Origin of the sequence: Butyrivibrio sp. XPD2002 (genome assembly GCF_000423945.1) — a bacterium.
Lineage (GTDB): Bacteria > Bacillota > Clostridia > Lachnospirales > Lachnospiraceae > Butyrivibrio.
Genome location: NZ_AUIY01000031.1, coordinates 1 through 41,462, shown reverse-complemented (window position 1 = coordinate 41,462; position 41,462 = coordinate 1). Strand labels below are relative to the sequence as shown.

Here is a 41,462-nt window from a genome sequence, read left to right as displayed (position 1 = left end):
AGTGACTGAAGTTTATAAAAAGTAAGTATCCAGAAGCATTTAGGAAGGCTGGACAAAGTGCCCAGCCTTATTGTGATGCTCTTAATTAGAAAAATAAAATCATGCAGAAATCATTCATTCACCTGTTGACATTTGTTAGCAGGTTTTGTTGCACAAGACCGGCAAGCGAATGGATGCTTGCATACAAATTCATTTGCCGGTTGTAAGAACATGGAGCACGAAGTGCGGAATGTTCGTGTGCGAAATCGAGTAGGAGTCAGCCTACTCGATTATATTCAAAAAATGCTCTTAAAATCGATATATTTTCCGCGAATAAAAAGTAAAATGTTTGTAAAATCGCTCACAAAGAATTGTTTTTTCTGACTAATCCTTGTATTATTGAAATATATGTTGCGGTATTCCGACCTTTGATTAAAATTATCAGATATGAATGGCGGAAACGCAGATAATATCTATAAAAATTGAGTTTAAAGCAGAAAGCTAAAGACAATAAATGATCAAAAAGACAACGGATTTTTCAAAATTAATGACCCAGTTTGCGATGGTTGGGCAACTGGGCTTATCTCTTGTAACACCGCTCTTAATTTGCATATTTGCGTGCTACATGCTGACTACCAGACTGGGTGTTGGCACATGGGTGTATATTGTGGGCTTTTTCTTTGGGCTCGGGGGTTCATTTATGACGGCTTACAAGGTTTATCTTGAGGTTGAGAAGAAAAACGAGAAAAAGAAACGCTCAGAGAAAGAAGTGTCTTTCAACAAACATATTTAAAAAATAATGGAGAGAAAAGTTTTGTTATGGTGATTCAGGATGCAGTCAAGAAGGAGACTTCGTTCATTGCTGTGGGGACAGCGGTGGCGAGCCTTGTTGTGTTAGCAGTATTTTTTGTTTTGCATCAAGTGGTGCCTGTGGATGCGCCTTTTGGCTACAAGGTACCTTTTGATTATACGGTCTTCTTAGGTGCGATAGGTGGAACTGTCGTAGCTGTGGGGAACTTCTTCTGGATGGGCCTTACAGTGCAGAAGATCACAGGGATGAATGAAGAGGAGATGGACAGGGCGAGAAGTACCATGGCTGTAAGCTTGCGTTATCGCACGATGATGCAGCTCCTATGGGTGATTCTGTCTATCTTTGTGCCGGCTATAAATCTTGTAACCGGTGTTATTCCTCTATTTATTCCGAGTATTTTAATAAAAATTCGCGGGATTCTAACTGCGAGGAAAGGAAGGTGAAAATAAAGTATGAACTTTGAAGTAGCCGGCAGTAAGATCTATTACACCATCCACACCGGCATACCGATCCTTGGAGATTTTAATATCACTGAGACATTGGTTGTCAGCTGGATTGTAATGGCGATTATAACGCTGCTGTGTATCTTCCTGACGAGAAACCTTCAGGTCGAGAATATTTCAAAGCGCCAGGCAGTTGCAGAGATGATTGTTGAAGCAGCTCACAATCTGGTTCGAAGCAATACAGGCGGTACTAAGTTTGACTGGCTTATTCCGCTGGTATCCACGATATTTGCAACAAGTATCGTATCGAACCTGATATGCCTTGTAGGACTCAGAAGTCCGACGGCCGATCTTTCAACAGAAGCGGCATGGGCAGTTGTCGTATTCGTAATTATCACTGCGTGCAAGATCAAAGCTGGAGGATTCCTTGGATATCTGAAAGGATTCACCACTCCAATCGCTGTAATGACACCGTTCAATATTCTTTCTGAGTTGGCAACACCTGTAAGTATGGCTTGCCGTCACTTCGGTAACATTCTCTCAGGTATAGTTATTGACGGACTTATCTATGCAGCACTTGCCATTGCGTCTTCGGCATTATTTGGACTTATACCGGGCGCTGTGGGTGATGTACTTTCCCATATTCCGATCCTCAGTGTCGGACTCCCGGCAATCCTGGGCGTGTATTTTGACTGGTTTACAGGATGTATGCAGGCGTTTATTTTCTCAATGCTGACGATAATGTATATCGCCAACGCAGCAGAGGGGTAATTTTTACAATTTCATATAAAAACATTACTTTTAGGAGGATTTCAACATGAGTGATTTTCAGATTTTAGCAAAAGGTATTGCACTTGCAGGATGCGGTATTGGTGCAGGATGTGCACTGATCGCCGGTATCGGACCTGGTATTGGTGAAGGAAATGCCGTTTCTAAGGCACTTGAGGCAATCGGACGCCAGCCTGAGTGTAAGGGTGATGTAACAAGTACCATGCTTCTTGGTTGTGCGATCGCTGAGACAACCGGTATCTATGGTTTCGTTACTGGTCTTCTTCTTATATTCGTAGCACCCGGCACATTCATGGGCTATCTGAACTGATCTTTTTCAGTAGCTTAAGCCCCAAAGTAGAAATTATGGAGGTAAACGAATGGGCACACAGGACTTAGTAACACTCGTTCCGTGGACGTTCATAGCACAGATCCTGAACCTCTTCATTCAGATGTGGCTCATCAAGAAGTTCCTTTTCAAACCTATAAATGAGGTAATCGAAAAGAGACGTCAGCTCACCGAGAACGAAATCAAGGGAGCAAGAGAAGCCAAGGAAAAAGCTGAATCAATGAAGAAGGAATATGAGACAAGCTTATCATCCGCACAGGCAGAAGCAGCTGAGATAGTTGCAAATGCTCAGAAGGAAGCACAGGGCAAGGCTGACAACATCGTTAAGGAAGCTGAGCAGCAGGCCAAGGGTCTCATGGAGAAAGCGGAAGCTGATATAGAACAGTCAAAGAAGAAAGCCATTAACGAGGCTAAGGACACCATCGGCGGACTTGCAATGGATATTGCAGGAAAAGTCGTGGAGAAAGAAATCAACGAGAACGATCATAAGAAACTTATTGATGAATTCATTAACAATGTAGGGGAGGCGTCATGACCAAGGCTGGAGATTTATACGGACAAAGTCTGTATGATCTGGCGCTTTCGGAAAACCTTACGGATGATATCTTAAGTCAGATGGAATCGGTCAAGGAGATATTTAAGGAGAATCCTGATTATGTCACACTTTTATCGGAACCATCCATTCCGAGAAAAGAGAGATTAAGGCTTGTTGATGAAGCATTTGACGGACAGCTCCAACCGTACCTGCTTAACTTTATAAAGATACTCATTGAGAGAGGATTGCTGAGACAATTTTCCTCATGCGTAAACAGGTTCAGGAGCAGTTATAACAAGGATCACGGAATTGCAGAGGCAACCGTGACAAGCGCTATAGCACTTAACGAGTCGCAGATAAGCGCACTTAAGTCAAAGCTTGAGTCAATCAGCGGCAAGAAGATTCTTCTAACTCAGAAAACCGATGGAGCTGTACTCGGAGGAATCCGGGTGGAGATCGAAGGTAAGCTCTATGATGGAACAGTTCAGGGGCGCCTCGATGAACTCCGCAAGAAGGTTGACGAGACAGTCCTATAAGTAAGAATAAAACCCACGGAGGCTTTTAGAATGGAATTAAAACCAGAAAAAATATCCGAGGTGATTCGAAGCCAGATCAAAAACTATCAAAATGCGATCATTCAGAATGAGACCGGTACAGTTCTTACCGTTGGTGACGGTATTTCCAGAGTTAGCGGACTTTTGAACTGTATGTCAGGAGAGCTTCTCGAGTTCGAGAACGGCACATTCGGAATGGCTCAGAACCTCGAAGAGACAGTAGTATCCGCGGTTCTGTTCGGAGAAGATGTTGGTATCAGCGAAGGACAGACCGTTAAGCGTACCGGACGCGTAGTTTCAGTTCCGGTTGGCGATGCAATGATAGGACGTGTTGTAAACGCTATCGGACAGCCGATTGATGGCGCAGGCCCTATCGAATCAAACGATTTCAGACCTGTTGAAATTAAGGCACCGGGTATTATCGAAAGACAGCCCGTTAAAGAGCCTTTGCAGACAGGTATTAAGGCCATCGACTCCATGATCCCGATCGGACGTGGACAGCGTGAGCTGATTATCGGTGACAGACAGACAGGTAAGACTACTATTGCTATCGATACGATCATCAACCAGAAGGGTAAGGATGTAATCTGTATCTATGTAGCAATAGGTCAGAAGAGATCAACAGTTACTTCACTTGTGGCAGAACTGCAGAACGCAGGCGCTATGGAGTATTCCATCGTCGTAGCAGCTACGGCATCAGAGCCCAGCCCGCTGCAGTACATCGCACCTTACACAGGCTGCACCATGGGTGAGTACTTCATGAACAAGGGTAAGCACGTACTGGTTATCTATGATGACCTTTCAAAGCACGCTGTTGCATACCGTGCACTTTCCCTTCTTATCCGCAGACCTCCGGGACGTGAAGCTTATCCCGGTGACGTATTCTACCTGCATTCAAGACTCCTTGAGAGAGCTGCTAAGCTTTCTGATGAAAATGGTGGTGGTTCACTTACCGCTCTTCCTATCATCGAGACACAGGCAGGTGACGTATCTGCGTACATTCCTACAAACGTTATCTCCATCACAGATGGACAGATATTCCTTGAGACAGAGCTTTTCCACTCAGGTATCATGCCGGCGGTTAACCCCGGTATCTCAGTATCCCGAGTAGGTGGTAACGCTCAGATTAAGGCTATGAAAAAGGTTGCAGGTACACTGAAGCTGATCTATTCACAGTACCGTGAGCTGCAGAGCTTTGCTCAGTTCGGTTCAGACCTTGATGAAGACACCAAGAGTCGTCTTGCACAGGGTGAAAGAATCGTGGAAGTTCTTAAGCAGGATAAGAGTTCACCGGTTGCTGTTGAGAAGCAGGTTGCTATCCTATACGCAGTTATCAACAATGTTCTGACTGATGTTGCAGTTACAGACATTGCAGAGTATGAAGCAGGCCTCTTTGAATACCTTGATACCAATCCTGACGGAAGCGATGTTATGAAGACTATTCGCGAGACAGGAAAACTCGAGGCAGAGACAGAAGAGAAGATGAAGAACGTACTTAAGGCATTTACCGAGAAGTTTCTTGCAGGTAAAAAGTGATAACGGAGGATAACACATGGCTGCTAATATGAAAGCTGTGAAGCTCCGGATAAAAAGCGTACAGAGCACCATGCAGATTACAAAAGCGATGCAGCTGGTTGCTGCCAGTAAGCTGAGAAAGGCGAAGGAGAAAGCAGATAACTCCAAGCCCTATCTTGGAACGCTTCTGGATACACTTCATGATATCGCTGATGGAAACCATGATTTTCAGTCGCCCTATACCAAGGCAGGCAAAAATGATAAGTGGTTATATGTTGTAATCGCCGGTGACAGAGGACTTGCAGGAGGATATAACTCCAACCTGTTTAAGTTTATGGAGAGCGAGACTAAGGGACGTGATATTGAAGTATTCCCTATAGGAAAAAAATCCGTTGAGTACTTCAAGCACAGAAATGTTCCGATTTTTACAGAGGAATTTGCAGAAGTTGCCAAGGTAACAATTTCAGAGTGTTTCTCTGTAGCAAAGCTTTTATGCGAGGCATATAAAGAGGGTAAATTCGGACATATTTTTCTGTGTTATACAGATTTTGTATCTATGATGTCACAGGTTCCAAAGGCCAGTCCTATCCTTCCGTTGTCAGACCTGGCAGTAGGAGATGGGGCTGCGAAAAAGAACAAATCGCTCATTCTGTATGAACCGGATAGCGAGACTGTTTTCAATACAGTTGTTCCGGAGTATTTGGCGGGAGTGCTATACACGAGTATAAATATCTCTGTTGCGAGTGAGCTTGCAGCGAGAAGAACTGCGATGGAAGCAGCTACCGACAACGCAGAAGAAATGATTGAAACATTAAGTCTGTATTATAACAGAGCACGTCAGGCAAGTATTACTCAGGAAATTACAGAGATTGTTGCCGGTGCAGAAGAACCGTAATAAAAAACCGATTCCCAAGGATGTTCCTGATTTATAAAACACAGGAACAGATCAGGGATGAGAGGAAAAGGAGTACTCACGATGAGTGAAAAACATGTTGGAAAGGTAATACAGGTAACAGGACCTGTCCTTGACATTCGTTTTGGCGAGGGTGAGCTGCCGGATCTGCATAGCGCTATTGAGATCAAGAATGGAGATTCCACTCTTGTAGCTGAGGTAGCACAGCAGATTGGTGATGATGTAGTTCGTTGTATTGCAATGAGCTCCACGGATGGACTTGTTCGTGGAATCGATGCAGTAGATACAGCTGCTCCCATCTCAGTTCCGGTAGGTGACGAGTGCCTGGGACGAATTTTCAATCTTCTTGGTGAGCCCGTTGATAATCAGCCTGCTCCCACGACGCAGGAGAGATGGCCAATTCACAGACCGGCTCCGTCATTTGAAGATCAGGTTCCTGCTACTGAGATTTTTGAGACAGGAATTAAGGTAGTTGACCTTATCTGCCCTTACGCTAAGGGTGGTAAGATTGGTTTGTTCGGTGGTGCGGGAGTTGGTAAAACCGTCCTTATCATGGAGCTTATCAATAACGTTGCTAAGGCACACGGTGGTATCTCAGTATTCACCGGTGTCGGCGAGCGTACCCGTGAAGGAAATGACCTTTACGGAGAAATGAAAGAAAGTGGAGTTATTAACAAGACTGCACTTGTTTACGGACAGATGAACGAGCCCCCGGGAGCACGTATGAGAGTTGCTCTTTCAGGACTTACAATGGCTGAATATTATCGTGATGTTAAGAATCAGGATGTGCTTCTTTTCATCGATAACATCTTCCGTTTCACACAGGCCGGTTCAGAGGTTTCCGCGCTGCTTGGACGTATGCCTTCAGCCGTTGGTTACCAGCCTACACTGGCTACAGAGATGGGTGCGCTTCAGGAGCGTATCACATCAACCAAGAAGGGTTCAATCACATCAGTTCAGGCCGTTTACGTGCCTGCAGATGACTTGACAGACCCTGCTCCCGCAACGACATTCACACACTTGGATGCAACCACCGTTCTTTCCCGTGACATTGCATCAAAGGGTATTTATCCGGCAGTTGATCCTCTGGATTCCACCAGCCGTATCCTTTCACCTGACGTAGTGGGTAAGGAGCACTACGAAGTTGCTAAGGGCGTTCAGCAGGTTCTCCAGAGATATCGTGAATTGCAGGATATCATCGCTATCATGGGTATGGATGAGCTTTCCGATGAAGATAAGCAGACAGTTTTCAGAGCTCGTAAGGTTCAGAACTTCCTGTCACAGAGCTTCTCAGTTGCTGAGCAGTTCACAGGACTTCCGGGCAAATACGTTCCTCTGAAGGAAACCATCCGCGGATTTAAGATGATTCTTAACGGTGAGTGTGATGATCTTCCGGAGTCAGCATTCCTGCTGGTCGGAACAATTGATGAAGTGTTCGAGAAGGCTAAGAAGAATAGCTAAATATACTAGAGAGATTTTGCTTCCATGTGTTTAATAATACTGCGCTATTCCTGAACGGATGGTGATTGGAAAGCAGACAGATGAGGGTTTAACAATATGGCTACTTATCATTTAGAGGTCGTATCCATTGATGGATTGGAATATGAGGGCGAGGTTGAGAAGGTTCTGCTTCGTACTATAGATGGAGATGTTGAGATATTAGCAAGACATACCAACTATTGTACCGGTATAGGAATGGGAACTGCTCATGTAACCTTCGCAGATGGTACAGAGAGAAAAGCCGCATGTATTGGCGGAATGCTCTCAGTAATGGAAGGTGAAGTCCGTATTCTTCCGACCAACTGGCTCTGGAGCGACGAGATAGATGTGGAACGTGCGCGATCAGCGAAAGCCCGGGCAGAGGAGGCACTTAAAGATGCCAGACTTACCAAAGAGGCAAGGGTCCGCGCCGAAGCCAAGCTTTATCGTGCACTTGTTAGAATTGGTTCCGCTGATTAAATTTACGATTCAGCTATTTTTAGAGGATGATTTGCGTACTCGGGGGAGATGCAGGTCATGCTTATAGGCTGGTTGTGATATTAGAAGCGCTGTGGCTTGCCTATATGGCTTGCTGCAGCGCTTTTGTAAAAACCTGGTAGCGCCGGAGACGGCTCGGTACATTTTTTGATCGCAATCTCTTGCGGGGGCTTTATACATAAGGATACAGAATGAAAGGGTTGAAGGAAATAATCGGGGATTTTTCTGAGTTTGGTATCCTTTTTGGTGCTTATTTGAAGGTGTTTTTCGGGAAAATGGAAATTTTTTCTTGAAAATATCAATTTGGTATCCATGATTGTCTGATATAAGGGTACCAAATTAAGAAAAATCGCCTCGTAGTGAAAGTGACATCAAAAATAAGCATAATTAGAGGGGAAATGGATACCAAAGCAAATTTTTAAAGGGATTTTTTCCAAGTAAAACATTAAATGAATAATAAAGCCTCAAGTTTTGACCGGAGTAGCCATCGGTAACTTGCTCCATCATTTATATTATGTCTGCCCCGAAATGCAAATCAATGATCCCTTGAACATAGCTGATATCAAGAGGACAGTCAGCGGTCTCGTAGGTGAGGATTAGATTATCTCCCGGGACATATCCGGCATTTATGTAACTTCTAATTTTGTTGCACATAGCATTTTGATACTTAGCTTGATCGGCAAGACCAAAGTGTTCCCAAATATACAATTTATTAGTAACTGGATGCCGAATTGTGAAATCGGGATAAATGGTATATTCACCTAGCAAAAGAGCATGCTCATACATATAGGATAGGTGATGATCAAACAATGCGTAGGCGATAATAGCTTCTGATTTCGATCTGACAAATTGTCCCTTTGGGGCCTTTATTATTAATGCTTCGGGATGATTGGGATTGGATATGTAATCATGATCACTTAGCCATTGGTATTGATCTGAAAGTAGAGGTACATAAGGTGAATCTGCAGCTAAAATATTGTCAAGCCTGCAGTGCTTTCTGACTCGAATATATGCATTGATTGCAGTGATTTCATTTTCAATATCGCGAATATAGTTCTTCAACAAAGCCTTTTTAGCAAGCTGTGATGCATAATCAATTTTACTTTTAGAAATATAAGTTCTTTTAGTTTTTCCTGATTTATCTTTTTCCTGAAGATACCACTTTGCTCCATTTTGATATATTACAAGAGTTCCTTCAGGTAAAGAGTTCACTTCAGATTGATATTTGTGAAGTAGCTTGGTTAGTTGCTGCTTTCTGGTTAAGAAATAATTAGACATAAATATTTATATATTGCTGTAATTAGGGCAATACAAATAATACTCCTTTCATATTACAACTCCTCAAAAGAAAAATGCTTCAAAAACCAAAATAGGAAAATACGGATGAATATCCTTGAAACGATAAAGATGATAACATATTAAATATATAATGTAAAGTAAGATAATCAATGTGATTGTGATATAGTGCTGGGAATTGGCGACAAAACTGATAATACTGAATATTGCGAACAAATATAGCTTGCAAAATATTTGACGTGATTCGTGTTAATGGAGAATTTGAATAATATGGAAAAAAACATTCTTACAGAGCAAAGAAATGTAGCGGTCCTGTTAATTATATACAGAATACCTGAATTCATCACTTCCTTTATTGCGGCTATAGCCAGCGGTTCAATGGTTGTGTGGCTTGAATTTATGGAAAATGCAAGTGTTCTTGTTCCGGGAGTAATACTTGTAGTACTTACTACGAAACTGAATAAGAATCTGAAATTCAGATTCAATTATGGAACCGGAAAAGTAGAAGCGATAACAGCCCTTTGCTGTGAGACGTTTGATCTTGCGGGAATTTTGTGCATAGTATTCTTTGCTGTAAGAAAAATAATATTGCCGGAGAGTGAAGAAGAATTTTTGGTATTTGCACTTGTTGTAAGTATTGTTGGTGTGCTTATAGATATATTTATATATTTTAAAGAGAAGAATCTTGTGAGCAAGAACCATAGCAGGATGATCCATTCAGCATTTGTGGCAGCAAGAAACGAATTCGTGTTTGATGCGATTTCTATTGTAACATTGATTATTGGAATCATATTTGAAAAAGCGAGCTGGATAAGGTATTTTTCTCCGCTGGTATGCGTGGTTGTCTCATTGCCATTAGCATATATAGTGGTTCATCATCTGACAGATGCAATTAGAGAACTTAGCGACCTTACATTGGATGAGGATTCACAATTAAAGATCCTCAAGGCATTAAATGAGTTTTATGAATATTATGATGAGCTTGGAGAGATTAAAAGCCGTATAAGCGGAACTGACCAATATGTCGACATTGAACTTTGCTTTAAGCAGGATATGACTTACCACGAAGTAAGTAAGGTCTCAGAAAACATAAAGAAAAGAGTATCTGATGAAATCGGTGGTGGGATCGTAAACGTAGTAATAATCTAAATGCAAGAAATGCTGCTTTGATAGCAGCATTTTTTGTGCATCTAATGTAACTATCAGGACAATCAGGGATCTGTCTAACCTCTTCGCCTATCTCTATATTCATAGTCTTATCCTAAAGTGACATAATCACTTCAGTTATGTGTAATTGTGTAAGAAATGAGGGCAGGAAATTTGTTTAATTCTGATAATTGAAGTTGAGGGTGATAATAACATATAATGTGTGTACGTTAACGGAGGAGGAAAAACGCTTTTCCTAAGGTGGAAACAAGCGAAAAAATCCAAGTATAGACACGAAAAACTAGTAAAAGCGGGGTAGGAAAAATGGTAATCAAAAGCGTAACAGACAAAGAATTCAAAGAGTACGGCAGAGTTGTTGAGGGCTACAGTGTTGCAGAGATTTTAAAGACACTTGAGAACGACACACCTTGCCCGGATGATGTTGTTTATGTAGCTGAGGAGCCTAAGCTTATGGCTACATCAGATACCAAGGATCTTGGCACTAGCCTCTTTGGTGGTATGCCCTTCCAGTTCGGTTACTGCAACGGACATAACACAAAGATGAACTGCATGGAATATCACAGAGACAGCGAGTTCAACCTTGGAACTGAGGATTTCATCCTTCTTCTTGCTAAGCTCAGTGACATCGAAGACGGCAAGCTTGATTCATCTAAGGTTGTAGCATTCAAGTGCCCTAAGGGCGTACTTGTTGAGGTTTATGCTTCAACACTTCACTATGCTCCCTGCCATGCGGATGCTTCAAAGGGCTTTAAGGTTCTCATCGCACTTCCCAAGGGAACAAACGTAGGAACCACAGAGACAGCTGGCAAGAACCTTGATGACAGAACACTTTTTGCTACTAACAAGTGGCTTCTTGCACACAAGGATGCATCTGAGATTGCTGATGGTGCTTATGAAGGAATCACAGGCGAGAACATAGATATCGCAGCACTCATTTAATGAGGGGAACATGGCAACAATCACTGAAATAGCGAAGCAGGCAGGCGTTTCGATAGGTACTGTTGACCGTGTCCTTCACAACAGAGGATATGTGAAGCAGGAGACCAGGGAGAGGGTTGAGAAAGCGTGTGAGGAGCTCCACTATGAGCCTAATCGAGTGGCGCAGGGACTGGCAGTCAGGAAAAAGAAGCTTAAATTTCTTTTCATGATTCCGAAAACCCAGTTCAGTCCGTTTTTCATACCCGTTAGGGAAAGTGCCGAGAAGAAGGCGAAGTCTCTTGAGGCATATGCGGCAACTACGGATATCATCGAGTATCCCGATAATGCCGATGAAGAGAGCCGGTTACTGAAATCGCTGAAAGAAACCATAGGAGAGTACGATGGAGTCTGCATAACAGGTTCCACATCTCTTATAAATGATTTGATAATTGAAGAGCAGAAAAAGCGTGATCTTCCGCTTGTGTTCTACAACAGCAGACTGGATGGCGTAGAGCATCTTGCGTATGTGGGGTGTGACTATATTGCTTCCGGAAGGCTGGCAGCGGGACTTGCTGCCATGGCAGGAGGAGAGAACGCAAAGATTTGTTTTTTCACGGAGTATGACAGCATCAAGGAAAGTGCCACGGAGCGTATAAGGGGCTTCTCAAACGAGATGAATTCCCGTTATCCGGACATGGAGCTTCTGGGAAAATGGACCATATCCCTGGACCGCGCTGAGAATAAGCGTGCGGTTAAGGAGATGCTGATCAAGTACCCGGAGACAAATGTGGTATACGTCATCAATCCGAGAGATTACGACATCTGCAGACTTATATCCAATGAGGATACGCAGCACAAGATACGGATCATAACCAATGACCTTGTTGCGGTGCAGTATGAGATGTTCCACAAGGGAATGATCTCAGCCACAATATGCCAGGAGCCTGAAAAACAGGGAAAGCTTTCGCTGGAAATACTGTTTAATTATCTGGCGTACGGAACGGTGCCGAAGAAGGTGAATTACACGGAACTAAGTATTCATATAGAGCAGAATTTATGAGCCCTCATCCGGCGCTTTGCGCCACCTTCCCCCAGAGGGGGAAGGCAAGATGATATAGAGCCTTCCCCTTGGGGGGGAAGGCGGCAGCGAAGCTGCCGGATGAGGGGCATAGTTAACAGAATTTAAAGAATAATTCTGTGAAATATGTCAAATTGACAACAGAGACCGTAAAACTTATGATTTAGTAGATGTGTTAACGTACACACAAATTGATGGAATGCGTCATAAAAATATCTAAACGCATGAGAATCAAAGGCTTTTCGCGGTTTTGGAAAGAAAAATCGCATAACAACAGAAACAATAATTATTTATAAAGGGTAGGAGGATATCAGTATGAACAACATTCCCCAGGTTAAAATTGGTCTGGTAGCAGTCAGCCGTGACTGTTTCCCGGCATCACTTGCAATCAATCGTAGAAAGGCATTAGTTGAGAGCTACAAGAAGCTTTACAACGACGTAGACGTTTACGAGTGCCCTGTTTGCATCATCGAGAGCGAGACTCAGACACTTGAGGCTCTTGAGGATGTTAAGAAGGCAGGATGTAATGCACTTTGTGTATATCTTGGTAACTTCGGTCCTGAGATTTCAGAGACACTTCTTGCAGAGAAGTTTGGTGGTCCTGTAATGTTCTGCGCAGCAGCAGAGGAGTCACAGGGTGACCTTATCGATGGTAGAGGAGATGCTTACTGCGGAATGCTTAACGCAAGCTACAACCTTCACCTTCGTAACGTAAAGGCATATATTCCGGAGTATCCTGTTGGAACAGCAGATGAGTGCGCTAAGATGATCAACGAGTTCGTTCCGATCGCAAGAGCACTTTATGGACTTTCAGAACTCAAGGTTATCAGCTTTGGTCCTCGTCCGATGAACTTCCTTGCTTGTAACGCACCTATTCAGCAGATCTACAACCTTGGTGCTGAGATCGAAGAGAACTCTGAGCTTGATCTTTTCGAGAGCTTCAACAAGCACGCTGGTGACGCCAGAATCGCTGACGTTGTTGCAGACATGGAGAAGGATCTTGGCGCTGGTAACAAGAAGCCTGAAATCCTTTCAAAGCTTGCTCAGTATGAGCTTACACTTCTTGATTGGATCGAGGAGCACAGAGGCGGTAAGAAGTTCGTATGTATCGCTGGTAAGTGCTGGCCTGCATTCCAGACTCAGTTCGGATTCGTTCCCTGCTATGTAAACTCAAGACTTACAGGCCGTGGAATTCCGGTATCCTGCGAGGTAGATATCTACGGCGCAATTTCTGAGTTCATCGGAACATGCATCTCTGATGACGCTGTTACACTTCTTGATATCAACAACTCTGTACCTGCTGATATGTACGAAGAGTCCATCAAGGGCAAGTTCGACTACAAGCACACAGATACATTCATGGGCTTCCACTGCGGAAATACATGCACAAGCAAGCTTTCAAGCTGCGAGATGAAGTTCCAGAGAATCATGGCTAGAAACCTTCCTGAGGAAGTTACACAGGGAACACTTGAAGGTGACATTATGCCTGGTGATATCACATTCTACAGACTGCAGAGCACATCTGATAACCACCTTCGTGCATATGTTGCACAGGGTGAGGTTCTTCCTGTTGCTACTCAGTCCTTCGGTGGTATCGGCGTATTCGCTATTCCGGAAATGGGCAGATTCTACAGACACGTTCTCATCCAGGGCAACTTCCCTCACCACGGTGCAGTTGCATTTGGTCACTTCGGCAAGGCTCTTTACGAGGTATTCAAGTATGTAGGTGCTGAGACAATCGGCTACAACCAGCCTGCATCACTTCCTTATCCTACAGAGAACCCTTTCGCTTAATCAGTGATAAGTAATTTGTGAAAATAGAAATGCCTTTCGGGACTAATTTCCCGGAAGGCGTTTTTTTAATGGAAAATCTATTTTTGTCAGATGTATTAGTGGGAATAAGTTTTGGGAAAGAGGGGATTACATCAGTAAAGAGAAAAAAAGTAAACTGATGTAAAGATAATCATATGTGGGGATTCTTGTTACGTCAATTATAGCTAGATAGGAAAACTGGCGTAAGGAAAATCAGATGTTTGGGATTGCCATTACGTCAGTTGAAGAGGTAAATGGAAAACAGGTGTAAGGGGAATCAGATAGTTAGAGCTACCATTAAGTCTGTTAAAGAAATAAATGGGAAACAGGTGTAATGGGAATCAGATAGTTGGAGCTACCATTACGTCAGTAGAAGAAGTAAATGGAAAACAGGTGTAACGGGAATCAGAAGCTTGGAATTGTCATTACGTCATTTATAGGAAAAAAGAGAAAACCGGTGCAATTATAATATAATATTGAGAATTACAGTTACGCCAATAGTAAGACAAATGTGATAGTTGGCGTAAAGGATAGAATTCAGATATTTAAATACAAAATAATATGGTCTGAAAAATCTATAAAAACGCAACCAAAGTGATAGAATTGATGGAGTAGTGAAACATGTGTATAGAAAGGGATAATCAAACTATGAAAATAGTAGCAGCAGAAATTGACAGCGTGGGAAATGATATAGATTACAGATCCCTTGAGAAACTTGGAGATGTGACATTTTATAAGGATAAGGTAACCGCTGAGAATGCAGAGGAACGCCTTACTGGTGCAGATGTACTTTGCATCAACAAATCCAAAATTACTACAGATATTTTGAAAAAAGCACCTTCTTTAAAACTAATATGTGAGTTTGCGACCGGGTTTGACAATGTTGATATCAAAGCCTGCAAAGAGTGTGGAATCAAGGTTGCAAATGTTGCCGGATATTCTACAGCATCTGTTGCGCAGCATACCTTTGCACTTCTTTTCTATGTAATGGAAGCATTAAAGGATTATGATGAATTTGTAAAAAGCGGAGAATATGCTTCGCAATCACATTTTTGTAAGCTGGACATCCCTTTTCATGAGCTTGACGGTATGACCTGGGGAATCATAGGAATGGGTAATATCGGAAGAAAAGTTGCTCAGATAGCGACAGCATTTGGAGCGAAGGTGATTTTTTATTCTGCTTCAGGAAGAACGGCCAATAGCAAGGATGATGAAGCTTATGAAATGGTGAGTTTTGATGAACTCTTGGAGAGAAGTGATGTTTTATCGCTTCACTGCCCCCTGACAGATAAGACTAGAGATATCATAAATATGGATGCTCTTAAGAAAATGAAGAAATCCGCGATCTTGATAAATGTGGCAAGAGGACCAGTAGTAAATGAGGAGGATCTCGTAAAGGCGCTTGAGGATGGAGAAATTGCGGCAGCAGGACTTGACGTTCTGACAGTAGAGCCTATGAAAAAGGACAGCCCGCTTCTTAGAATTCAGGATAGTAAGAAATTGTTTGTGACACCCCATATGGCGTGGGCAAGTGTGGAAGCAAGAAGCCGGTGCGTAGAGGAAGTTGCAAAGAATATCCTGGCATTTGAGAAGGGAGAAGCAAGAAATATTGTAGGGTAACTAAAGACATTGCAAATAATAAGGAACATAGCAGGAGAATTAAAGCCTCCGGAATAACAAGGAACATTGCAGGAAAATTAAAGCCGTCGTAATAACAAGCAGCATTGCAGGAAAATTAAAGCCATTAGAATTGCAAGTAACATTATAGGTAAATTAAAACCTTCGAAATTACAGGAAACATCCTATTTAATTATAATTTAATGAGGTATTTATTTGCAGTTAAGCGAATTCAGCGATAATTATAGTGGGTGTAAAAACATAACTATTTTTCATATAAAAACATACTATTGAAGGTATTTTAATATGTTCTTGAACTTGAGAAGAGCCAAGTTAATAGCATGGGGCATGGCAATCTGCTTTCTGCTTATCCATGTTCTGATGTATTCCGTATTCGAGCAATGCAAAGTTACTCCTATGGTCAGGGTGAATATTTTCAGCATTATCTTTTATCTTGCAATGTTGTTTGTTGTCTACAAAGAGTGGTTCTCAATATATGCAATAGCGATTTATCTTGAAGTTGCTATGCATATGACGCTTGCAGTATTATTCACCGGTTGGGGCAGCGGATTTCAAATTACACTTATTGGAATGAATGTATTGGCTTTTTATGCTGAATATTCTGCCAGAGCACTAAAGATTAAATATGTCAGAGTGATGCCATTTTGCTTAATTGGTTTTATTCTTTATATTGGCAGCTACATTTATCTTCACTTTAATCCTGCTCCCTATGAACTGACAGGAAAGGCTGAGTTCTGGCTTACGATTCTGTGGGGCGTGATAGTTTTTGTGATCAATCTGTTTGTATTGCAGCTTCTTGTATATATCGCTAATTCCTCGGAAGAGAAGTTGGAGTTTCAGCTTTTTCATGACAAACTTACAGGACTTCCAAACAGATATTTTCTGGCTGAGAATTTGAAGGAAGTTGAAAATGGAAAAATAAAAAAGTACTGGATTGCCATCGGAGATATAGACAATTTTAAGAGAATAAATGATACATACGGACACAAATGCGGAGACTATGTGCTTATAACCATAGGAAAGATACTTGGAGAAAAAGCTGTAGTATGCTATCGTTGGGGCGGTGAAGAATTTATTTTTTGCGAAACAGCCGCAAGATCTTTTGAAGAAATAGTAAGCTTTCTCGATGAAGCAAGAAAAGAGATAGAGAATTATCCCTTTGAATTCGAAGGGCAAGAGCTTGGCAGAATCACTATGACTTTTGGGGCAGCATGTTCAGGGAATGCTAAAACTCTCAATGATGTATTCCGGGAGGCTGACGCTAAATTGTACGAGGGTAAGCTAAGTGGAAAAAATAAAGTTGTGGGATGAGATATTTTTGGAAAGGAATAACTACAGATGAGAGTTGTACTAAAGAACGAACAATTAACAGCAGAGATTGATACTCATGGAGCTGAGATAAAAAGCATAAAGCGTGGCGACAGGGAATATATGTGGTGCGGCGATCCCAAATTCTGGGGACGTACTTCGCCTGTTCTTTTCCCTTTTGTAGGAGCTGTGGCTGACGGGAAATATCGCTATGAAGGTAAAGAATATCCTATGGGACAGCACGGCTTTGCAAGAGATATGGAGTTCGAAGTAGTGGAAAAGTCTGATGACAAGGCAAGATTCGTACTTGCTTCAAATGAGCAGACAAGAGAAAAATATCCGCTTGATTTTAAACTTACAATTACTTATATCCTTGTTGCAGATACTGTAACAATAGGATGGAAAGTGGAAAATACAGGAAAAAAGGACCTTCCATTTGCGATAGGTGCACATCCTGCTTTTAATTGTAAACTTAGCAGTGAAGGAACACTTAAGGGAAACTCTGTAATACTTAAGACCGATAAAGATGTCCTCACAGTGAGGAAATTCCATGATCCGCTTGCAGCTAATGAGACCTATGAGCTTGAACTTGGCCGGAATAAAGCTATAGAAATTGATGAACACACATTTGATAACGGCGCGATAATCCTTGAGAACAGTCAGGTGAGCGGAGCATCAATTGCAGACTCTGATGGTAAAACTTTTGTTGAAGTAAGTTTTGATGCACCGCTTCTTGGAATCTGGTCACCTTCAGGGAAAAATGCACCATTTATCTGTATTGAGCCATGGTACGGAAGAGCCGACGCAGAAGGCTTTAGCGGAGAACTAAAGGACAGAGAGTGGAATCAGACACTGGCTCCATCTTGCAAATTCGACGCAAGCTATGTTGTAAAGTTTATATAATTGAAAAACAGGAACCCTATTTTGCCCCCGCGATATTCGGTGTTTCCTTTTGTGTGGTTGCGCGATTTATGAGGATTGGGGCGATTACTTCGTGGCGGATCGGGAGTTCCTCAGGGATTCTGCGGTGCCTGCCTTTGATCTGAGCAACCAGTATTTCCATGGCGGATTTAGTGATCTGATCAAGCTGCTGACCGACAGTACTGAAAGGAATAATAGCCTGGGCAGAAATCGGAGATCCATCATATCCAACTATTCTAAAATCGTCAGGGAAATTCCCATAAGCTCTAAGCAAATGCAAAAGGGATATATTTGCAAAGGTATCATTTGCGCAAAAAATCCCTTTTCGTTTTCCGGGATATCTTTTTGCAATATCGTCAATAATCTTAGGGATGTTTTCGGAATATTCTTCATAGCTAAGTCCCAAATCCTGAATTATAACTTCATTAGGCATGTTCTTTTCATTGCAGACATACTTAAAACCGTTCAATCGGCCATAGGAGTATGAGTGCTTATCCTTGGAATAATAGGCAGAGCGTGTAGCACCATAGGGGGTTGAATCTATGAAAAACAGAATATCGCAGTCGCTCTTATACAGAAGGCTTGTAGCCTGAATTCCACCCATATAGTTGTCATTGTGGACACTGGAGATAAACTCATCTTCACGCTCTATGGCAACAATCGGAATATCGTAGGAAGCGTATTCCTTAGAAGATATAGTATGAGATAGTGTTATTATGCCCTCGACATTATAGGCGCTAAGCTCACGAATATATTTTCTCTCCAGCTCAATATCCGACTGCCCTTCAAAAACCAGAAACTTATAGCCATAAGTACTGTAGGAGGAGAGCAGATGGTGCATTACCTCAGAGTAATAGGGCATATAGAGGTTGGGTATGATAAGACCGATAAATTCTGTATGTCCACTGGGAAGTATTTTGGCAATCTTGTTTTCCTGATACCCAAGAGTTTCAACAGCCTCTCGGATTTTCTCCTGATTCTCCAGAGTAAGGGAGTCCGGATTACTAAAATATCTTGATATTGTTGTCTTTGAAAAATTGCAGTATCTAGCCAGATCTGCATAAGACACTTTCTTTGACTTCATAAATAAAACATCCTATTCAAAAATAATTTAGCAGCACACAGGCTATTATCGTAAACGAAATTAGGAATTGCCTGATATGTCTGTCAATAACCGTACTTATTATTATACACAAAAGGTGCAATTAAAGTAACCGGTTATGATGTGATAAATACTGAATATTTTGAACAAAAAATAAAATGGTTATTCATGAAAAATGATGAAATTTTTTTTAGGGGTTGAAATCTTATATCCGGAAATTTATACTCAAGAAAGTAACCGGTTACTTGACCGATTACGCAAAATTAAGTAACCGGTTACATGATCGGTAATTCAAGTGCATACAGAGCTGGTAGAACACGTGAAATGACAGCAGAATGTATGCAAAAAGGGAGGAAAAATGGGAAGAAGGGGAGAGAAAAGTCCTGCAGCTAAGAAAGCAGGCAGAAGCAGGAACCTGAAAAAGGTATTGTCAGCGTGGCAGCTATATGTGCTGCTCTTGCCATCTCTTGTATGGGCAATAGTCTTTGCATATTATCCGATGTACGGACTAATCATTTCATTTAAGGATTACAAAATCCGTCAGGGAATTATGGGAAGCCCCTGGGCTAATCCAATCTTTAAATATTTCCAACAGTTTTTCAGTACAAGCATAGCAGTAACCGCTATTAAAAACACAATCCTGATAAGCCTTGAGAGCATAGTAATTGCTTTCTGGATACCAATTGTATTTGCACTTCTTTTAAACCAGATAAGAAATCTTAGAACAAGAAAGGTTATACAGACAATAAGCTATGCGCCTTACTTCATGTCAAACGTAGTTGTAGTAAGTATTATATCAGTTTTCTTCTCAGCTACAGGTGTAATGAACCACATGATAGGTGCTTCCAATCCGATACTTTTCACATCACTTCCACAGTGGTTCAGAACACTTTACATCGGATCCAATATCTGGCAGACAATGGGATTCAACGCAGTTATTTACATCGCAGCGCTCACATCAATAAGCCCGGACTACTACGAGGCAGCAACGATAGACGGCGCAACAAAATGGCAGCAGATTAAGTACATTGATATTCCGATGATCATGCCAACAGTAATCCTGATGCTGATCCTTCAGATAGGTAACATCATGAACGTAGGATACGAGAAGGCTTTCCTTATGCAGAACGGTTCAAACACTATCGTCAGCGAGCTTATCTCTACTTATGTATATAAAGTCGGACTTCAGACAGCACAGTACAGCTTTGCTACAGCAGTAGGGCTTTTCAATTCAGTTGTTAACTTCATCATACTGATAATTGCTAATCAGATTGCGAAAAAAGTAAGCGATATCAGCATATTCTAGGAGGCAGGTAATGGCAAAAACACAGAATACGTCCAAGGTTAAGCTGGGACGAGCAAATAAAATTTTCATGGGAGTTGTAATCCTTTTGATGATCATTGTTTGTGTGATCATTATCTATCCTATTTATTATGTTTTACTGGCATCGATTACAGACCCTGTAACAGTTAATTCGGGAAAAGTGCTCCTGTATCCGGAGAGTCCTTATTTCGAGGGATATAAAACGACATTCGCATATAAGCCTTTGTGGGTTGCGTATGGTAACACAATTCTCTACACAGTTGTAGGAACTGCAGTAGCACTAATTGCGACAGTACCCGCAGGATATGCACTTTCAAGAAAAGATCTTCCGGGCAGACGAGGACTGATATTTGTATTTACATTCACCATGTTTTTTGGCGGCGGAATAATACCTCTCTACCTGACAATCAGAAACCTTGGTATCTATAACACCATATGGGCTATGGTTCTTCCTGTTGCGGTTTCAGCATACAACCTTATCGTATGCAGATCATTCTTTGAGTCCGGAATACCGGGAGAGCTCCAGGAGGCGGCCAAGGTTGACGGATGCAGCGACTTTAGATTCTTCTTCGAGATTGCTATTCCGATCTCCACAACAATTATTGCAGTAATGGCACTTTTCTATGCAACAGCTATGTGGAACCAGTTCTTTAATGCACTGATGTTCCTGCAGGATGATAACAAGATGCCTCTTCAGGTAGTCCTCAGAAACCTGGTACTTATGAACCAGTCTAACCAGATGGGATCATCAGGAGATGCTCTTGTAACCAAGCAAAAACTGGCTGAGCAGCTTAAATACTGCATAGTCGTAGTTTCCGCAGCACCACTTCTTATGGTTTATCCCTTCATTCAGAAGTACTTTGCAAAGGGTGTAACAATCGGAGCTGTTAAGGGATAAAAAGGTAGAACCAGCAGAAAAAGTAACAATCATAGCTGTTAAATGATGAGTGATAACCCTGACAAAAATAACTTAAGTTTATGTAGAGCAGGGTAAAAAATAAATCACAGTTTTTTATAAGGAGGACATTTATTTATGAAAAAGAAATTGTTGGCATCACTACTTACAATTGCCATGTCTGCATCAGTGATTGCAGGCTGCGGTAATCAGGCAGCGAACCAGGCAACAGATCAGGGAGCTGAGACAACTACTGAATCTGCACCCAGCGAAAATGCTGAGAAGCTTGAAGAAGCAGTTGAAACAGCTACATCTGCGGCAGATGCAGGTCTTACACCCGAGGAGCAGGAGGCTGTTGATGCAGGACTTATCCAGCTTGACGGCACACTTCCCATTATCAAGGATCCTGCAGCATTTGAAGAAAAGTACGGCAAAATCTCAATGCTTCTCGTAAATACAGCAGATCGTCTTGTTGAGCCCGGCGAACTTGAGATGTGCAAAAAGTGGTTCGAGGACACAGGTGTTGAATTTGACTGGCAGCCTATTCCCGGAGAGGGTGCACAGGAGAAGATTAACCTGATGCTTGCTTCAGGGCAGGATCTTCCTGATGTATTCTGGAACTTTGGTGATGGTAAATCCGGTAATATAGTTGTTCAGTACGCTGATCAGGATATTTTCGTAGAGACAGAGGGCCTTATCAATGAGTATATGCCCAATGTAAAGGCAATCCTTGATGAGCATCCTACATACTGGATGGAGATCACAGCACCTAACGGTCACACCTACGGCTTCCCTTATATCGAGGAGATGTACGGACTTGTTCTTACACCCGGTCCCCTTCTTATCAACAAGAACTGGCTTGATCAGGTAGGAAAAGAAGTTCCCACAACAGTTGATGAACTTGTAGACTGCCTCAAGGCTTTCAAGGATGCAGGCGACCTTAACGGAAACGGCGAAGCTGATGAAATTCCTATGGCTTCCTGGTTTGGCGCAACAGATACATTTGGTTCCTACAATATTTTCTACAGACTTACAGGCTGCTTTGGACAGGCAGATTCATATTGCGGTGGTAATGCATACGCTGATCACATGAGAATAATCGATGATAAGGTTGTATTTACTGCTCAGGATGAAGCATTCAGAAAGACTGCTGAATTTTTCAATGAGCTCTATAACGAAGGTCTTATTTGGGAAGGCTCTTTTGAAGCAGATGAAAGTGCTTCCTACAAGCAGTCAATCATCAAGGAAGACGTTGCACGCATAGGTGTATTCGGAACATGGACAGATCAGGAGATCACAAATCTTGATGTGCATGATCAGTATGTAGCAATCCCCAGACTTACAGGTGAAGCAGGTAAGAGCGGATTCCTTAACAACTTCTCACAGCTTCAGGATTCATCTAATACAGCTATTACAACATCATGCAAATTCCCTCATGTAGTAGCAAGATTCGTTGACTACATGGCTGGCGATCCCAAGGTTGCAGTTACTTCAAACTGGGGTGCAATCGGATACAACTACAAGGAAGATGCTGACGGCGTTATCAGAACACCTCTTGATGCTGATGGACACTACATGCCTCAGCAGGATGCATACCAGACATTCGGTGATGCGAGAGTTAACTCAACACCTTGCCGTGGTTCTATGATCATTCTTGATAAATACTATGATGACTATGAAGGAAGCGATAAGGTCGGTGCAGCAGGCTATGCATTCGATGCAGTACAGCTCCTTGAGAACCAGAGAACAAACGGTAAAGATGAGATTATGGAAGAATATACAGCTGTTCCACGTGTTCTTATGACAACAGATGAGCTTACAAGACTTGCACAGATCCAGCCTACAGTGTCCGATATTGTGGACAGATATATCAACACATGGATCACAACAGGCGTTACAGATGACAGCTGGAATGCATATCTTGGAGAGCTTGAGAGCGCAGGCGTTAACGATATCGTATCTATTTATCAGACAGCTGTGGACAGAAGCAAGAAGAATTAAGTAACAGTAACAAGGAGATTAGACAAAAATGAGCAGCAGGAAAGAGAATTGCTATCCGATTATGCATTTCGCACCGGATTATGGCTGGTTAAATGACCCCAACGGATTGGTGTATCATGACGGAATATTCGAGTTATATTATCAAAGTAATCCGAACGGAGTGGAATGGGATGACATGACCTGGGGACACGCAAGAAGCACTGACCTCATACACTGGGAAGAACTGGAACCTGTATTATATCCAGATGAAAACGGAATGATGTACTCAGGTTGCGGCCTCAGAAATGACAGAGGAGAGCTGGGTTTACCTAAGGATGCATTACTCTTTCCCTATACTGCTGCAGGTTTTGACGAAGGTCTTTCCAATCCTTACTTCACCATCAGACTTGCGTACAGCACTGATGGTGGAGCCTCCCTTATAAAACGGGGCGATAAACTTTTGCAGGAGATGGCACCTGACAATCGTGATCCAAAGGTATTCTGGCATGAGGATTCAAAAGCCTATATCCTGGTGCTCTGGATTGAGAAAAATGATTTTGGAATTTTCAGATCCCCTAATATGCAGGATTTTGAACTGTCGCAGCGCATTACACTTGAAGGCGGCTTCGAGTGCCCTGACTTATTCGAACTTCCGGTCATAGGCGATGACGGGAATGTCTCTGAAAAGAGATGGGTATTCTGGGCAGCAGACGGAATGTATTTTGTGGGCGATTTTGACGGATATAAATTCACACCTACTCAGGATAAAAAGCAAGCGTATTTTATTACAACGCTTCCCTATGCAGCGCAGACCTGGTCAGGGGATCCCAAAGGCAGGGTAATACAGATACCATGGCTTAGAACCAAATGTGTCTATGAGCAGACCACAAGTGCAATGGGAATTCCTAGAGAGCTTACACTTAAAAAGGCAGGTGGAGATTATGTTATCAGACATGGCATACCTGAAGAAATAAGCACACGTGTGCAGCCGGTATCTGAGCTAACAAAGGGGGAGTCATCTTATATATCAAAGGACAGTGCTATTTTCCTCGAGCTTAATGATCCCAGAGAAAGCATTATAAAACTCTATGCAAGCGGGAAAAATGAACCCTTCGTAACAATGAGCTATAACAGCAAAACGGGAGTGTTTTCTGTATCAGACGGAGTGGTGTCTGATTTTATGATCATAGGAAGAAACCGAAAGGATAGGGTGACTATTGTCTACGACAGAGGCATAATCGAGCTTACGACGGGAGACGATATAATACTTCAGATGACGGATTTGCCTCATTTAAGGGCTACAGAATGCAACAGGATAAGCTTTGATGGCGGCGAAGGCAGTCTCAAAGTGGGTATGGTTTACTAAAATAGAATAAGAAATAATCTATGCCGGCTGATGATAGAGAAGCATCAGCCGGTATTTTTGTAATGGCAATGAGTTTGAAGTCCAAATTATGCCACAGCTTATTTGAGATAATGTTTACATCAAAGGAGAAATTGAATTATTTAGTAGCAGAAAAGAAATGGAGGAGAATTCAAATGACATTACCGCAATTCTTGAAACAGGTTAACGGTGTGCTTGAAAAAATGCCAGAGGAAGAATTACGTTCTTTTATAATTGATGTAGCGCAAAGTCTTCCTGAGGGGAGAAGAGATTCATTTCTTCGGATGATGAAGAATGCGAAGGGATTAAGTCATAAAACTGGCGAAAATCCCTGTGCTAAAACAGTCCATGATGAAGTTGAAAAAATGATTAAAGTTCTTCAGGAGATCGAAGAAGGCGAAAGATGCCTGGATAGCGAGTATAACGAGGAATATGATGACTGGTATGCCAGTGACGAGGACGAAGTTTTATTTATGGATGGAGATAGAATTCTTCCTGATGTTGAGGAAGCTATTTCTTTGTTGAACAAATGTATAGATACAGAGCAATATGAAGATGGATACAACCTTGCAGAACAATTGTCAATTACTGAGGTTTCAGCTACCGGTGATTGGGCTGATTATGAAGGATCTCCGCTGGGAATAAATGAGCTATATGATCATGGACTATTAGATGGTTCGTTTGACAATATGGTAAATGAGTCAATGTTTTTGGCATATATTGGAAATGATATTTCCGAAAGAGCTGAGGCTATGTTTAGATTGTATGAGAATTTAAGACCGTATAGCTTTCAATTGAAAAAGGTTATAGAACTTGGTGGCTATGTCCTGCCTGAATTTGACAAGTTTATTGTGGATTGGAGTAATATTCTTGGCACAAGAAACGGATGGGGTATAAAAGATATGCTGAAAGAAGCCCAATCCATGCTAAAAGATGATAACCAAATTCTGGAGAATGCCAGAAAACATACGGATAATCATCCGGAGTTATATAAAGAAATTCTTGTAAATGGGGTTGATAGTGGTGAAGATAGTAGAATGCTTGATATTGGAGAAGAGGCATTAAAGAAGATTCCAAATAATTATAAAGTCAGAGCAGATGTTGCGCTTTTAACTGCAGAGTATGCATACAAAAATAATCAGAAATCTTTTCAGGAATACTGTTGGTTAGAGGCCTTTAGTTCAGATACTACATTTACAAATTTTTTTAGATTGTTAATGAAACATAGCAATTATTCCGCTTTTGCTAAAACAATCCATAAAGAATGCGAGGATGGATACGAAAAATTCAAGAATAATAGAAATACCACAGTGTATAGATCGGGAATGCCTGAAGAGAACGATATGGGACGAAATGACTATTTGGCGGTCAAATTTTTTGAGGGAGACTTTGAAACTGTAATAAAAAGCGGGATGAGTGAAAAAGCAGCTCTTGGATGGTCTTCAACTTTTATGAAGCAGGGAATAGCACTATTTATGATGTTGCTATATAAAGGTGAAACATTGCCAAGTGGATTAGGAAGCATGCTGAATATGGCTGTTTCCGGAATTGGTTTTGATGCAGAAAAGTACTATAGGGGTTTAGGAGAATATATAGACGAACCATTAAGCAGTACCGATACATTTTATGAATTGTTTGATGAATGGAAATCCGGAATAAAAGTAAATGAGTCAGATTACAAAAAGTGGATGAAAATGTTGGGTAACCTGATTGAACAGAGAACTGCAGGCATAATGGGAGCCAACAGACGTAATTACTATGGAGAGTGTGCAAGCTTTATAGCAGCATATGGTGAAGTTGCAGAGTCGAGAGGAATTACAAAAAAGGCAACCATTTTGGAAAAATATAGGAATGAATATTCAAGGCGAAGAGCATTCATACAGGCCTTGAGAAATTTTGGATTGAAGAAATGAGAATAGATATGAGACTGGATTGGGATGATATCAACCTTTATGAGCAGGGACATTAGTGATGTTGTATGGACGGCTGGCGCAGACGAAAATACAGCCACAATAGTTCCTAATAAAGTTGCAGATGAGTTCGATGTTAAAGAACATTAAGAGAATCAATCCTAATGCTTTCAAGAAGAGTAAGGTTAAGAAGATTAAGATTAAGAGTCTCAAGCTTACAAAGAAGATGGCTAAGTCCTTCAAGAAGATTAAGAAGGGTGGATGGATCAAGGCTACTGGTAAGTATAAGGCTAAGAATAAGGAAATACTTAACGCACTTCCTAACGTAAAGAATGGCAAGACAAAGGTTAAATAACCCATCATAAGAAAACTTCATGAGAGTTTCTCATGTAAGATTACTTTTCTTCAATCACTTTTCAGAAGGGAGCGGGCATCATGGCCGCTCCCTTCTCACGTAAAAGTGAGTATAAAATAAATTGTTGAAAAGATATCGTTATTTAGTTAAAAAGTAGTAATGAATTACAATATACAATCATATTTTAATAGAGCATTGACAAATCATTTTCATTTGTGTATTATCATACTCGGTCAGAGGACCATATAGGTATCCGGGTGTTCACCCGTTATTTCCACATTTTTATAGTAGTGTTTTGAAATAGATAAATTGAGTATTAAAGATTACTTCCCCGTATTTTGATATTCTGTGCCTTTATGTTCATCTGATACAAAAGATTAAGGAGGGCACAAATGTGTCAGAAAAGATTGAAACTATAGAAACAAACAACGATACAATCACTTTTGAAGAGGCGAAAAATGCAGTAAAATCAATGACTTTGATCAACAATTTCCTTTTCAATTACGTGATGGAGGATGAGGAAAGAGCCAAAGAGGTTGCGCAAATTATCATAAGTGCTGTAGTTGGCTATAAGATATGTGTTGACAGCGCAAAACCGCAGAAGGTATTTACCGGGAATGATAAAGGTAAACATGGTATAAGATTTGACGTATATATTGATCATAGCAGGACAGCTGATGGCGAGGTTTCATCTGTATATGATATAGAGATGGAGGACAGGGAGGCAGACAGGCAGGAACTTCCGAAAAGGCATAGGTATTATTCATCAATTGTAGAATCAAAACTCTTAAGTTCAGGAAAATTCTATGAAACACTTCCGGACTATATTTCCATAACGATTTTATCTTATGATCCCTTCCTTGCAGGGGATATGTATTACGAAGCAAAGACCACACTCGTCAGTCACAGAGATATAGAATACGATGATGGAAAAAGGTATATATTCCTTTATGGTGGCGGTAATTACAATATCCCCAGCGGTAATACACATGGCAATGTTCTGGCCGAAATGGTAAAATATATTGTGACAGGAGAACTGGGAGAAAATCCAGGTGAAGAGACGCATAGACTAAGCGATATAGTAAATAATGTCAAAGATAGATCGGAGGTGACTAAAACCTATATGAAGGAATGGGACAGACAGAGAATTCACGATCGAGAATTGACGGAGAAGGTCACCGCAGAGGTTACAGAGAAGGTTACCGCAGAGGTTACAGAGAAGGTTACCGCAGAAGTTACAGAGAAGGTCACCGAAGAAGTTACGGAGAAGGTTACCGCAGAAATTACAGAGAAGGTTACGGGCAAAGTTACAGAGGAGGTTACTGCACAAGTAACAGAGATGGTTACGGATTCAATTAATAGTTTAACTGCTATTCTAATTGAAGCCGGAAGGCTTGATGATCTAAAAAAAGCTACAGAAGATAAGGAATATCAGAAAAAGCTTATGGAAGATTTACTCCATAAAGAAAATGCTAAGCATACAGCGGATATTCATTAATGCATAATGAAAAAATAAATCGTGACAGGAGAACTGGGAGAAAATCCAGGTGAAGAGATACATAGACTAAGCGATATAGTAAACAATGTCAAAGATAGATCGGAGGTGACTAAAACCTATATGAAGGAATGGGATAGACAGAGAATTCACGATCGAGAATTGACGGAGAAGGTCACCGCAGAGGTTACAGAGAAGGTCATCACAGAGGTTACAGAGATGGTTACGGATTCAATTAATAGGTTAAACGCTATTTTAATTGAAGACGGAAGGTTTGATGATCTGAAAAAAGCTACTGAAGATCTAAAATATCAGCGAAAGCTTATGGAAGAATTACTTCATCAAGAACAATCATCAAAATGATAATTTGGCTTACACATGAGCTAAAAGGCGAAACGAATGATTTTACAAGGGAGCGGGCATTATGTCCGCTCCTTTCAAGTTTTTTACTATTTAGTCACAAGCTTTTTCTCTGTAAACGCTTCTCGATATTCCTTCGGTGTCATTCCTGCAACCTTGCGAAATACCCTCATGAAATACTTCTCATCGGAGTAGCCACAAAGAAGCGCAACACGCCTCACAGAGGTGCTGGCATCGGAGGATAGGATACCCTTGGCGACGTTTATCCGGTAGTAGCTTAGTAGTTCTGTAATGGTGAATCCTGTGTGCTTTTTGATCAGTGCCGTGAGGTAGGTCGGGTTATATCCGAACTGCTCAGCGAGATCTGCTACGGTAATCTTTTCATCGAAATGTGTGCGTAGCCACTCGGTGACGGCGCGCACTGATGTGGGGCTGTCTGAATCGAGGTGGAGCATCTGTACTTCGTTACATTCGGCCTGGAATTCTGCGAGCAGCAGGTTTAGTGCATAGCGGCTTCGCCAGTTCAGCTGGTAGCTGTCCCTTCTGGAGATATCAAGGAGCTGAGTGAAAAGTACCACTGTGCGGATGTCATTTTTCAGATGAATGTATTCCGGAAGTACGAAGAGTTCACCTGCTTCCCGGGCCTGCTCCGGCTGATAGGAGGGCGCCAGCATGTTGGTGCTGTATGAATTGCGAAGTCCTGTCATAATGGTGTTGTTGCGCATCAGAGCCTTCTGGTTGTAGATGTGGTAATCGGGATCGGTTATGTAAAAGTGAGTCCAGTAGTAAGACAGCGGCCCCTTACTTGGCTTGTAGCCGTAATGCGTCCTGTGAGGAAACAGGATTATTGCTTCATTTTCAGAAACATCATAATTGATACCATTTTGGGTGATGTGAAGAGTTCCCTGGGATACGAGAATAAGAACAAAAGAGTCTATATTTCTTCGTTCATGAAGAAAGCCGTCTTTTCTGACTAAAATTCCACTACTTAAATATTGAACAGGATGAGATGGGTCATATACGCAGAATAACATATGGGATTTGTCCACCTTTTCTATCGGTATGTGAGTTGTTGTTACATGTGCTTTTATTTATATTTATATCATCGCGAGAGAAACTTGCAATAGTATTCTCTGTGAAAGTGCACATCATGGGGAATGTGATTTTGGCGCAAAAGACAGAGGGTCTTTAGCCATCAGGAGGGATTAGTATGAGAAAGAAAGTATGGATGTCGTTTGCTTTGACAATGGCAGTTACAACAATGAGTCTTGGACTTGTTGGATGTGGATCATCTGCGAATAGTGATACTGCCGCTTCTTCAAATGAGGAGACAAATGTAGCTTCTTCATCTACTGAAGAGGCAACTGTGGCAGGAGCACAGAAAAGTGAGTCTGGTGAAAAGGTTGAGCTGGTATTTATGGGATGGGAAGCATCACCCTTGGAGACTCAGGCGGTAAAGGATGGAATAGCAGCCTTTGAAGCTCAGCATCCCAATATTACTGTTTCTTACACACCTGGCCTTGCAGGCTCAGAGTACAATGCGAAAATCCTTTCTTCAGCTGCAGCAGGTGCACTTCCAGACGTAATGTTCGTATCTTCAGAGAGTTATCGTCAGATCGCAGCAGCAGGAGCGCTCATGGAGCTCACTGACAAGTTCGACGAAAATTACTCCTTCGATGATTTCATTGAGTCATCCCGTACGATTATGGATATCGATGGTCATATTTATGGAATTTCTTCATGTACAGTATCTCCTATCGTTTACTACAACAAAGATGTTTTTGACGCAGCGGGCGTTCCTTATCCCAGCTCAGATCCTGCAAAGTGCTGGACTATCGATGAGTTCCGTGATGTGGCAAAATCACTTACAACTGATGATGTTTACGGCGTTTATGGAATGGAATCCGTTGCAGATACACTTAATGCGCAGATTCTTTCAAACGGCGGAACCCGTTATAATGCAGATTTTACCAAGAGTACAATGGATACACCTGAGGTTAAGGAGGTTCTTGAGACAATCAAGGCTATCCGTGTGGACGACGGCTCAGCACCTGATTCTTCAACACTTGACTCTGTCGGCATGTCTGCTGCACAGATGCTTGAGACAGGAAAAGTGGCAATGCTTGTGGATGGTTCATGGTCACTTCAGGAGCTGGCAGCTTCAGGAATGAACATCGGTATGGCTCCGCTTCCTTCCTATGGCAAAGTACTTACAACAGGACAGGCTCATCTTCATGCTATATCTTCAACCTGTGCTCATCCCGAAGAAGCTTGGGAATTCCTTAAGTTCCTCTCCGGAATGGAATATCAGGGTGCACTTTGCAAGACGGGGCTCTGGATGCCTAACCGCTATTCCATGTATGAAGGCGATCAGCTTAAAGGCTGGTACGATGAGAAGGTTCACGGCGACAGCTATAAATTGATGCTGGATTATTTCAAGGATGCAGCTGTAGATCCGGGTGCAATTCAGAAGTCAGCTCAGGCGCGCGATATCATCAAGGAAGAAACAGATATGTTCTTTAAGATGGATCAGGATATTGACACAACTGTTAAAAACATTGATAGCAGAATAGACGAAGCAATAAAGGAAGCAATGTCTAAGTAACTTTAGTAGGGTTAAGGCGTAATGATTTTGATTTAAGCAGTTAATAAATTGGGGAGGAGCACGTTATGAATGGCTCAGCTATATCAATAAGTAATATCGAGGCTCACGTGGCACCAAAGGAGAAGAGAAAGGGAAAACTGAAGGATGATACTGCGTGGGCATGGGTCATGCTTCTTCCCAATGTTGTCGGGTTCTTTCTGTTCATGCTGGTGCCTGTGGTGGCAACCTTTGTACTTAGCTTCATGAAATATGATATGTTGACGAAGCCTAAGTTTGTGGGGCTGGGTAACTATATCACCATGTTCAGTGATCCAATTGTATGGGAAGTTACTAAAAACACGGCGCTATATACTATTCTTACAGTGCCGGTAGGAATGTGTATTTCACTTCTTCTTGCTGTAATGCTTGATCAGAAGATCGCATTCAGAAGGTTCTACAGGGCGGCGTTTTTCCTGCCATCCATCACTTCAATGGTAGTTGTTGCTATAGTGTGGCAGTGGATCTATAACCCTGAATTTGGAATTATGAATTACTTTCTGTCTCTATTTGGAATCCAGGGCCCTAAGTGGCTCCTGGACTCCCGGACATCCCTTGTATCCCTGGCTATCGTCGGCATCTGGAAAAGTGCAGGCTATAACATGATCATTTTCCTGTCAGGACTACAGGGAATTTCCACAAGTTATTATGAAGCTGCAAAGCTTGACGGCGCAGGGCTCTGGCAGCAGTTTAGATATATTACGCTGCCCTTGTTAAAGCCCACCACATTTTTCATATTTGTAATGGCTGTAATCAGCTCTTTTCAGGTGTTTGACCAGGTTATGCTGATGACTGAGGGTGGTCCGGGACGATCATCTTCGGTGCTTGTGCACTATTTGTATCAGAATGCATTCCAGTACTTCAAGCTGGGTTATGCCTGTGCTATAGCGTACCTGCTTTTCTTCATTATAATGGGAATAACGATTTTTAATATGCGCATGGAAAAGAACATGCGTGATAACTATTAAGGAGGTAGACATGAGTAACAAACGCATTTTGATATTAAACAAATCCATAGCTCATGTAGTGCTTCTTATCGGTGCTTTCACGATGCTTGTGCCCTTTATCTGGATGCTTTCATCCTCCTTAAAGGGACTTGGTGAGGTGTTCGTTTTCCCTCCAAAGCTCTTTGGAGAGAGGCTTGTATGGGAAAACTACACTCAGATTTCCAGCAGATTCAATTTCCTTCAGTATTTCATGAACAGTGTTAAAGTATCTGCATGGGTAGTATTTTTTCAGGTGATGACGTCGGCTACAGCGGGCTATGTGTTCGCGAAGCTGAATTTCCCGGGAAGAGATAAGCTGTTTTTGCTGTATCTTGGAACTATGATGATCCCTTTTCATGTAACTGTCATCACTAACTACCTGCAGATGTCCTTCTACGGACTTGTAAACACACTGTGGTCATTGATGCTTCCTGCATCAGTGTCCGCCTTTGGAACATTTTTGATGAGGCAGTTTTTCATAACTGTGCCCAACGAGCTGGTGGAGGCTGCGAAAATTGACGGCTGTAATCCCTTCAGGACATTTTTCATGATTGCACTGCCACTTGCAAAATCTACGATTGCGACACTTTGTATCTTTTGCTTTATGGGTGTGTGGAATGATTATTTTTCACCACTTATCTATATCAATGATTCCAGAAAATACACGCTGCCGCTGGGACTTGCGAGCATGAAGGGGATGTATTCCACTGACTGGCCGGTTCTTATGGCATCATCTGTGATTGCGGTTTTGCCGGTGCTTGTGGCATTTTTGCTGGCACAGGATGCTTTTGTTAAGGGCGTTATGATGTCAGGCTTGAAGGATTGAGACTTACGGAGGATAGGATAGATGTATGAAAAGAAAGTTGCGCCCATCGCACTTGATCATATTCGGATTGGGGATCCGTTTTGGAAGCCCTACATGGAGCTTGTAAGGAACCATGTGATTCCTTATCAATGGGAGGCACTTAACGATAGAATTGAAAATGCCGAGCCCAGTCACTGCATCCGGAATTTCAGGATTGCAGCAGGCCTTGAGGAGGGGGATTTTCAGGGCTACTGTTTTCAGGACAGCGACGTATATAAATGGCTTGAAGCGGTAGCGTACTCGCTTATGTGGCATAAGGATCCGGAGCTTGAAAAGACGGCGGATGAGACGATCGAGCTCATTGCTTCCGCACAGCAGCCGGATGGATATTTAGATACCTACTACATTATTAAAGGTCTGGATAAAAGGTTTACTAACCTGATGGACCGTCACGAACTGTACTGCCTTGGACACATGATAGAGGCAGCAGTTGCATATTTTAAGGCGACAGGTAAGGACAGATTTTTGAAGGTGGCGACCAGATTTGTCGATTGCGTATGTGAGAACTTCGGAACAGATCCCGGGAAAATTCCGGGGTATCCGGGACACGAAGTTGCTGAAATGGCGCTTGTTCTCCTTTACGGGGTGACAGGCGATGAGAAGCATTTAAAGCTTGCAAAATATTTCATCGATCAGCGAGGCCAGAGTCCTCTGTTCTTTGAGGAGGAAGAAAAGAAGAATAACAATGAATGCTATTGGAATGATAGCTACATGAAGAAACAGTATTATCAGGCAGGTAAGCCTGTAAGGATGCAGAAAAAAGCAGAAGGCCATGCGGTTCGTGCTGTTTACCTGTATTCGGGAATGGCAGAGGTTGCTTCTGCAACCGGGGATGCATCTCTGTTTGAAGCCTGTGAGACTCTCTGGAATAACATTGTTCAGAGACAGATGTACATCACAGGAGCCATAGGTTCAACCCAGTACGGCGAGTCTTTTACCTTCGACTATGATCTTCCCAACGATACTATTTATGCGGAGACCTGTGCTGCGATAGGGCTTATCTTTTTTGCCCGTCGCATGTTTGAGATAACAGGAGAGAGCAGATACATTGATGTGATGGAGAATACACTTTTCAACGCTGTGATAAGCGGAATGTCTCTTGATGGAAAGAGCTTCTTCTATGTGAATCCCCTTGAGGCCAATCCGGAGTCCTCCCTTAAGGATTATTATAAGAGGCATGTAAAAATCGAGCGTCAGAAGTGGTTTGGCTGTGCGTGCTGCCCTCCCAATATTGCAAGACTCTTATCGTCAATCGGTGGCTATGCCTACGAGGCGAATACAGATGAGATTTATATGAATCTGTTTATCGGCGGGGAGATTGAGGCTGAGCTTGGAGGAGCGAAGCAGAAGCTTTCCGTGGAGACGGGCTATCCCTGGAATGGAGACGTCGCTGTGACCATACACAATGATGCTGAGAGTGAGTTTACGCTCGCTGTGCGTATTCCCGGCTGGTGTGAAAATTATTCGTTAGAGGTTAATGGCGAGAAAATCGTCGGTGCTGATGTCATTTCCAATGGCTATGCGAAGCTTAAGCGGAATTGGAAGGACGGGGATACTGTGGTACTTAAGATGGAGATGCCGATTCGTCTGATGGAAGCCAATCCCCGTGTCCGCGCCGATGCTGGAAAGGTTGCTGTTACCAGAGGACCTCTTGTGTACTGTCTTGAGGAAGCTGATAATGGAAAACTCCTTCAGAACCTTTCACTCTCTGATGCGCCTGAATTTAACTGTCATTTTGAGAAGGATATGGCAAATGGCGTAGTAGTGATAGATGCTAATGGCCATCGTACTTCGGAAAAATTCTGGGGTGAGGACCAGCTCTACAGAGTGTATTCAGATAATAAGAAAGAGGATGTAAGGATGACCTTCATTCCTTATTATTTCTGGGCTAACAGGACTCCTGGAGAGCTCCTGGTGTGGGTTAGAAGATAAAATAAAGACTTCTTGGCCTAATTCGACCAAGAAGTCTTTTAAGTTACGAGAGCTTATCTACCGGTATGCAGCATTTGTCGTTTATATCGCATACCTTCTGAACTCTTCTTCTGTATTTTTCTTCCATAAGAGGATCTGTATTTAGCCAGGTTTTCACAATTTCCATTGATATCAGAGTGCCGATTATCTTGGCACCGAGGCACAGGATATTTGAGTCTGTGTGCTGCCTTGCAAGTGTTGCGCAGAGAGGATCCTGGCATACGGCAGCGTAGCATCCGTTTATTTTATTGGCTATAAGGGCGCTTCCATATCCGACGCCGTCACAAAAGATCCCTCTGTCACATTCACCCTTCGCAACGGAAAGAGCAGCGGGATAAACAAAGTCAGAAAGATCGCAGCTTTCTTCATCATAGGTTCCAAAATCTTCGACTTCATAACCGTTTGCAAGAAGATATGCCTTTATCTCATTTTTCATGGCAGTTCCTGCGTGATCGTTAGCCATAGCTATTTTCATGGTATGCGCCTCCTTATAATTATTGCGAGAGTTGTTCACTACTTCTATGATAACACTTATAATAAGCAAAGAGAAAATGAAATGGAGCGCAAATATGAGTAAATATTTCTACTTTGTAAGACATGGTGAAACCGTATGGAATGTGGAAAACAAGATATGTGGTGCCACGGATATAGAACTGACGGAAAAAGGCCATCAGCAGGCGATAGAGACAGGAGAAAAGATCCTGGCAGAGGAGATAAAGGCTGACGAGATTCTGACATCACCCCTTATCAGGGCGTCGGAAACGGCAAGACATATCTCTGAGATCACCGGTATTCCTATGAAGATTGAGCAGAGACTTATCGAGCAGAATTTTGGAAGATATGAATCTACTCCCAGAGACGGTAAGGAATTCCACGAAGCAAAAAAGCACATGGCCAGCCGTTTTTCCACAGGCGAATCCATGATGCAGCTTGCGCAGAGAATTTATAATCTGCTGGATGATATTAAAAATGATGACAAGATTTATATTCTGGTGGCACATAACGGAATAGCAAGAATTGTGGAGTCATACTTTAGAGAAATGGACAACGAAGCGTTCTCATCCTTTGGAATCAAAAACTGCGAGATAAGGCGATATGATTTTTAACGAGCAAAAGTTGCTCGGTATTGATTGTTTTTATTTTTCTTGTGAGATATTATTAAATGAAGCGCTTATTTTAAGTAGTAAAGGAGAATTTATACTATGACATTAGAAGAAGCAAAGAAGAAACTGGAAGCAAACGGACAGATGCACGTCCTCAAATATTATGATGAACTTTCAGAAGCTGAGAAGGCAGCACTTCTTCAGCAAATCGACGAGACTGATTTCGAGGTTTTGAAGAATGCCAAGAATCTCGGACACGGTTCTGAGAGAGGAAAGTTCGAGCCTCTTGCATGTATGCAGCTCTCTGAGATCGAGAAGAGAAAGGATGAGTTTACCAAGATTGGTACAGATGCAATCAAGGAAGGCAAGGTTGCAGCATGTCTTCTTGCAGGTGGTATGGGAACAAGACTTGGTTCTGATGATCCTAAGGGTATGTACAACATCGGTCTTACAAAGGAAGTATTTATCTTCCAGAGAATTATCGAGAACCTTCTTGATGTAGTTAATGCTACAGGTTCATGGATTCACCTTTTCATCATGACAAGTGAGAAGAACCACGAGAAGACAGTTAACTTCCTTACAGAGAAGAATTTCTTTGGTTATAAAGCAGATAAGGTTACCTTCTTCAAGCAGGATATGGCTCCCGCTTCTGATTACGAAGGTAAGGTATATATGGAAGAGAAGGGACGTATCTCTACATCTCCTAACGGAAATGCAGGCTGGTTCTCTTCAATGATCAAGGCTGGCCTTGATAAGACACTTCATGCTGAGGGCATCGAGTGGGTTAATATTTTCGCAGTTGATAACGTACTTCAGAGAATCTGTGATCCTACATTCGTAGGTGCTACAATCGAGCAGAAGGCTGAGGTTGGTGCTAAGGTTGTTAAGAAGAACGCGCCTGATGAGGGTGTTGGTGTTATGTGTCTTGAGGATGGCAGACCTTCAATCGTTGAGTACTATGAGCTTACTCAGGAGATGATGGATGCTAAGGATGAGGCTGGTGAGCCTGCATACAACTATGGTGTTATCCTTAATTACCTCTTCAATGTACCTGCGCTTGAGAGAATCGCTAAGAATGAGCTTCCTCTTCACGTAGTTGAGAAGAAGATTCCTTTCATCAACGAGGCTGGCGAGCTTGTTAAGCCCGAGACTCCTAACGGATGCAAGTTTGAGCAGCTTGTTCTTGATATGATCCACGAGCTTGACAGCTGTGTTCCTTACGAGGTTGTTCGTGAGCATGAGTTCGCACCTATTAAGAATAAGACAGGTAAGGATTCTGTTGAGTCAGCAAGAGAGCTTTGCAAGAAGAACGGAATTGAACTTTAATAAAGGGACCACCATCCGTCAGCTTCGCTGGCGGATGATGTTATAAAAGGGAGGACAAAAAATGGCAATATTAGTTACAGGTGGCGCAGGTTACATCGGAAGCCACACAGTAGTTGAACTTCAGAACGCCGGATACGACGTAGTCGTAATGGATAACCTTGCTAATGCCAGCGAGAAGGTACTTGGCCGTGTTGAAGCTATCACAGGCAAAAAGGTTCCCTTCTATAAGGCAGACATCCGCGACAGAGAAGGCCTTGAAGAGATCTTCACTAAGGAAAAGATCGACAGTGTTATCCATTTTGCAGGACTTAAGGCTGTTGGTGAGTCAGTTCAGAAGCCTTGGGAGTACTACGACAACAACATCACAGGAACACTTACTCTTGTTGATGTAATGAGAAAGCACGGATGCAAGAACATCATCTTCTCATCATCTGCAACAGTTTATGGTAATCCTGCATTTATTCCGATCACAGAGGAGTGCCCTAAGGGACAGTGCACCAATCCTTACGGATGGACAAAGTCCATGCTTGAGCAGGTTCTTACAGATATCCAGTTTGCTGATAAGGAATGGAACGTAGTTCTTCTCAGATACTTCAATCCTATCGGTGCTCACAAGAGCGGCACAATGGGTGAGAACCCCAATGGTATTCCTAACAACCTTATGCCTTATATCACACAGGTTGCTGTAGGAAGACTTCCTAAGCTCAATGTATTTGGTAATGACTACGATACTCCGGATGGAACCGGCGTGCGTGATTATATCCACGTAGTTGACCTTGCAATTGGACATGTTAAGGCTCTTAAGAAGCTTGAGCCCGGCAGTGGCCTTTCAATCTACAACCTTGGAACAGGCGTTGGCTACAGCGTTCTCGATATCGTTAAGAACTTCGAGGAAGCTAACGGCGTTAAGATTCCTTATGAGATTCAGCCCAGACGTGCAGGCGATATCGCAACCTGCTACTCCAATGCTGATAAGGCTAAGGCAGAGCTTGGATGGGAGGCTCAGAACGGCATCCGTGAAATGTGCGAGGATTCCTGGAGATGGCAGAGTCAGAACCCTAACGGATATGAGGATTGACATTCACAATGTTCAGACTCTGGGTACGACTTATAGAAGATAACCATCTATTAAAAGACACAGTAATTGAAGATTCCTCTATGGAGACCAGAACCCATAAGGTTATGAACGCCCTTGAGAAGGCCTGCTATGATCTTGATCTTAGTAAGCCTATCTGGCTCAAGTCCACGGTTCATGATTTTCAGCTTCATAGTAAATGCAGATTCACTAAGGATGCATTTATAGAGGAGATACCTTTTGATTATATGGAAATTCAGGTAATCGAAGAGGACGATTTTTATTATTAATAAAATTTTTTTGCTGTTGTTATATAACAAATAGAATAAAAAACCGCGTATTTCCCGGACTTTTGAAACAAACTTTTAGTTTCGATTAAGGTTCGGGAAATATTTTTTTGATACTTTTATCACAATTTCGTCACAATCTCTTTCTATACTGAGAACATGCAAATGAAGAAAAATATAATTTATCAAAAAGTTTATCAAAGAAAGAAGGTAAAAAACGATGTTTGATAATGAGAATAATGAACAAAACCAGGTAGATGTCGGGGGACAGCAGGAAACACAAAACAATTCCGGAAGCAACTACGGATCAGGCAATCAATACGGATCAGGTAGTACATACGGAACAGGTAATCAGAACGGTAATTACGGCGGTTACAATCAGAACAACAATACTGGATCTTACGGCAGCTACAACGGCATGAGCAATGGTACAGGAGGCCAGAACAGAAACTCCTACGGCAGTTACAATTACGGCAATAACGGTAATTATGGAAACAACGGTAATTATGGGAATAACGGAAATAATGGCACATACGGTAATTACCAGTATTCCTACAATCAGCCCGGTATGAATGGAGGAAACAACGGACCGCATAAGAAGGGAACAGGTAAGAAGGTGGCAGCAGCAATCGCTATTGCACTTGTTCTTTTCCTTGGTCTCGGAGCAGGCTACTACAGCATGACAAAGATTTCCCAGATGCCTGCAGCTGTAGAGGATAAGGCAGAGGCTTCTAAGGAAGACAGCTCTACAGAAAAATCAGCAGAGAATAAGACAGAAGAGAAGGATCAGCAGAGTGATGCAGATGCAACTATCGCAGCAAACAATGCTGAATCAGGAATTTCTCAGACAGAGACAGTTGATAATTCAAGAACAGTTGTAACAGACGTTACAGAGGTTGTTGCCAAGGCAATGCCTGCAATGGTTTCCATCAACAACAACTACACACAGTCTGCTTCATACTTTGGACAGACCTACAGCCAGGAGCTCACAGCTTCAGGTTCAGGTATTATCGTTGGAACAAACGATACAGAGCTTCTCATTGCAACTAACTACCACGTTATTGAGGGTGCTGATTCCCTTGAGGTTCTTTTTGTAGACGAGAACACCGCAAAGGCAGAGGTTAAAGGAACAGATTCCAACATGGACCTTGCAGTTATCGCTGTTCAGCTTTCTGACCTCAGCGCAGATACAAAGAATGCAATCGCTATCGCAACTCTTGGTGATTCAGATTCACTTACACTTGGCGAGCCTGCAATTGCTATCGGTAATGCTCTTGGCTATGGTCAGTCAGTTACTACCGGTGTTATCAGTGCGGTTAATCGTGCGATCGACCTTGATGACAGCAGAAAGGGTACATTCGTACAGACAAGTGCAGCAATCAACCCCGGTAACTCAGGTGGTGCACTTCTTAATATCAGCGGCGAAGTAATTGGTATCAACTCCAACAAGATCGGCGGTGAAGCAATCGAGGGCATGGGATATGCTATCCCGATTTCAACAGCTAAGCCTATTATTGAGCAGCTCATGACTGAGAAGACACGTTCAAAGGCTTCAGAGGAAAAGAGAGGCTATATCGGTATCTCTGGTGTAAGTGTTACTTCAGACGTATCACAGATGTATGGACTTCCTCTTGGTGTATATGTAGCAGGCGTTTCCGAGGATGGTGGCGCTAAGGCAGCAGGTGTTCAGGAAGGCGATATCATCACTAAGTTTGATGGAAAAGAAATCTCATCAATGGATGATCTTCAGAACAGACTTGCATATTATGAAGCAGGTGAGACTGTTACAATCTCAGTTCAGAGACAGAGTCAGGGTGGATACCAGGAGCAGGAGCTTCAGGTAACACTTGGAACAAAGCCCACAGTTCAGTCAGACAGCGATACTGATGGAAAGACATATTCCGGTGAGAAGCAGCCTGATGCAAAGCAGGAAGAAGGTCAGGATGGTCAGGGCCAGGGTGGCCAGGGATATGATCCCTTCCAGAATCCCTTCGGCTTTGGTAACTAAATAGAATAAATAATAAAAATCTAATGTGATTTAGTGAAACTGCCATCGCATAAACGGTGGCAGTTTTTTCATTTAATAGGAAATTTCGCCTTGCGGCGAAAACTTGAATTAAAAGGCCCGGACAAGACCGGGCCACGCAAAGCGGAGGTATGTTGGTTTTAAATTACCAATCTACCTCGTCAAAGAATTCATCATCTTCATGCATAAAGTAATCCATGTCGAGAAGGTCTTCATCATCCATCTCGCGGATTTCATTCGCCGTCATGCCTTCCGGCGGATTTTGGATGTATTTCTCTCTAAGCTTTGCAATTAGTTCTTTACTGGCCATGGCTGTTCCTCCTGTAGCATGATTTTATCATGCACAGGAATACGAGGGAACATTGCTGATTTTTGAAGATGGAGCTCTGCTCTTG

General features: G+C 42.3%; 39 protein-coding genes. 34 read left to right on the top strand and 5 right to left on the bottom strand.

Going from position 1 to position 41,462, the window contains the following annotated elements; translation table 11 throughout:
- Positions 1 to 493 precede the first annotated feature (493 nt).
- From G587_RS0114495 to atpC, 10 genes are all read left to right on the top strand, one after another.
- Positions 494 to 772 (top strand): AtpZ/AtpI family protein, encoded by a 279-nt coding sequence (locus G587_RS0114495; protein ID WP_026492858.1) that lies wholly within the window; start codon positions 494 to 496, stop codon positions 770 to 772.
- A 26-nt stretch (positions 773 to 798) separates the two neighbouring features.
- Positions 799 to 1,233, top strand: a complete 435-nt coding sequence (locus G587_RS0114490) for a hypothetical protein (protein WP_026492857.1) — start codon at positions 799 to 801, stop codon at positions 1,231 to 1,233.
- A gap of 9 nt (positions 1,234 to 1,242) precedes the next feature.
- Positions 1,243 to 2,004: a F0F1 ATP synthase subunit A gene (locus tag G587_RS0114485; protein ID WP_026492856.1), complete on the top strand. Its 762-nt coding sequence runs from the start codon at positions 1,243 to 1,245 to the stop codon at positions 2,002 to 2,004.
- Between the two features lie 46 nt (positions 2,005 to 2,050).
- Entirely contained in the window at positions 2,051 to 2,332 is a 282-nt protein-coding gene (gene atpE, locus G587_RS0114480) for an ATP synthase F0 subunit C (protein WP_022761136.1), read from the top strand.
- 49 nt (positions 2,333 to 2,381) lie between these two features.
- On the top strand, positions 2,382 to 2,885 hold the full coding sequence (gene atpF, locus G587_RS0114475) for a F0F1 ATP synthase subunit B (protein WP_026492855.1): 504 nt from the start codon (positions 2,382 to 2,384) through the stop codon (positions 2,883 to 2,885).
- Positions 2,882 to 3,421, top strand: coding sequence for an ATP synthase F1 subunit delta (atpH, locus tag G587_RS0114470; RefSeq protein WP_026492854.1), 540 nt, complete (start codon positions 2,882 to 2,884; stop codon positions 3,419 to 3,421). Before atpF ends, atpH begins: the two co-directional genes overlap by 4 nt.
- A gap of 30 nt (positions 3,422 to 3,451) precedes the next feature.
- A complete protein-coding gene (gene atpA / locus G587_RS0114465; RefSeq protein WP_026492853.1) occupies positions 3,452 to 4,975 on the top strand; it encodes a F0F1 ATP synthase subunit alpha in 1,524 nt (507 codons plus the stop codon).
- 16 nt (positions 4,976 to 4,991) lie between these two features.
- Positions 4,992 to 5,849: an ATP synthase F1 subunit gamma gene (gene atpG, locus G587_RS0114460; protein ID WP_026492852.1), complete on the top strand. Its 858-nt coding sequence runs from the start codon at positions 4,992 to 4,994 to the stop codon at positions 5,847 to 5,849.
- An 81-nt stretch (positions 5,850 to 5,930) separates the two neighbouring features.
- Complete coding sequence (atpD, locus tag G587_RS0114455; RefSeq protein ID WP_026492851.1) at positions 5,931 to 7,328, top strand: F0F1 ATP synthase subunit beta; 1,398 nt, start codon at positions 5,931 to 5,933, stop codon at positions 7,326 to 7,328.
- Between the two features lie 96 nt (positions 7,329 to 7,424).
- Entirely contained in the window at positions 7,425 to 7,826 is a 402-nt protein-coding gene (gene atpC / locus G587_RS0114450) for an ATP synthase F1 subunit epsilon (protein WP_026492850.1), read from the top strand.
- Positions 7,827 to 8,351: 525 nt separating this feature from the next.
- Here atpC and G587_RS24630 read toward each other — a convergent pair.
- Positions 8,352 to 9,122: a hypothetical protein gene (locus tag G587_RS24630; RefSeq protein WP_051201059.1), complete on the bottom strand. Its 771-nt coding sequence runs from the start codon at positions 9,120 to 9,122 to the stop codon at positions 8,352 to 8,354.
- A gap of 288 nt (positions 9,123 to 9,410) precedes the next feature.
- Between G587_RS24630 and G587_RS0114435 the strand changes: the two genes are divergently transcribed.
- From G587_RS0114435 to G587_RS0114405, 7 genes are all read left to right on the top strand, one after another.
- Complete coding sequence (locus G587_RS0114435; RefSeq protein WP_026492849.1) at positions 9,411 to 10,289, top strand: cation diffusion facilitator family transporter; 879 nt, start codon at positions 9,411 to 9,413, stop codon at positions 10,287 to 10,289.
- Between the two features lie 321 nt (positions 10,290 to 10,610).
- Positions 10,611 to 11,246 carry a DUF4867 family protein gene (locus tag G587_RS0114430; protein ID WP_026492848.1) on the top strand — a complete coding sequence of 212 codons (636 nt, stop codon included), beginning with the start codon at positions 10,611 to 10,613 and terminating at the stop codon, positions 11,244 to 11,246.
- 10 nt (positions 11,247 to 11,256) lie between these two features.
- Positions 11,257 to 12,285 carry a LacI family DNA-binding transcriptional regulator gene (locus G587_RS0114425; RefSeq protein WP_026492847.1) on the top strand — a complete coding sequence of 343 codons (1,029 nt, stop codon included), beginning with the start codon at positions 11,257 to 11,259 and terminating at the stop codon, positions 12,283 to 12,285.
- Between the two features lie 333 nt (positions 12,286 to 12,618).
- Positions 12,619 to 14,097: an L-fucose/L-arabinose isomerase family protein gene (locus tag G587_RS0114420; protein WP_026492846.1), complete on the top strand. Its 1,479-nt coding sequence runs from the start codon at positions 12,619 to 12,621 to the stop codon at positions 14,095 to 14,097.
- 666 nt (positions 14,098 to 14,763) lie between these two features.
- Positions 14,764 to 15,735, top strand: coding sequence for a D-2-hydroxyacid dehydrogenase (locus tag G587_RS0114415; RefSeq protein WP_026492845.1), 972 nt, complete (start codon positions 14,764 to 14,766; stop codon positions 15,733 to 15,735).
- Positions 15,736 to 16,038: 303 nt separating this feature from the next.
- Positions 16,039 to 17,064, top strand: a complete 1,026-nt coding sequence (locus G587_RS24625) for a GGDEF domain-containing protein (RefSeq protein ID WP_051201058.1) — start codon at positions 16,039 to 16,041, stop codon at positions 17,062 to 17,064.
- A 27-nt stretch (positions 17,065 to 17,091) separates the two neighbouring features.
- A complete protein-coding gene (locus G587_RS0114405; RefSeq protein WP_026492844.1) occupies positions 17,092 to 17,964 on the top strand; it encodes an aldose 1-epimerase family protein in 873 nt (290 codons plus the stop codon).
- 16 nt (positions 17,965 to 17,980) lie between these two features.
- Here G587_RS0114405 and G587_RS0114400 read toward each other — a convergent pair whose 3' ends face one another.
- Complete coding sequence (locus tag G587_RS0114400; RefSeq protein ID WP_026492843.1) at positions 17,981 to 19,066, bottom strand: LacI family DNA-binding transcriptional regulator; 1,086 nt, start codon at positions 19,064 to 19,066, stop codon at positions 17,981 to 17,983.
- A gap of 376 nt (positions 19,067 to 19,442) precedes the next feature.
- Between G587_RS0114400 and G587_RS0114395 the strand changes: the two genes are divergently transcribed.
- The 8 genes from G587_RS0114395 to G587_RS0114355 all read left to right on the top strand — a co-directional run bounded on the left by G587_RS0114395 (position 19,443) and on the right by G587_RS0114355 (position 28,790).
- The gene (locus tag G587_RS0114395) at positions 19,443 to 20,390 is read left to right on the top strand and encodes an ABC transporter permease (RefSeq protein ID WP_026664172.1); all 948 of its coding nucleotides are present in this window, start codon (positions 19,443 to 19,445) and stop codon (positions 20,388 to 20,390) included.
- 10 nt (positions 20,391 to 20,400) lie between these two features.
- Positions 20,401 to 21,306, top strand: coding sequence for a carbohydrate ABC transporter permease (locus G587_RS0114390; RefSeq protein WP_035786851.1), 906 nt, complete (start codon positions 20,401 to 20,403; stop codon positions 21,304 to 21,306).
- Between the two features lie 135 nt (positions 21,307 to 21,441).
- Complete coding sequence (locus G587_RS0114385; RefSeq protein ID WP_026492840.1) at positions 21,442 to 23,304, top strand: extracellular solute-binding protein; 1,863 nt, start codon at positions 21,442 to 21,444, stop codon at positions 23,302 to 23,304.
- A gap of 28 nt (positions 23,305 to 23,332) precedes the next feature.
- Positions 23,333 to 24,649, top strand: a complete 1,317-nt coding sequence (locus G587_RS22915) for a glycoside hydrolase family 32 protein (protein WP_051201057.1) — start codon at positions 23,333 to 23,335, stop codon at positions 24,647 to 24,649.
- Positions 24,650 to 24,669: 20 nt separating this feature from the next.
- Positions 24,670 to 26,580, top strand: a complete 1,911-nt coding sequence (locus G587_RS0114375) for a hypothetical protein (protein ID WP_026492839.1) — start codon at positions 24,670 to 24,672, stop codon at positions 26,578 to 26,580.
- A gap of 121 nt (positions 26,581 to 26,701) precedes the next feature.
- The gene (locus tag G587_RS0114365; RefSeq protein WP_196812582.1) at positions 26,702 to 26,932 is read left to right on the top strand and encodes a hypothetical protein; all 231 of its coding nucleotides are present in this window, start codon (positions 26,702 to 26,704) and stop codon (positions 26,930 to 26,932) included.
- A 394-nt stretch (positions 26,933 to 27,326) separates the two neighbouring features.
- Positions 27,327 to 28,430, top strand: a complete 1,104-nt coding sequence (locus G587_RS24620; protein ID WP_026492837.1) for a hypothetical protein — start codon at positions 27,327 to 27,329, stop codon at positions 28,428 to 28,430.
- Between the two features lie 120 nt (positions 28,431 to 28,550).
- Positions 28,551 to 28,790 (top strand): hypothetical protein, encoded by a 240-nt coding sequence (locus G587_RS0114355; protein WP_026492836.1) that lies wholly within the window; start codon positions 28,551 to 28,553, stop codon positions 28,788 to 28,790.
- A gap of 86 nt (positions 28,791 to 28,876) precedes the next feature.
- On the opposite strand, the gene G587_RS24615 is transcribed toward G587_RS0114355, so the two are convergent.
- Positions 28,877 to 29,821, bottom strand: a complete 945-nt coding sequence (locus tag G587_RS24615; protein ID WP_026492835.1) for an AraC family transcriptional regulator — start codon at positions 29,819 to 29,821, stop codon at positions 28,877 to 28,879.
- A 176-nt stretch (positions 29,822 to 29,997) separates the two neighbouring features.
- Here G587_RS24615 and G587_RS0114345 point away from each other — a divergent pair, with 176 nt between their 5' ends.
- From G587_RS0114345 to G587_RS0114330, 4 genes are all read left to right on the top strand, one after another.
- Positions 29,998 to 31,392: an ABC transporter substrate-binding protein gene (locus tag G587_RS0114345; RefSeq protein WP_026492834.1), complete on the top strand. Its 1,395-nt coding sequence runs from the start codon at positions 29,998 to 30,000 to the stop codon at positions 31,390 to 31,392.
- Between the two features lie 65 nt (positions 31,393 to 31,457).
- Complete coding sequence (locus G587_RS0114340; protein ID WP_051201056.1) at positions 31,458 to 32,396, top strand: carbohydrate ABC transporter permease; 939 nt, start codon at positions 31,458 to 31,460, stop codon at positions 32,394 to 32,396.
- A gap of 10 nt (positions 32,397 to 32,406) precedes the next feature.
- Complete coding sequence (locus G587_RS0114335) at positions 32,407 to 33,240, top strand: carbohydrate ABC transporter permease (RefSeq protein ID WP_026492832.1); 834 nt, start codon at positions 32,407 to 32,409, stop codon at positions 33,238 to 33,240.
- A gap of 21 nt (positions 33,241 to 33,261) precedes the next feature.
- Positions 33,262 to 35,211: a glycoside hydrolase family 127 protein gene (locus tag G587_RS0114330; RefSeq protein ID WP_026492831.1), complete on the top strand. Its 1,950-nt coding sequence runs from the start codon at positions 33,262 to 33,264 to the stop codon at positions 35,209 to 35,211.
- 43 nt (positions 35,212 to 35,254) lie between these two features.
- Here the strand turns inward: G587_RS0114330 and G587_RS0114325 are convergent, their stop codons facing one another.
- On the bottom strand, positions 35,255 to 35,725 hold the full coding sequence (locus G587_RS0114325) for an RpiB/LacA/LacB family sugar-phosphate isomerase (protein ID WP_026492830.1): 471 nt from the start codon (positions 35,723 to 35,725) through the stop codon (positions 35,255 to 35,257).
- 94 nt (positions 35,726 to 35,819) lie between these two features.
- On the opposite strand from G587_RS0114325, the gene G587_RS0114320 reads away from it, so the two are divergent.
- The 5 genes from G587_RS0114320 to G587_RS22900 all read left to right on the top strand — a co-directional run bounded on the left by G587_RS0114320 (position 35,820) and on the right by G587_RS22900 (position 41,049).
- On the top strand, positions 35,820 to 36,356 hold the full coding sequence (locus G587_RS0114320) for a histidine phosphatase family protein (RefSeq protein WP_026492829.1): 537 nt from the start codon (positions 35,820 to 35,822) through the stop codon (positions 36,354 to 36,356).
- Between the two features lie 96 nt (positions 36,357 to 36,452).
- Positions 36,453 to 37,679, top strand: a complete 1,227-nt coding sequence (locus tag G587_RS0114310) for a UTP--glucose-1-phosphate uridylyltransferase (RefSeq protein ID WP_026492828.1) — start codon at positions 36,453 to 36,455, stop codon at positions 37,677 to 37,679.
- A 61-nt stretch (positions 37,680 to 37,740) separates the two neighbouring features.
- On the top strand, positions 37,741 to 38,757 hold the full coding sequence (gene galE / locus G587_RS0114305; protein ID WP_026492827.1) for a UDP-glucose 4-epimerase GalE: 1,017 nt from the start codon (positions 37,741 to 37,743) through the stop codon (positions 38,755 to 38,757).
- An 8-nt stretch (positions 38,758 to 38,765) separates the two neighbouring features.
- On the top strand, positions 38,766 to 39,044 hold the full coding sequence (locus G587_RS0114300; protein WP_026492826.1) for a hypothetical protein: 279 nt from the start codon (positions 38,766 to 38,768) through the stop codon (positions 39,042 to 39,044).
- 217 nt (positions 39,045 to 39,261) lie between these two features.
- Positions 39,262 to 41,049 (top strand): S1C family serine protease, encoded by a 1,788-nt coding sequence (locus G587_RS22900; protein WP_051201055.1) that lies wholly within the window; start codon positions 39,262 to 39,264, stop codon positions 41,047 to 41,049.
- A 163-nt stretch (positions 41,050 to 41,212) separates the two neighbouring features.
- On the opposite strand, the gene G587_RS25900 is transcribed toward G587_RS22900, so the two are convergent.
- Positions 41,213 to 41,377 carry a hypothetical protein gene (locus G587_RS25900; RefSeq protein ID WP_196812572.1) on the bottom strand — a complete coding sequence of 55 codons (165 nt, stop codon included), beginning with the start codon at positions 41,375 to 41,377 and terminating at the stop codon, positions 41,213 to 41,215.
- Positions 41,378 to 41,462: the final 85 nt, after the last annotated feature.

Coding starts and splice junctions, on each gene's coding strand:
- atpD (WP_026492851.1), top strand. CDS start 5,931: ATGAGTGAAAAACATGTTGGAAAGGTAATACAGGTAACAGGACCTGTC.
- G587_RS25900 (WP_196812572.1), bottom strand. CDS start 41,377: ATGGCCAGTAAAGAACTAATTGCAAAGCTTAGAGAGAAATACATCCAA.
- G587_RS0114385 (WP_026492840.1), top strand. CDS start 21,442: ATGAAAAAGAAATTGTTGGCATCACTACTTACAATTGCCATGTCTGCA.
- G587_RS22915 (WP_051201057.1), top strand. CDS start 23,333: ATGAGCAGCAGGAAAGAGAATTGCTATCCGATTATGCATTTCGCACCG.
- G587_RS0114425 (WP_026492847.1), top strand. CDS start 11,257: ATGGCAACAATCACTGAAATAGCGAAGCAGGCAGGCGTTTCGATAGGT.
- G587_RS0114355 (WP_026492836.1), top strand. CDS start 28,551: ATGAAGGAATGGGATAGACAGAGAATTCACGATCGAGAATTGACGGAG.
- G587_RS0114415 (WP_026492845.1), top strand. CDS start 14,764: ATGAAAATAGTAGCAGCAGAAATTGACAGCGTGGGAAATGATATAGAT.
- G587_RS0114375 (WP_026492839.1), top strand. CDS start 24,670: ATGCCGGCTGATGATAGAGAAGCATCAGCCGGTATTTTTGTAATGGCA.
- galE (WP_026492827.1), top strand. CDS start 37,741: ATGGCAATATTAGTTACAGGTGGCGCAGGTTACATCGGAAGCCACACA.
- G587_RS24625 (WP_051201058.1), top strand. CDS start 16,039: ATGTTCTTGAACTTGAGAAGAGCCAAGTTAATAGCATGGGGCATGGCA.
- G587_RS0114390 (WP_035786851.1), top strand. CDS start 20,401: ATGGCAAAAACACAGAATACGTCCAAGGTTAAGCTGGGACGAGCAAAT.
- atpG (WP_026492852.1), top strand. CDS start 4,992: ATGGCTGCTAATATGAAAGCTGTGAAGCTCCGGATAAAAAGCGTACAG.
- atpE (WP_022761136.1), top strand. CDS start 2,051: ATGAGTGATTTTCAGATTTTAGCAAAAGGTATTGCACTTGCAGGATGC.
- G587_RS0114310 (WP_026492828.1), top strand. CDS start 36,453: ATGACATTAGAAGAAGCAAAGAAGAAACTGGAAGCAAACGGACAGATG.
- G587_RS0114300 (WP_026492826.1), top strand. CDS start 38,766: ATGTTCAGACTCTGGGTACGACTTATAGAAGATAACCATCTATTAAAA.
- atpH (WP_026492854.1), top strand. CDS start 2,882: ATGACCAAGGCTGGAGATTTATACGGACAAAGTCTGTATGATCTGGCG.
- atpA (WP_026492853.1), top strand. CDS start 3,452: ATGGAATTAAAACCAGAAAAAATATCCGAGGTGATTCGAAGCCAGATC.
- G587_RS0114405 (WP_026492844.1), top strand. CDS start 17,092: ATGAGAGTTGTACTAAAGAACGAACAATTAACAGCAGAGATTGATACT.
- G587_RS0114320 (WP_026492829.1), top strand. CDS start 35,820: ATGAGTAAATATTTCTACTTTGTAAGACATGGTGAAACCGTATGGAAT.
- G587_RS22900 (WP_051201055.1), top strand. CDS start 39,262: ATGTTTGATAATGAGAATAATGAACAAAACCAGGTAGATGTCGGGGGA.
- G587_RS0114340 (WP_051201056.1), top strand. CDS start 31,458: ATGAATGGCTCAGCTATATCAATAAGTAATATCGAGGCTCACGTGGCA.
- G587_RS0114330 (WP_026492831.1), top strand. CDS start 33,262: ATGTATGAAAAGAAAGTTGCGCCCATCGCACTTGATCATATTCGGATT.
- G587_RS24630 (WP_051201059.1), bottom strand. CDS start 9,122: ATGTCTAATTATTTCTTAACCAGAAAGCAGCAACTAACCAAGCTACTT.
- G587_RS0114345 (WP_026492834.1), top strand. CDS start 29,998: ATGAGAAAGAAAGTATGGATGTCGTTTGCTTTGACAATGGCAGTTACA.
- G587_RS0114435 (WP_026492849.1), top strand. CDS start 9,411: ATGGAAAAAAACATTCTTACAGAGCAAAGAAATGTAGCGGTCCTGTTA.
- G587_RS0114335 (WP_026492832.1), top strand. CDS start 32,407: ATGAGTAACAAACGCATTTTGATATTAAACAAATCCATAGCTCATGTA.
- G587_RS0114400 (WP_026492843.1), bottom strand. CDS start 19,066: ATGAAGTCAAAGAAAGTGTCTTATGCAGATCTGGCTAGATACTGCAAT.
- G587_RS0114485 (WP_026492856.1), top strand. CDS start 1,243: ATGAACTTTGAAGTAGCCGGCAGTAAGATCTATTACACCATCCACACC.
- G587_RS0114365 (WP_196812582.1), top strand. CDS start 26,702: ATGAGTTCGATGTTAAAGAACATTAAGAGAATCAATCCTAATGCTTTC.
- G587_RS0114495 (WP_026492858.1), top strand. CDS start 494: ATGATCAAAAAGACAACGGATTTTTCAAAATTAATGACCCAGTTTGCG.
- atpC (WP_026492850.1), top strand. CDS start 7,425: ATGGCTACTTATCATTTAGAGGTCGTATCCATTGATGGATTGGAATAT.
- G587_RS0114325 (WP_026492830.1), bottom strand. CDS start 35,725: ATGAAAATAGCTATGGCTAACGATCACGCAGGAACTGCCATGAAAAAT.
- G587_RS24615 (WP_026492835.1), bottom strand. CDS start 29,821: ATGTTATTCTGCGTATATGACCCATCTCATCCTGTTCAATATTTAAGT.
- G587_RS0114430 (WP_026492848.1), top strand. CDS start 10,611: ATGGTAATCAAAAGCGTAACAGACAAAGAATTCAAAGAGTACGGCAGA.
- atpF (WP_026492855.1), top strand. CDS start 2,382: ATGGGCACACAGGACTTAGTAACACTCGTTCCGTGGACGTTCATAGCA.
- G587_RS0114395 (WP_026664172.1), top strand. CDS start 19,443: ATGGGAAGAAGGGGAGAGAAAAGTCCTGCAGCTAAGAAAGCAGGCAGA.
- G587_RS0114490 (WP_026492857.1), top strand. CDS start 799: ATGGTGATTCAGGATGCAGTCAAGAAGGAGACTTCGTTCATTGCTGTG.
- G587_RS0114420 (WP_026492846.1), top strand. CDS start 12,619: ATGAACAACATTCCCCAGGTTAAAATTGGTCTGGTAGCAGTCAGCCGT.